Below are 54,561 nucleotides of genomic sequence, written 5' to 3'. Positions count from 1 at the left end.
AGGTCGTTCAGGTCGAACTTGCCCGATTGCATCTTTTTGGCCATCGCCGCCGCTTGCTCGGCGTCGATGTTTTCGGCGGCCTTTTCGACAAGCGAGACAATGTCGCCCATGCCGAGGATGCGGTCGGCGATGCGCTTGGGATGGAATTCCTCCAGCCCGTCCATCTTTTCGCCGGTGCCGATCAGCTTGATCGGCTTGCCGGTGACGGCGCGCATGGAAAGGGCCGCGCCGCCGCGGCCGTCGCCGTCCATGCGGGTCAGCACCAGGCCGGTGATACCGACGCGCTCGTCGAAACTCTTGGCCAGGTTGACGGCGTCCTGGCCGGTCAGCGAGTCGGCGACCAGCAGGATCTCGTGCGGCGACGACACCTTCTTGATGTCGGCCATCTCGACCATCAGCGGCTCGTCGATATGGGTGCGGCCGGCAGTGTCGAGGATGACGACGTCATGGCCGCCGAGCTTTGCTGCCTGCACGGCGCGGCGCGCAATATCGACCGGGTTCTGGCCGGCGATGACCGGCAGCGTCGCCACCTTCACCTGCTCGCCGAGCTGGCGCAGCTGCTCCTGCGCGGCGGGGCGCCGCGTGTCGAGCGACGCCATCAGGACCTTCTTGTTCTGCCGCTCGGTCAACCGCTTGGCGATCTTGGCCGAGGTCGTCGTCTTGCCTGAGCCCTGCAGGCCGACCATCATGACGACGACGGGCGCCGGCGCGTTGAGGTCGACGGCGACGCCCTCGGCGCCCAGCATCTCGACCAGCTCGTCATGGACGATCTTGACGACCATCTGGCCGGGCTTGATCGACTTCACCACGGCGGCGCCGACCGCCTTCTCGCGCACCTTGTCGGTGAAGGAGCGCACCACTTCCAGCGCCACGTCGGCCTCGAGCAGCGCGCGGCGCACCTCGCGCAGCGCCGCCGAGACATCCGCCTCGGACAGCGCACCGCGGCCGGTCAGGCCGTTCAGGATCGAACCAAGACGTTCCTGTAGCGATTCAAACATTCTTTTTCCTTTTCCCTGGCACCCGGATGGTTGCCCGAGAGGTAGTGCGTTCGCGCCGATCGTCCAACCGGAAGCCAAAGCCAAAAAGCACCCGGGGGCGCACAGCGCTGCCGGGTGTTGGCCTCCAGGATCGATTTATGGCACTCGCCTCAAAAAGGCTTCGGCGTCCTGGTCGGCTTGCTCGGAGGGATACTCGTCGCGGAATTCGCGGCGTGTAGACAGGAAATCGGCCGCAGAGTCAAGGCGCGGGCCGAGATGAGCGTCGAAACGCTGGTTTTGCGACTGGTTCAAGGGAGCACCTCTCCGTCGAGGATACGCGCGTAGAGGTTGAGGTAACCCTTGGCGGTCCGGGCGATCGGAAAGCGCTCGGCGGCCGAGTCGCGGCAGCGTTGCGGGGATAGATCCGCGACGGCGGCAAGGGCCGCGCCGAACTCCGTATCGGTGTCGAAGAACCGCCCGGTGTCGGCGTCGACGATCTCGGGCAGCGCGCCGCGCGGCGTCGTCAGCACCGGCGTTCCGCACAGCATCGCCTCGACCGAAGCCATGCCGAACGGCTCTTCCCAGGCGATCGGATTGAGAAGGGCCTTTGCCTCTCCCAGCAGGCGCAGCTTTTCGTCGCCATCGACGATGCCATGGAAGCGGTAGCAGCTGGCAAGGCTTTTGAAGAAGACGCCCTGGTTTCGAACATGGCTGCGCGTGAGCAGTTTCCAGCGCGAGCCGCCGGCGATATCGAGGGGGAAATCAAACTTCTTCGCCAGGTCGACGGCGCGGTTCAGGTTCTTGCCGGCGCGCGCGATGCCGGCAAGGAACATCAGACGATCGGTCTTGGCGTTGGCCAGCCGATAGGCGTCGATCGGAAAGCCGTTGTGGACGAAGGTCTCGCGGCCGTGGTTGCGGGCGTGGCTGGCGCTGACGAAACTCCAGTTCTTCTGCCGTCTGGGCTCGCTTGGAGTATAGCCGTGCTCGGTGTTGAGGGTCGGAAACGGAACCTCGATAAACCAGCTGTTGAAATGGACAATATCGGTGTCGGCGGGGATGGCGGCCCGGCATTGCTGCGCCGACGACGCCTGCCGCACTTCGCACAACGGATGGCTGGAGCCAGGGTCGGCGATAAGCACCACCCGGTGGCCGAGGCGCGCGAGTTCGCTCGCCAGCCACTCGACCTGACGCTGGGTGCCGCCATAGCCCTTGCAGGGGATTGCGCCCCTGACCACCAATGTGATGCGCATTAGTCCGGCCCGACCTTCAGCGGCGAGCGCGGATGCAACAGGAGCAACACCGTCAGCAGGCTGCTGACGATGCCGATCGCGGCGATCAGGACCGCGTCCCATGTCGTCCAGCCGGGGCCTTCCAACGGCTTGGCGTTGAACAGGGCAAAGGAATTGTAGCCTGCCTGGTGCGAAATCAGCAGGAAGCCGGTCAGGTTGTTGCCGAGATGGGCGCCGAAGGCAGCACCCAGATTGCCCGTCGCATAGACCAGCAGCGTCAGCACCAGCGCGAAGGTGGCGATCGAGACCAGCACGCAGGCATTGATGGCGAGCGACGAGGCCGAACTCCAATGCAGCGCGGTGAACAGCAGCACCGGCAGCAACACCCAGATCAGAGGGCTGCGAAACCGGTTTGCCAGGCCTCTCAGCAGATAGCCGCGAAACAGCGCCTCCTCGGAGGACGTCTGCAGAAAGGCCAGCAAGACGATCGGGACGAGGAACAGCAGCCAGGACGGCAGGCTGATCGCGCCGCGCGCGATCTCGGGTTGCAGCCAATAGAGCAACACCTCGGAGAGCAGCGAGGTGGTCAGCACCGCCGCCAGGCCCTTGAGGAATCCCTGGCGCGAAACGCGGCGGCTGGTTCCGATCAGCGCCGACAGCGGCTCCCCATGCACCCAGCGCATGGCGATCCAAAGGCCGATCCAGATGCCGGCGAAGGAGACCAGTGCGATAAGGATCCCTTCGGGCGATGCCAGGAAATCCTGCACCGGCCGGCCGGTCGGCGCGCTGCCGGCCATCGAGGCCCGCCAGGCGACGAAGGCATAGGTGCCGCCGAGCAGCACGACCAGGGTCGTCGCCACCCAGAAAAGCACGACAATGGCGCTTCCGAGCAGGAGGCGCGGCAAATTTGTCTTGTCGTTCGGCGAGCGCCGATAGCGCTCGAAAGCGGCATTGTCGATGATCACGCGGCTCCCCTGCCCAACGTATTCGCGACGCATGATCTATGGGATCGGGGCTCCGCGCGCAATCATCCTCGTCGGGGCCCTCATGTGCTGAGCTCGAAAAGAGCGGCGGCCGCCAGCGCTGGCGGCCGCGTGTTTCAGTGACCTAGTCACGCATGATGTAGACGATGCGCCGCGTGCCGGGGTCGACCAGCGCCGGCTGGTTGTTCACATAGACATAGCGGTAGTCGTAGTCAGGGATTTCACGCAACTCGACCGTGTCCGGCAAGGTCGCGCCCGTCACCACCTCGCCATCGAGATAGACAGGGTCGAGCCGGTTCGTGGTGACATAGGTGCCGACTTCGGCCGGCGGTCTGGCGATCGGGTCGATCGGTTCGGCCGCGACAATGGCGCTGGTATAGGTATCCGTATAGATATCGTCACTCGGCGGCGTCACAACCGCGATATCGGCGTCAACCGGCCGGCGCGTCAGCACCACCTGATTGCCGCCGAAATCGGCCGTTACATAATCCGAATAGACCCAGCCTTGGCCATTGGCCTCGGCGATGGTGCACCATTTGCTGTTTGCAATGCAGCCCTGGAGCGTTGCCGACTGGCCGGCGGCCAGCACGCCGATCACGGGATATTGCGGGCCGGGGCCGGCGCGCACGTTGAGATCGGTGACAGCCGAAACGGCTGTCTCGGCCAGAGCCGCGCCCGACATGGCGACGAGCGCCCCGGCGATGGCCGGAAACAGTATGGCTTTCATGATTTCTCTCCGTTCTTCGAACTCCCTCGCGAACGGGGACGAAACAAGGCTCTATGCGTTCCGGCTAAAATGCCCCTGCCGGCTCACGAATTGTTCCGGTTTCTTTCGGCAAACCGGTCAAAAGCGCGTGGACGAAGTCCAGTTTCCGCGCCGTCACGTCCGAAATGACGAAGGGATAGAGATCGGGCAGGCCCATGCAGCGGTTGATCGAGTTGGACGCCTCCGACAGGACCAGCCAACGGGCGAGGATCCTGTCGAAGGGCTCGGGCACGGTGGCGGGTTCGGACGGCGCTGCCTGCAGTTTGCCGCCGGTATCGCCGCGCGGCAGCGCCTCGGCGTCAACCGTCTCCAGCCGGCCAAGCGGGAAATTCAGCGCATGCACCATCTCCAGCGTGTCGGTGATGTGCAGATAGTGCGCGAAGGTTTCGGCCCAGTCTTCCCAAGGGTGCGACGTCGCATAAGCGGAGATGTGGCCCTGCTGCCAGTCGGGCGCAGCACCCGTGGCATAGTAGGTCTGAAGCGCCTGCTCATAGTCCGGGCGATCGTCGCCGAACAAGGCGCGGAAGGCTGCAAGCCTTTGCGGGTCGTCTCGGATCAGCCGATCCCAGTAATAGTGGCCGAGCTCGTGGCGGAAATGGCCGAGCAGCGTGCGGTAATTCTCGCCCATTTCGACGCGCCGTCTTTCACGTTCGGCGGAGTCCGCCTCGGCGACGTTGAGCGTGATCAGGCCATTGTCATGGCCGGTCAGGATGCGCTCGCCGCCTGGGCCGCCGCCGATCGGATCGGCAAGGAAGTCGAAGGCAAGGCCGGCCTCGTCGCCGGGGTTGTGCTTTGGTGCGGTCGGCAGGCCGAAGGCGAGCAGCGAATAGATGGCGCGCTTCTTGGCCGCCTCGACGCGGATCCAGCGCCGGCGGTTGCCGTCGACCGAGAGGTCCGGGATCAGCTGGTTCAGCGCGCAGGCGCGGCAGAAGGCCGGGCCCGGCCCCGCCCGCCAGTTGCAGGCGCATTCATCGGCATTGGTGCATTGGAAAACGCCGTCGATACCAGACAAGGTAAAGCTTGCCTGCTCGGGATCATAGAGGACGAGGCTGGCGCAGCTCAGGCACTGGGCGTTCTCGAAATAGAGGCGGTGGCCGCAATGCGGGCAGTCGAACAGCTTCATTGTGCTCTCAAATCGTCAGAGCCAGCATATAGGGCGGGATCGCCGGCCACCCAAACGCGAGCCGCCGCCCCAGCCGCCGCTATCCAATCGCAAGCAAGGCGGCCACCTGCCGTGCCACGCTCTCTCCCGACAGGCGCGCGCCACCGCAGGTCTGGATGAGCGGACCAGCCAGGTGCTCGCCGGCGAAGAAGATCTTTTCCGCCACCGGCTGCATCAGGGTGGCGCGCGCTTCGGAGCGTCCCGGGCGGGCCGCCGCATACGCTCCGCGCACGAAGCGCTCGCCGCCCCAATTGGTCATCATGGCGCGTGCGACATGCTTGCGGGTGTCCGCACCGAAGATGTTGCAGAGACGGTCGATGACGAAGTCGATGCCCGCCGCTTCACCGGCAGCGGACATCTCCCAGGCGAAGTCACCGCCGACGAAACCGACCATCAGGTCGAGATCGAAGGGAAAGCACAGGAAGTAGATGTCGTGTCTGGCCAACCGCTCGATCAACAGATCGTCGAAGGGCTGCAGGCCAAGCCTGGTGCCCCGGATCTCGACCGGCAGCTTGGTCAGCATGCCCATAGGCAGATCGAAGAAGGCGCCAAAATGCGTATCGGGAAGCGCCGGCGAGAACTCGATCTCCTCGAAGGCGAGCACCGCCGGCGAGGCTGTGACGATGACCGCCCTGGCGCGGATGGTGCCGCGATCGGTGACGCAGGCGACACCCGGCACGTCCCAGAGGATCTTTCGCACCGGCGTCGACAGTTCCACCGGCAGGTCTGCCCCGAAATGCGCCACCAGGGCGCCAAACCCTTCCTTGCTGAAATAATTGGGATCGAGATCGGCGGCGGCCTGAAAGTCACGGATCGATATTTCGTCCTCGTCGGCGCCAAAATCCATCGGCCCGGCGAAGGTGGCGGCGGCGCGCGGCGCATGTCCCTTGGCGAGGAGTGCCGAAAGGCGGTCGTCGTCGCCCTCTTCCACCTGGTGCGCGGCCAGCAGTTCGAACAGCCGTGCATCGGCGGCCTTCATCTCGGCCTCTTCGACCTCGCTTGCCTTGCGCTGGCGGTAATAGAGATGATCGACATTCATGTCGTGATGGTGAAGCGTCCAGCCGGCGGCCTCGGCCTCGGGAAAATAGGGATTGCGATCCGCGGCATGCAGCCAGGCGCAGCCGATGTCGAACGGGACGCCGAAATGCTGGTCGCTGGTCCAGGCGCGACCGCCGACGCGGCCCATCGCTTCCAGCAGTTTGAAGGAAAGGCCGGCGGCGCGAATGGTCTTGGCGGCGGCGAGGCCAGCGGAGCCGGCGCCGATGATCACGACGTCAACGTCATCCATGAATGCAAGACCCCCGCCACAATATCTACTTGATCGTAGGCAAATTGCGCGGCATTGGCCAGCGTAGCGCCGGGGGTACGGTGACAATTGCGCGTTTCACTGGCAAATTCGCAACCGGGACGTGATTCAGGCAATCAGGAGAAAAGCATGGCATTTCTTGCCAAGGGAAGAATTTTTGCGGCCGCGCTGGCGGTGCTTGCGCTGGCGACGGGCGCGCAGGCGGCCAGCTGCGGCAAGAACGGCGCTGGCTTCGAGGCCTGGAAGCAGGAGTTTGCCGCGGAGGCCAGGTCCAACGGTGTCGGTTCGAAGGGTCTGGCCGCTCTGGCCGGCGCCACCTACGCAACAAAGACGATCAGCGTCGACCGCGCCATCCATAAGGCTTTCAGCGGCTCTGTCGAAGAGTTCATGAAGCGCCGCGGTGGGGCCGCGATCATTTCCAAGGGCCGTTCGCTGAAGAAGTCGAACGCGGCGCTGTTCAACAAGATCGAAGCGACCTACGGCGTGTCGCCGGGTGTGTTGCTCGCCATCTGGGGCATGGAGACCGGCTTCGGTGCCTCCTTGGGCAAGCAGAATACGGTCTCTGCCATTCTGACGCTTGCCTATGATTGCCGCCGGCCGGGGTTCTTTTATCCGCATGCCATTGCAGCCCTGAAGCTGGTCGATCGCGGCGCGTTGAGCGCCTCGTCGGTCGGCGCAGCGCATGGCGAGATTGGCCATACGCAGTTCCTGCCCGGAAATGTTTTGCAGTATGGCGTCGGCAACGGGAATCTGCGCGACAAAGCCACTGCGCTGGCTTCCACCGCCAACTTCCTCAAGGCTCATGGCTGGCAGGCGGGTGCGAGCGCAAGCGCGAATATGGGCGCCATTGCCGGCTGGAATTCCGCGAGCGTCTATCAACAGGCCATCGCCCGCATCGCCACGGCGATCGACGGCGATTGAATAGAAATCTCTAATCGACGAAAGCCCGGCCATGTGCCGGGCTTTTTTGTTGATGCGTGTGGCAAATGCCATGCCGGCTGAGCGCCTGGCACATCGCTCTCAATTGCGGTTGCGCGCGGCAAGTGTGCGCAGCCGCAGCGCGTTGAGGCGGATGAAGCCGGCGGCGTCCTTCTGGTCGTAGGCGCCGCGGTCGTCCTCGAAGGTGACCAGCGCGTCGGAATAGAGCGTCTTGTTCGACTTGCGGCCGGTGACCATGACGTTGCCCTTATAGAGCTTGAGCCGCACCGTGCCTTCGACGTCTTCCTGGCTCTTGTCGATCATCGCCTGCAGCATCAGCCGCTCGGGCGAGAACCAGAAGCCGTTGTAGATCAGCTCGGCATAGCGCGGCATGAACTCGTCCTTGAGGTGGCCGGCGCCCCTGTCGAGCGCGATCGACTCGATGGCGCGGTGGGCTGATATCAGTATGGTGCCGCCAGGCGTCTCGTAGACGCCACGCGATTTCATGCCGACGAAACGGTTCTCGACCAGGTCGAGGCGGCCGATGCCATTGTCGCGGCCGAGATCGTTGAGCGCCGCCAGCATCGTCGCCGGCGACAGCTTCTTGCCATTCAGCGCGATCGGATCGCCCTTGAGGAACTCGATCTCGATCTCGGTGACCTTGTCCGGCGCATCCATCGGCGAGACGGTGCGCTGGTGGACGAATTCCGGCGGCTCGCTCCACGGATCTTCCAGCACCTTGCCCTCGGACGACGAGTGCAGCAGGTTGGCGTCGACCGAGAACGGCGCGTCGCCCTTCTTGTCCTTCGGCACCGGGATCTGGTGCTGCTCGGCGAAGTTGATCAGGTCGGTGCGCGACTTGAACGACCAGTCGCGCCACGGCGCGATGACCTTGATGTCGGGATTCAGCGCATAGGCCGACAGCTCGAAACGGACCTGGTCGTTGCCCTTGCCGGTAGCACCATGAGCAATTGCATCGGCACCCGTCTCCCTGGCGATCTCGACCAGATGCTTGGAGATCAGGGGTCGGGCGATCGAGGTCCCGAGCAGGTAAGTGCCTTCATAGACGGCGTTGGCGCGAAACATCGGGAAGACGAAGTCGGCGACGAATTCCTCGCGCACATCGACGACGCGGATGTCCTTGATGCCCATCATCTCGGCCTTGCGGCGCGCCGGCTCCAGCTCGCCGCCCTGGCCGAGGTCGGCGGTGAAGGTGACGACTTCGGCGCCAAGCTCGGTCTGCAGCCATTTCAGGATGATGGAGGTGTCGAGGCCGCCGGAATAGGCGAGCACGACTTTCTTGACGTCTTTTGCTTTTGACATTTGGCGGTTCCGCGACAGGAGTTCTCGGCGGGCGAGGTATCACGGCGTTTCCGGCCTGCGCAAGAGACGAACGGTGGCTGGACCAGATGCTGGATCAGCCAGAAGCTGGCAAGGGCAGGACACTTGCGTTATGGCTGCGCCGTCTTTTGCTGCCTTGAGACCGGCCATGTCCTTCATTCCCGACACCGCGACGCTGATCCAGTTCGCCATTGCCACCGTCATCCTGGCGATCACGCCGGGGCCCGACATGACGCTGTTCGTCTCGCGGACACTGAGCCAGGGCCGCGCCACCGGCTTTGCCTCGATGGCGGGCGCGCTGTGCGGCACGCTGATCCACACGACGCTGGTGGTGGTTGGCATCTCGGCGCTGATCGTCGCCTCGCCGATGGCCTTCTTCGTGCTGAAGATTTTTGGCGCCGGCTATCTGGTGTTCCTGGCCTGGCAGGCGCTCGCCAAGGGGTCCGCGTTTTCGCCGGAGAAGAAGAGCGGGCCACAAATCTCGTTGTTCCGCAGCTGGGCGGCCGGGCTGGGCGTCAATCTGCTCAACCCGAAGATCATACTGTTCTTCATGACGTTTTTGCCGCAGTTCGTTTCCGCGCACGATCCGAACGCACCGGGCAAACTGTTCTTCCTTGGTGCGGTGTTCATCGTGCTATCGATCCCGGTGACGGCGCCGATGGTGTTTGCTGCGGAAAGGTTCTCGGCGGCGATGAAGGCCAGCCCGCGCGTCACGCGGGTGGTCGACTATCTGTTTGCCGGCGTGTTCTCGGCCTTCGCGCTCAAGATCCTGACGGCCCAGGCGAAATAGGCGCTTCGCTTTTCCACCAGCTTCCGGCCCAGCGGCCGGCGGCGAGCCAATAGAAGATGCCACCGACCATGCCGCAGCCGATCACGGCAGCGATGGCACGTGGCTCAGTGACGTCGAAATCGGCGTCGGCGTTCTGATGGACAAAGCCGAGGAAGACCGCGGCAACCACGCCGCCGGCAAGCGCGTAGAACAGCCAGTCGCGCCGCCCGAGGATTTCGGAAATCAGGATGACGATCGCCGCCGGCATGAAGCCGAAATAGGCGACGAACAGCGCCACGAACGGAATAGAGAAATAGAGCGATGCGGTCGCCGTCGGGTGGGTCTGGTCCGGCGAATAGCCGAGCGAAGCCAGGAACAGGATGTTGAGGAAGGCGCTAGCCGCCAGCGAGGCGACGATATAGCCGATCAGGATGACGGCGAAGCGGATGAGATAGGCGAGAAGACGGCTCACGCCTCGCCGTGCCCCGCGATCATCATGGCTTCCAGCGCGAGGCGGTCGACTTTGCGCATGCGCTCCGATTCCGACTTCAGCTGGCCGCAGGCGGCGAGGATGTCGCGGCCGCGCGGGGTGCGGATCGGCGAGGCGTAGCCGGCATTGTTGATGTAGTCGGCGAACTTCTCGATCGTCTCCCAGTCGGAGCACTGATAGTTGGTGCCCGGCCACGGGTTGAACGGGATCAGATTGATCTTGGCCGGGATGCCCTTGAGCAGCTTGATCAGCCCCTTGGCGTCGTCGATGGAATCATTGACGTCCTTCAGCATCACATATTCGAAGGTGATGCGCTTGGCGTTGGACAGGCCAGGATAGGCGCGGCAGGCGGCGATCAATTCCTTCAGCGGATACTTCTTGTTGATCGGCACCAGCAGGTCGCGCAGATCGTCATTGGTGGCATGCAGCGAGATCGCCAGCATGACGCCGATCTCCTCGCCGGTGCGGAAGATTTCGGGCACGACGCCGGAGGTCGACAGCGTGATGCGCCTTTTCGACAGGGAAAGTCCGTCGCCGTCGGAAGCGATCAACAGCGCCTTCTTCACCGCCTCGAAATTGTAGAGCGGCTCGCCCATGCCCATCATGACGATGTTGGAGACTTTTCTGCCCTCGGCCGGCACGATGGCACCGTCCGGCGTGTCGCGGTCGGGGAAATCGCCGAGCCGGTCGCGGGCGGTCAAAAGCTGGGCGAGGATTTCCTCGGCGGTCAAATTGCGCACCAGCTTCTGCGTGCCGGTGTGGCAGAAGGAACAGGTCAGCGTGCAGCCGACCTGCGAGGAGATGCAGAGCGTGCCGCGCCCTTCCTCGGGAATGTAGACGGTCTCGATCTCGACCGGCCGACCGGCGCCGCGCGGCGGAAAGCGGAACAGCCATTTACGCGTGCCGTCGGCGGAAATCTGCTCCTCGACGATTTCGGGCCGCGCCACGGTGAAATGCTTGTCCAGCTCGGCGCGCAGATCCTTGGAGATGTTGAACATGCCGGCAAAGTCGGAAACGCCGCGCACATACATCCAGTGCCAAAGCTGCTGGGCGCGCATTTTTGCCTGGCGCTCCGGCACGATGCCCGCGGCGACGAGGGCTTCACCGAGTTCGGCGCGCGTCAGGCCGATCAGCGACGGCTTTTCGGGCTGTGCTGCGCGGGCGCGCAACGCGTCACGAGCGCCTTCGGCGGTAAGATCGAATGAAAAGGTCATGGTAGCGCCAATATAAGCGGTTTGCGGCCGATTTCAGCATCGTGCCGGAAATGAAGCGCGGCGCATAGCACAGGTTGCGCGCGGAGTCATGCGGGGGGCGGCAGCGGTGCGTCAGCTTCGCCACCGTCTGTTGGCGTCAGGATGCCGGCTAGATGTAGAGGCTGGCGGTCAAGCTGCCAAAAAGCGCATCAAAACTCTTACTCCGGCCAGACCGCCCATGCCGAAAATTGCACCGACAATCCAGCCGGCCAGACCCAGCGCTATTGCCCCAGTGTATCCGGCGTTGTTGTAGCCAGTCATGGCGCCAAGCGACAATCCTGCCGCGCACAGCGCGACAATCCATGCCGTGCGTAGGATCTCCCCTAATCTGCTCATTCGAACCGGTTGCTGCTCACTCTCGGGTAAGTCCGAGAGCGGGCCATTCGGCGGCACGGCCTACTTGCACTTGGCGATCGACGACAGCGCCGCCGAAATGCCCTTCAGCGAAAAGACGTAGGTGGTGGTGTTGCCGCGGCCGGACTTGGCCGACACCTTCATGTCGGTGCCGGTCTTCATCGCGGCGATCAGCACCGGCTCCTCGGCGGCGTTCTCGACCCAGGCCGACTTGCCGCGCGTGAACATCGAGAAGGATTTCTTGTCGATGGTAACGGTGGCCTTGGAGCCCTCCTGGAAATTGTAGCCGGCGATGAATTGCGGCTCGTAGGAGACTTGCTGTCCCGGCCGCTGGCTGACGAAGAAGAACATGTCGCCATGGTCGAGCGTCGGCGGCTGCTTGTCGGTCGGCACGGTCAGCACGTAGCAGACCTTGCCGCCCGAGGCCTGGTAGCTGTAGGTGCCCCAGGCATTGTGCTGGCCGATCTTGGTCGCCGACTGCGCCAGCGCCGGCGCGGCCAGGGCCACCAGGACCAGGCTGGAAACTGTAGCAATCAATCCGCGCATCGTTTTTCCCGTATTCCAACTGGTGCGGCGGCAGGCCGGTCTGGCGTCCTGCCCGTCGCTTCATTTTGATTTAATCTGGGTTACCAAACGGTGAATTTTCCTCAAGAAAAGGACCCACACCCCTGGAAACCGCCGCCATCACCGCACTGCCGCTCGAAAAGCAGCAGCGCGACGTCCCTGTCTCGGACTTGGAGGCCACGAAAGCGGCAAGAGTTTGTCTTTTCAAACCACCCCTGCGTGTGCTGTGCCGGCTCAGCTCTTGCCGGCAATCGCCTGCTTGGCGGCCTGCCGGTGCGCCGGGGTGATGTGGGCGCTGACGGTGGTGATCGCCGCCGTCAGCACGGCTATGTCGTCGGTGAAGCCGAGGCCGAGCACGAAATCGGGAATGAAGTCCACCGGCAGCACGAAGTAGCCGAGCGCCGCCACCAGGATGCCCTTGGCACGCAGCGGCGTGTTCTTGTCCATGGTGCAGTAATAGGCTGCCACCACGTCCTCCATAAAGGGGATCTGCCGGGCAGCCTTCTTTGCGGTGCGCCAGAACTTCTCGCGCACCTCACGCTCGCCGGCAAGCTTGTCGCCAAAGCCGAAGAAATCAAAACCGGAATCTTGCGCCATCAATCTCTCCTTGCAGGCGCCTACGTATCGTTCAACGCGCGGCTGCGAGCAAAAATGTGGTGAAAGCCGACCCCCGCTGCAAGATGCCGGCGCCGATTTGGCATGCTGGGCCTGTCGCGGGGCGTCACTCAGCCGCCGAAATAGCGGTTCATCTTCTTCGCCAGTTCGATATCGAGAGCGGTCACGCCGCCGGCATCGTGCGTGTTCAGCGTGACGTCGACGGTCTTGTAGACGTTCGACCAGTCCGGATGATGATCCATCTTTTCCGCCGCAAGCGCGACGCGGGTCATGAAGGCGAAGGCCTCGGAGAAGTTCTTGAAGACGAAGCTGCGCTTGATCGAAGCGCCGTCGGCGGCCAGCGACCAGCCGCCCAGTTCAGCAAGGGCAGCAGCGATAGCGTCCTTGCCCAGTTTCTCTCTCGTCATGTCGGATTCCTGTGCTATTCGAAAAATGACCCTCACCATAATGCATGTCGCCCAAAAGTGCGTCGCGGTTTTGGGACAGCGACATGCACAAAAATAGCGCCGGATCGATGAGCGCAAAGCCCATAAAGTCCATTCTGTTCGTCTGTCTCGGCAACATCTGCCGCTCGCCGCTGGCCGAGGGCGTTTTTCGCGCCGTTTGGAGCGAGCGCGCAGGGGACCAGGATATGGTGCTCGATTCAGCCGCAACCAGTGGCTGGGAGGTGGGCTCGGCCTCCGACCCACGCTCGATCGCGATCGCCGCCCGCCACGGCATCGACATTTCCAGACAGACAGCACGCAAAGTTGCGCCAGGGGATTTTCACCGCTTCGACCTGATCCTGGGGATGGACCGGCAGAATGTCCGCGACCTGAAGGCGCTGGCGCCAGCCGCCGTGCACGACCGCATCCATCTTTACCTGGAGTTTGCGAGCGGCAGCGGTCGCGACGTGCCGGACCCTTACTATGACGGGCCGGAGGCGTTCGCGACCGTCTACCGCATGATCCGCGAGGCGTCGGAAGCGCTGGCGGCGCGGCTGGCAGTGCGCGTGTCGGCGCCCGACAGCGGCCAGGCTTCCTCGACGATATAGGGGCCGCCGCCGACCGAATCGCGCGACGACATCAAGACGAAGCGGCCAACGCGGAACGGCAGCGTCGAAAAATTGCCGCGCGCCGACAGATACTGGGCGACGTCGAGCGGGCTCGAATTGCGCAAGCGCGCCAGCGTCACATGCGGCGTGAATTTGCGTGGATCGGCCGGCAGGCCAAGCCGCTGGCAGATGCGATCGATTTCGGCTTGCAGGCCGCTAAGATCCGGCGAGGCAGAAACGCCGGCCCACACCGCATGCGGCTTTTTCTGGCCGAAAGCGCCGACGCCGGACAAGGCTATCGGGAAGGACGGGCGGTGGACGCGGTCGAGCGCGATGGCGATCTCGTCGGCGACATGGCCTTCGACATCGCCGATGAAGCGCAGCGTCAGATGGTAGTTTTCGACGTCGATCCAGCGGGCTCCGGGCAGGCCGCCCCGGAGCAGGGACAACGAAAGGGCAGCATCACGCGGAATTTCGAGGGCGGTGAAAAGACGTGGCATGGCAAGCCTCCTGTCCTCGAATCGAACTCACGCCCCTAGCGAATCATCGATATTCAAACGGGGCAAGCGGTTTATTGGCTCCGCGGTTTCCCCAGCGGCAACCGTGACTTTCCAGCCTCACGGCGCTCCGCCCGCCCCGGCAATAGCCTTTTCGACTGTCGGCAGGATGCGCTCGACCATCATTTCGACACCCTTGGCGTTGGGATGCAGGCCGTCCTCCAGCAGCAGCCCGGGCTGGCCGGCGACGCCGTCCAGAAAGAACGGGTAGAGCGGAACGCCGTATTTCGCGGCCAGCTTCGGATAGATCGCGTCGAAGGCGTTCTGGTAGTCGGCGCCGAGATTGGGGGCGGCGCGCATGCCGGCCAGAAGCACGGCGATCTTGCGCTGTTTGAGCTTGGCCAGCATCTCATCCAGGTTCTTTTCGGCGATGCCGGGCGATACGCCGCGCAGCATGTCGTTGGCGCCGAGCTCGAGGATCACCAGTTGCGTGCCGTCGGGCACCGACCAGTCGAGCCGCGCCAGGCCGCCGCTTGTCGTATCGCCGGAAACGCCGGCATTGGCGACCGTCACGTCATGGCCCTTGGCGCGCAGCGCGGCCTGCAACCTGTCGGTAAAGCCTTCGCCGGGACCAAGGCCGAAGCCCGCCATCAGGCTGTCGCCGAAACCGACGATGGTGAAGGTCTCGGCGCGCGCCGACGAAATCGCGCCGCTGATCGCAGCGAAAAGAACGAGGGCTGCAGCAAGAGTGTGTTTGAAAGCCATGCGGCAAGCCCCATATGAGCGGAAATAGTCTTCAGGCGCAGGCGGATCGGACCGCTCTCACCCTCCCATATAGGACGCTTTCATTTTGACAGAAGCCGTCATCGTGCTGAAAGACGTATCGCTGACGCTCGGTGAAGGCGCGTCCTCGGTCCATGTGCTGAAAGGCGTCAGCCTCGATGTCGCCGCCGGCGAGGCAACCGGCATCGTCGGTCCTTCAGGGTCCGGAAAGTCGACGCTGCTGATGGTTCTGGCAGGGCTGGAAAGGGTCGATTCGGGTACGGTTCGAATCGCCGGCGAGCTGCTCAACGGCAAAAGCGAGGATCAGATCGCATCGTTTCGTGGACGAAACATTGGCATCGTCTTCCAGTCCTTCCACCTCATCCCCAACATGACGGCACTCGAAAATGTCGCGGTGCCGCTCGAACTCGCCGGCCATGCCGATCCGTTCGGGGTGGCGGCGCGGGAACTCGCGGCAGTCGGCCTCAGCGACCGCGTCACCCACTATCCCGGCGAATTGTCCGGCGGCGAGCAGCAGCGCGTGGCAATCGCCCGCGCGCTGGCGCCTTCGCCGCGCATCCTGGTCGCCGACGAGCCGACCGGCAATCTCGACCAGGCGACGGGCCGGCAGGTCGCCGACCTGCTGTTCGCCAAGGCGGCCGAGCGCGGCATGACGCTGGTGCTGGTCACGCATGATCCGGCGCTGGCGGCGCGCTGCTCGCGCCAGGTCTCGATGCGCTCTGGACGGATCGAGGACACATCGAGGCCGCTGAAGGTGACGGCCTGATGCCGCTATCCCAGACGCTGAAGCTCGCCGTCCGATTCTCGCTGCGCGAAATGCGCGGCGGGCTGTCGGGCTTCCTGATTTTCCTTGCCTGCATCGCGCTCGGCGTCGCGGCAATCGGCGGCGTCAATTCGGTGGCGCAGGCAATCACCGCCGGCGTTGCCAATCAGGGCCAGACGCTGCTTGGCGGCGATCTGCGCTTCCAGATCAACCAGCGCGATGCGACGCCGGACGAACGTGGTTTCGTCGATCGGCTGGGCGCCGTTTCGCACAGCGCCAGCATGCGCTCGATGGCGCGGCTCGAGGACGGCTCCGACCAGTCGCTGGTCGAGGCCAAGGCGGTCGACGACGCCTATCCGCTCTATGGCGCGCTGGAGACCGAGCCGCAGCTATCGAGGCAGGACCTGTTCGGCGAGAAATCCGGCGTCTTCGGCGCCGTGGCCCCCGACCTGCTGCTCGACCGGCTGAACCTCAAGATCGGCGACCGGCTGAAGCTCGGCAGCGCCACATTCGAACTGCGCGCCAGGCTCACCAGCGAGCCGGATGCGGTGTCCGACGGTTTTGGCTTCGCGCCGCGGCTGCTGGTGTCGACCGAAGGGCTTGCCGCATCCGGCCTCATCCAGCCTGGCAGCCTGGTCGAGCACGCCTACAAGATCCGCCTGCCCGCCGGCGCCAGCGAGGCTGATATCAAGGCGATCCAGGACCAGGCCGCAGCGGACTTTCCGCAGGCCGGCTGGTCGATCCGCACGCGCAGCAACGCCGCACCCGCACTGTCCTCCAACATCGAGCGCTTCTCGCAATTCCTGACGCTGGTCGGGCTGACGGCGTTGGTGGTCGGCGGCGTCGGCGTGGCGAACGCGGTGCGCGCCTATCTCGACGGCAAGCGCGGCGTCATCGCCACCTTCAAGAGTCTGGGCGCCTCGGGTGGTTTCGTCTTTGCCGTCTACCTGGTGCAGATCCTGCTGATCGCCGGTCTCGGCATCATGCTTGGCCTCATCCTCGGCGCGCTGATGCCGTTCGCGGCAAGTGCAGCCCTTCAGTCGGTCATCCCGGTGCCGGCGGAGGGCGGCTTCTATCCCGGCGCGCTTGCCATGGCGGCGCTGTTCGGGCTGCTGGTGACGCTGGCTTTCGCGCTGCTGCCACTTGGTCGCGCCCGCGACGTGCCGGCGACGGCACTGTTTCGCGAGATGGGCTTCGAGAGCCGCGGCTTTCCGCGCCTGCCCTATGTGGCGGCAGCGGTCGGCATCGCGCTCGCTTTGGCGGCCTTGGCCATCCTGTTTTCCGGCGACCGCCGCATCGCCTCGATCTTCGTCGGCGCCACCGTCGTGTCATTCCTGGTGCTGCGCCTCGTCGGTGGGCTGGTGCAGTGGATCGCCAAGAGAAGCCCGAGGGTCCGCTCCGTCGCGCTCAGGCTTGCCATCGGCAACATCCATCGGCCAGGGGCGCTCACGCCGTCGGTGGTGCTGTCGCTCGGCCTCGGGCTGACACTGCTGGTGACGCTGGCGCTGATCGACGGCAATCTCAGCCGGCAGATTTCCGGCAGCCTGCCGGAACGGGCGCCGAACTTCTTCTTTGTCGACATCCAGAGCAGCGACGTCGACGCCTTCTCGGCGCTGGTCGGCGGGCAGGCGCCGCAGGGAACGCTGGTCAAGGTACCGATGCTGCGCGGCCGGGTCATGGCGCTGAACGGCGTCGATGTCGAGAAAGTGAAGGTGCCGGCGGAAGGCGCCTGGGTGCTGCGCGGCGATCGCGGGTTGACCTATGACGACCGCCAGCCCTCGAACGCGACGCTGACGGAAGGTTCATGGTGGCCGCAAAACTATGCCGGCGAGCCGCTGGTGTCGTTCTCGGCCGAGGAAGGCAAGGAGATCGGGCTGAAGCTCGGCGACACCGTCACCGTCAATGTGCTGGGACGCAACGTCACCGCCAGGATCGCCAATTTCCGCCAGGTCGAGTGGGAAACCATGGGCATCAATTTCGTCATGGTGTTCTCGCCCAACACATTTGCAGGTGCGCCGCATGGCTGGCTGGCGACGCTGACCGAGAAGAACGCGTCGGCGGCGGACGATGCCCGCCTGCTCAATGCCGTCACCCGCGCCTTCCCGGCGGTGACGACGGTGAGGGTCAAGGACGCGCTCGATATCGTCAACCGACTGGTGGCGCAGCTCGGAACGGCCATCCGAGCCGCCGCCGGCGTGGCGTTGATTGCGTCCGTGCTGGTTCTGGCCGGCGCGCTCGCCGCGGGCAACCGGGCGCGCATCCACGACGCTGTGGTGCTGAAGACGCTGGGTGCCACCAGGCGAACGCTGATAGCGGCCTTTTCGCTCGAATACATGCTGATCGGCCTTGCCACCGCGGTCTTCGCTTTGGCGGCTGGCGGGGTCGCTGCGTGGTTCGTCGTCGCGCGCATAATGACCCTGCCATCGCATTTCATGCCGGAAGTGGCGGTGGCAACCATAGGCTTTGCGCTGGTCATCACGGTCGGCATCGGCCTTGCCGGAACCTGGCGGGTGCTGGGGCACAAAGCGGCGCCGGTGCTGCGAAATCTCTGATCCGCAACCGCCTGAATCGGCCCAGCTTCGATTAAATCTCGTTAATGTTGCGGCTGGGACGGCTGATAAGGCGCAATTTGGCTGCTTCACGAAGCATTACGCTCGGTTACGGTCTTGTTCTTGTCGCCAAGAACCATCATATTCCGCCGCAGGCATGCTGGAGCCCCGCCAGCGGCGCCTGGGCTCGGTCGAGCCTGACACCGGACCGGACGGGGCAGAAGCAAAAGAGGATTCCAATGGCTGATCCCATTCGCAATTACCAGACGCGCGCCGTACCCGGCGCTGCCGTCGATATCGATCAGGGCCTGCGCGCCTATATGATCAAAGTCTACAATCTGATGGGGCTTGGCTTGCTCATCACTGGCCTTGCCGCCGTCGGCACGATCATGCTGGCCACCACCACCGATCCGGCCTCGGCTGTCGCAACGCTGCCGAGCGGCGAGATGCTGACCTCCTTCGGCTACGCGATCTTCGGGTCGCCGCTGCGCTGGGTCGTCATGCTGGCCCCGCTGGCCGCGGTGTTGTTCCTGTCGTTCCGTGTCCAGTCGATGAGCGTGTCGGCCGCGCAGACGACATTCTGGGTCTATGCCGGCCTCGTCGGCCTGTCGCTGTCGTCGATCTTCCTTGTCTACACGACGGCCAGCATCTCGCAGACCTTCTTCGCCACCGCTGCCGCCTTCGGCGCGCTGTCGCTCTACGGTTACACGACCAAGCGCGACCTGACCGCGATCGGCTCGTTCCTGATCATGGGCCTGTTCGGCCTGATCATTGCGATGGTGATCAACATCTTCCTGCAGTCGTCGGCTCTGTCCTTCGCCGTTTCGGCGATCGGCGTGCTGATCTTCTCGGGCCTGACCGCCTATGACACGCAGAAGATCAAGGAGATGTATTTCGAGGGCGACGCCACCGATGTCGCCGGCCGCAAGGCGATCATGGGCGCGCTGACGCTCTATCTCGACTTCATCAACCTGTTCATGTTCCTGCTGCAGTTCATGGGTGACCGCCGCTGATTTGGCGGTTGGACCATCGAGTTCCCGAAGGGCGGCCCAACGGCCGCCCTTTTCTTTTGTGCCGGCCTTTGCTGTTATCTCAGGCAGGCAAATGGCATGCATAAATTATGAGCAGCATCACCATACGGGCCGCCAGTTCGGCCGACCTCGATCGAATCACGGAAATCTACGCCGACGCGGTGACGCACGGCACCGCGAGCTACGAGCTTGAGCCGCCGAGCCGCGCCGAAATGGGCAGCCGATTCGACACGCTGATGGCGGGCGGCTTTCCCTATCTGGTGGCGGAAAAGGATGGCGCCGTGCTCGGCTATGCCTATGCCGGCCCGTTCCGGCCGCGCCCGGCCTATCGTTTCGTCGTCGAGGATTCCGTCTATATCGCTCCGGAGGCCAAGGGCCAGGGCGTCGGGCGGCTTCTGATGGACGCGCTGATCGAGGCAGCGCGCGTTGCGGGGTTTCGCCAGATCATCGCGGTCATCGGAGATGGCCATGCCGACAGCGCTTCGGTGCGGCTGCATGAGAAGCTCGGCTTTCGCCATTCGGGCCGCCTGGAAGGCTCCGGCTACAAGCACGGACGCTGGCTGGACACGGTTTTCATGCAGCTCTCGGTGAATGGCGGAGCGCAGCTCCCGCCCGATCCCGCCTCGCTGCCGGAGCGGAAATTCCGGCAAAAATCAAATAGTTAAGCTTCGACCACCTTCAGCTTGCTGTCGAAGACGCCAAGCACGCGGCCGAGCTCCTGGCCGCGCTTGAGGATGCTGCCGCCGGCGGCAATGACGGCAAAGGCGCCTTGCCGGCGCGCCAGCTTCGGGTCCTTGACGATCTGGAACAGCGGCACTTCGCTGGCGCGGCGGAAGACGGAAAAGACGGCGCGGTCGGAGAGGTGGTCGATGGCGTAGTCGCGCCATTCATTGGCGGCGACCATGCGCCCGTAAAGTCTCAGGATCTGGTCCAGTTCGCGCCGGTCGAAGCGCACCGGCTGGTCGAGGCGTTCGCGTCTTGCCTCATGCAGCGGGATCAATATTGCGGATGCGTCCCCATCCTCCGTCCCACTGCCGCCGCGATCGGTCATGCCTCGATCCTTCGAATGAATCCTCGCTTGCAGAAGTTGGCGTGTTCGCTGGCGAATTGCAAGGCCCCGGCTAAGCAAGCCGGAGCCAAGCCGTTTCCGTCACGTCCAGTCACGTTTGTCAAACGCCTGTTGGAATTGGTGATGCTTCGCCACAATCCTGCCTTATTTTATCCGCGCTGATGCCCCAATCTCCGACGAGTTTACCGGCGTTGCCTGAGACGGTTCGGTCCGGCACCGGCTCGTAAACCCCAAGCCCCCCGCCCACGGGTCTGCGTCGGATCGAACCAACCTCGGTTTTTCCCTCGGAAGAATCGGGTGCGACGATCCCAAAACCTAAATGACCGGCGTCAGAAGCAAGCTGACGCCGGTTTTTTATTGGCCTGTGGATGCGGTTCCCAAAGCGCGTTGCGTTGAACGGCCCCGTGCGAGCGCTTCAACGACTGATATCGTCGGTCCGCGCTGCCCCTCATTGTCCTGCCGGACATTTCTCCCCGTCTAAGTGACGGGGAGAAAGACGCTGTCATTGACGGTTTCGCCAATCATCGACGCTGCAGAATGGGCGCCAACGTTGCGGCCAGTCCCCCTTCTCCCCACGGGGAGAAGCCGGCAGGTGGATGAGAGGCGGTGCCGACGGTCCAGTTACGGCTTGCGGATGAAGGCCGCGCCCAGGATCGGCCCGGGGGTGCCGTCCTTGCCGACCGACTGCAGCAGGACCGCGCAGCCGCCTTTCTTGGAGATCTCTGTCATCGGCAATTCGTAGCGTTGCGCCTTGCCGTGCCACATGCCGGCGGTCTGGATGCCGGAGACGGCGTTCCAGTAGGTCATGCTGCGACCGCTGTTCTCACCCTCGCCGATCTTGATCGTTTGCGGCGCATTGAAATAGACGATGACGACGTGGGCATCGGTGGGGCCGCCGCCGGCGTCGCCGGTGTCGATCATGACGCGGTCGCTGGTGCGGCTGACCTTGATGCCGACCCGCATGCCTTCGCCGGTCTTCTGCAGGCGGGCAAGTGTGCCGTCGACTTCCTTGCGGCTGGCGCCGTTGACATGGCTGCGGCCGTTGATGACGGCTTGCGGCGTATAGACCGATCGGCTGCCGAAGGCGCGCATATAGTCATACTGCCGCTCGGTGTTCTCCTTGCGGCTCAGCGTGTCCTGCCAGCCGAGATAGTCCCAGTAGTCGACATGATAGGCCAGCGCGATGATGTTTTCCTTGGCGGCGAGCTCGGCGAAGAACGCGTCGGCCGGCGGACAGGAGTTGCAGCCCTGGCTGGTGAAAAGCTCGACCACGCCGAGCGGCTTGTCCGTTTCCTCCGCAAGCCCGTTGCCGGCGAACGCCGACAGGGCCAGCGCTAGTGCCGCAAGCCGCAATGATCCCTGAGATGCCATGGCCGTTCCAATTTCCCGCCGGTGACGCCGGCTTTGTCGTGATTGCTAAAATATGTGGCAGAAGCGACAGTCAACGGGAAGTCACGTTGCGGTGAAATTTTGTGGTTGCAACTGAAGGCAAGCCCGCAATAGGAGAGGCGTCTGCACTTTGCGGTGCGGTTCGATTGGAGGCGGCGGCATCAGCATGTGGCAAACTCTCCTGACGCCGGTCGATCTTTATTGTGAACGGACAGGCCCGGAACTTTGGGCCGAACCGGTCAATGCTCTGACAAATCTTGCATTTCTTGCCGCCGGTCTGTGGGGAGTGCGTGAGGTGCGCCGGCACGGCACCGGCACTTTCGCCGAAGTGCTGGCCTGGTGGGTGGTGGCGATCGGCATCGGCTCGATGCTGTTCCATATCTTCGCCATCCGAGCCACGATCTGGGCCGACGTGCTGCCGATCGCCGGTTTCACGCTCGCCTACACGCTGTTCACGCTGCGTCGCTTCCTCGGCATGGAATGGGACAAGGCGATCGCCATCTTCGTCGCCTTCTACGCCGTCGCCGGGCTGCTGACATGGGCGGTGCCGGACTGGCTGCGGCAGGCCTCGAACGGCACGACCGGCTATCTGGCGCCCTTCCTGGCGCTTGCCTTCCTCGGCACATGGACAGCGTTGAGCGGCAGCGGCGCCGGCCGCTACAATCTGGCGGCCTTGGCGATCTTCGTCGTCTCGGTCATCTGCCGTATGGCCGATCCGCTGGTCTGCGGCAGCTTCCCGCTCGGCACGCATTTCCTCTGGCACATCCTGAACGGCCTGATGCTCGGCGTGCTTCTGGCCGCGGCGGCGCGGTATGGGAAGCCGAAAGTAGGCAGTAGGCAGTAGGGGGTTCTATTCCCTACTGCCTTATTCCCTTCCTATGCCGCGAGATCGCGCAGCACGTACTGCAGGATGCCGCCGTTCTTGAAGTAGTCGAGCTCGTCCAGCGTATCGATGCGGCAGATGATCGGGACGTTCTTCACCGTGCCGTCGCCGTAAGTGACCTTGGCGGTCATTTTCTGACGCGGCTTGATGGCGTCGAGGCCGTCGATCTCGACCAGCTCGTCGCCCTTGAGGTTGAGCGAGGCCCATGACGTCCCGTCCTCGAAGACGAAGGGGATGACGCCCATGCCGACCAGGTTCGAGCGGTGGATGCGCTCGAAGGACTGGGCGATGACCGCGCGGACACCAAGGAGATTCGTGCCCTTGGCCGCCCAGTCGCGCGACGAACCGTTGCCGTATTCGACGCCGGCGAAGATGACCAGCGGCACGCCGTCCTTCTTGTACTCCATCGCGGCGTCGTAGATCGACGTCTCTTCCTTCGACGGATAGTGGATGGTGTAGCCACCCTCGCGGCCGTTCTCGCCCAGCATGTGGTTGCGGATGCGGATGTTGGCGAAAGTGCCGCGCATCATCACCTCATGGTTGCCGCGGCGCGTGCCGTACTGGTTGAAGTCGGCAACGCCGACGCCATGGTCGGTCAGGTATTTTCCGGCCGGCGATGCGGCCTTGATCGAACCCGCCGGCGAAATGTGGTCGGTGGTGATCTTGTCGCCGAACAGGCCAAGCACGCGCGCGCCCTTGATGTCGCCGATCTTGCCGAAGCCCGACGTCATGCCGGCGAAATAGGGCGGGTTCTGCACATAGGTCGAGTTGTCGTCCCAGGCATAGGTCTGGCCTTCCGGCGCCTTGACCTTCTGCCAGTACTCGTCGCCCTTGAAGACGTCGGCATATTTGCGGGCGAACAGCTCGCGTGTGACGTTCTTCTCGATGAACTCCTGGATCTCGGCCGAGCTCGGCCAGATGTCCTTGAGATAGACCGGCTCGCCGTTCTTGTCCTCGCCGAGCGGCTCGGTGGTCAGGTCCTTGGTCACCGTGCCGGCCAGCGCGTGGGCGACGACCAGTGGCGGCGAAGCGAGATAGTTCGCCTGCACGTCGGGCGAGACGCGGCCTTCGAAATTGCGGTTGCCGGACAGGACCGCGGCAGCAATCAGGCCCTTATCGTTGATGGTCTTGGAAATCGGCGCCGGCAGCGGACCGGAATTGCCGATGCAGGTGGTGCAGCCGAAGCCGACCAGGTTGAAGCCGATCTGGTCGAGCTCCTTCTGCAGGCCCGACTTCTCCAGATATTCGGCGACCACCTGGCTGCCCGGCGCCAGCGAGGTTTTCACCCACGGCTTCTGCTTGAGGCCGAGCCGGTTGGCGTTGCGGGCGAGCAGGCCGGCGCCGATCAGCACGCTCGGATTGGAGGTGTTGGTGCAGGAGGTGATGGCGGCGATGACGACGTCGCCATGGCCGAGATCATGGGAAGTGCCTTCGACGGCATAGCGCTTGGAGATCTCGGCGGCCTTCTTGTATTCGGTCTCCATCGCCTTGGCGAAGCCGGCCGGGATGCCTTCGAGCGCGACGCGGCCTTCCGGACGCTTGGGGCCGGCCATCGACGGCACGACGTCGCCGAGCTCGAGTTCGAGCAGGTCGGTGAAGACCGGGTCGGCCGATCCGGTGTCACGCCACATGCCTTGCGCCTTGGAATAGGCCTCGACCAGCGCTATGCGGTTTTCCTCGCGGCCGGACATGGTCAGGTAGCGGATGGTTTCAGAGTCGACCGGGAAGAAGCCGCAGGTGGCGCCATATTCCGGCGCCATGTTGCCGATGGTGGCGCGGTCGGCCAGCGTCATGTTGGACAGGCCGGGGCCGAAGAACTCGACGAACTTGCCGACGACGCCCTTCTTGCGCAGCATCTGGGTGACGGTGAGCACGAGGTCGGTGGCGGTGACGCCTTCCTTGAGCCTGCCGGTGAGACGGAAGCCGATGACTTCGGGCAAAAGCATGGAGACGGGCTGGCCGAGCATCGCGGCCTCGGCCTCGATGCCGCCGACGCCCCAGCCGAGCACGCCGAGACCGTTGATCATGGTGGTGTGCGAATCGGTGCCGACGCAGGTGTCGGGATAGGCCGTGGTTTCGCCGTCCTCGACGTTGGTCCAGACAACCTGGCCGAGATATTCGAGATTGACCTGGTGGCAGATGCCGGTGCCGGGCGGCACGACGCGGAAATTGCGGAAGGCCTGCTGGCCCCATTTCAGGAACTTGTAGCGTTCTTCGTTGCGCTCATATTCGAGCTCGACATTGCGGGCAAAGGCCATCGGCGTGCCGAACTCGTCGACAATAACCGAATGGTCGATGACGAGGTCGACCGGCACCAGTGGGTTGATCTTCTGCGGGTCGCCGCCGAGCGAGGCCATGGCGTCGCGCATGGCGGCAAGGTCGACCACCGCCGGAACGCCGGTGAAATCCTGCATCAGGACGCGGGCCGGGCGATAGGCGATCTCGACGCCTGCGGTGCCTTTGTCGGTCAGCCAGCCGGCGACCGCCTGAATGCTTTCCTTGGTGACGGAACGGCCGTCCTCGTTGCGCAGCAGGTTTTCCAGCAGCACCTTCATCGAATAGGGCAGCTGGGAAATGCCGGTGAGGCCGTTCTTCTCGGCCTCGATAAGATCGAAATAAACATATTCGGTGCCGGCTGCGGTCAGCGTGCGGCGGCAATTGAAACTATCGAGTGATTTTGACACGTGCGGTCCGTCCTTGTCTGTTCAGCCTGAAAGGGAACGGACGCCGATGGCATGCAATCACGCGCAAAGGTGCGGGTACGGCCATTTCCGCTGTCCGTTCCCAGCCAACCCGAGCCGTTCAAGGCGGCGCGTGCGCTGGTTCGGCGCTAATTCTGTTCCCGTGCTGACCGCTGGCACGGATGACCCGGATATAGAGAATTTCCTGGAATAGTTCTAGACACGGAATCGCCATTTTTGCTGCGGCGCACCGGAGCCGCGCTTGGACTTTCGGCGAAGGGGAACGAATGCGGCTGATCGCCGAAAATCTGGGCGGCGAACGCGGCGGCGAGACGGTCTTTTCCGGCATCGGCTTTGTGCTCGAGAAGGGTGAGGCATTGGTCGTCACCGGGCCGAACGGCGCCGGCAAGTCGACGCTGCTGCGGGTCATCGCCGGGCTGCTGCCGGTGGCGGAAGGCCGGGTACGAATCGAAGGTGGTGGCGAGGATTTCCCGTCGATTGCCTCTGCCTGCCACTATCTTGGCCATCAGAACGCGATGAAGACGGTGCTCAGCGTGACGGAGAATTTGCGCTTCTGGCGGGATTTTTCGGGTGAGCCGCTGCTTTCCGTGGAGGAGGCGCTGGAGGCTGTCGGGCTCGGCGGGATCGGCCATTTGCCGTTTGGGTATCTGTCGACCGGGCAAAGGCGGCGCGCGTCGATCGCGAAGCTGCTGGTGAGCCGCCGGCCGCTGTGGCTGCTGGACGAGCCGACGGCGGGGCTGGACAAGGCTTCGGAGGCAAGGTTTGGCGGGGTGATGACGGATCACTGTCGGCAAGGGGGGATCATCATAGCAGCAACGCATTTGCCTTTGGGGCTGGATGGGGCGAAGGCGTTGGTCATGGGGGAGACCGTTTGATGTCGGCGCTCTACGGCGCCCCCCTCTGCCCTGCCGGGCATCTCCCCCTCAAGGGGGGAGATCGGCAGCTTGGCCCTCGGCTCAATCTTTCGACGATGGGAATTGGCGAAAGACGAGGTGACAGCCCATCTCCCCCCTTGAGGGGGAGATGTCCGGCAGGACAGAGGGGGGTGTTCAAGCGCGGGCATCTCAAACCATGCTAGCGCTCTTCCTCCGAGACATCCGCCTCTCCATCCGTGCCGGCGGCGGCGCGTTGACCGGCGTGATCTTCTTCCTCGCCGTCATCGCAACGATCCCGTTTGGCGTCGGGCCGGACCTCAATCTGCTTGCCCGCATCGGTCCGGCGATCCTGTGGATCGCGGCGCTGCTTGCTTGCCTGCTCGGGCTCGACCGGCTGTTCCAGGCCGATCGCGAAGACGGCTCGCTCGATCTTCTGGTGCTGGGCCACGACCGCCACATGCTGGCGCTGACGGTGCTGGTGAAATGCCTGGCGCACTGGGGTGGCAGCGTGCTGCCGCTGGTTGTCGCCGCACCCCTGCTCGGCCTGTTCATGAATATGGAGCCGATGGGCATCGGTGCTACCGCGCTGACCCTTCTGGTCGGCACGCCGGCGATTACTTTCATCGGAGCGGCGGGCGCCGCCGTAGCGGTGGCCCTGCCGCGCGGCGGGTTGCTGATCTCGGTGCTGGTGCTGCCGCTGACCATCCCGGTGCTGATCTTCGGCGTCTCGGCAAGCTACGGCGCGGTGGCGGATCCCGATCCGTTCCTGCAGCCCTTCCTCATTCTCGCCGCGCTGACCCTGTTTCTTGCCGTTCTGGGGCCGGTGGCCGCGGCACTGGCGCTGCGCCACGGGACCGACTGATGCATTGGGCCGTGGGCGGCTGCGGCGCGGCGGCCGATTGCGAAGCCGGGACGGCAAGGCTAAGGGAAGGCATGATCGAACACGGCGACATGGTCGGGTCGGACGCCCGAGCGGAGCAGCTGGCATGAGCGCGCATGCGCTCTATGTGACTGCCGCCTATGCCATCACGGCGATCGTGCTGGCCGGGCTGATCGGCTGGATCCTGGTCGACCAGCGCGGGCGCAAGCGCGACCTGGCAGAACTGGAGGCGGCCGGCGTGCGCCGCCGCTCCGACAAGGGCGCCGGCGACAAGAGTGTTCGGGAAAAGGGCGCCAAGTGATGAGCAGCGAAACCGAAACGCCGGCCCGTCGCCGCCTGATCGTGCTGTTGCCGCTGGTGATCTTCCTCGGCCTGGCGGGGCTGTTCCTGTTGCAGCTTCTGTCCGGCCGCGATGTTTCGGAAGTGCCGTCGGCGCTGATCGGCCTGCCGGCGCCGCAGACCAATCTGCCGGCGCTCGAAGGCACCAACCTGCCCGGTCTCGATTCGAAACAGTTCGCCGGCAAGGTGACGCTGGTCAATGTCTTTGCGTCGTGGTGCGCGCCGTGCCGCGAGGAGCATCCGGTGCTGCTGGCCCTGTCACAGGACAAGCGCTTCGTCACGGCGGCGCTGAACTATAAGGACGAACCGGAAAATGCCCGCCGCTTCCTTGGCGAGCTCGGCAATCCGTTCCAGGCGATCGGCGTCGACGAAGCCGGACGCGCTGCGATCGACTGGGGCGTCTATGGCGTGCCGGAAACCTTCGTCGTCGGCAAGGACGGCAAGATCGCCTACAAGCATGTCGGTCCGCTGACAGCGGAGTCAGCCGAGACGCTGCTGGTGCCGCAGATCGAAAAAGCTCTGGCGGCACGCTGATATTCAGGTGATGCTGGCCTACGAACGGCGGTTTCCTGCGCTTCCGGTGCTCACGTACTTAAGTACGCTCCGCTCCGGTTCTCGGAATCCACCATTCTCGACTCGGCCTGACCTGAATCTCAGCGTGCCGGACCGAGTCTTTCGACTAAAAGTTCAGCCGTAGATCTGCTTGTGGATCTGGTAGAGCATTTCCGAGCGGTCGGCGCGCATGTCGGCCAGGTCGCGAGCGGTGAAGCTGTCGATTTCCGCGACGAGGCGGTTGTAGTGCTTGCGCTTGGCAATGCTCTGGCGAGCGCGGGTCATGAGGCTGTCGATGATCATAGCAAGGTTCCTTTCGTGCCGCGTACTGGCGGCGAATTGTTCCTCCCTTGATCGATACGGAGCATGACATAGTAATGGTGCGTTGCAAAAAGAAGATGTTGCAATGCACCATTGCGCCCAGTGCATAGCCGGTTAACCGGCCCTTACCCGCAATTCCTGCGGGACGGCATCGCTCCCACGTTGCCTGGAGGCCTCAAGATGCAGTGAAGCACTCATCATCGATCTTGCCAGATCGGCCGCCGGCTGGCTTGATCGCGCCCGATCTCAAGTGCCGGGAGGAAAAGCATGGCCGCCGCAGACTATTATGAAGTTCTCGATCCGCGTTTCGCGCGGCTGTTCAACTCCAACGCGCAAGTGGAAAAGCTGTTCACCGGCTGCCAGTGGGCGGAAGGCCCGGCCTGGTTCGCCGCCGGCCGCTATGTGGTGTGGTCCGACATCCCCAACAACCGCATGCTGCGCTACGACGAAACCGACGGCAATGTCAGCGTGTTCCGCCAGCCCTCCGGCAATTCCAACGGCAACACTGTCGACCGGCAGGGCCGGCTGGTGACCTGCGAGCATTCGGGCCGCCGCGTCAGCCGCACCGAACATGACGGCTCGGTCATCACCATTGCCGACAAATGGCGTGGCAAGCGGTTGAATTCGCCCAACGACGCGGTGGTGAAGTCCGACGGCTCGATCTGGTTCACCGATCCGACCTACGGCATCGACACCGACTATGAGGGCGACAAGGCCGAGAGCGAGATCGGCGCCTGCAATGTCTACCGGGTCGATCCCGACAGCGGCGAGATCGAAGCCGTGATCACCGACATGGTCAGGCCCAACGGGCTGGCCTTCTCGCTCGACGAGAGCAAGCTCTATGTCGTCGACACCGGCCGTACGCATGGCGCGAAGAACCCTGCGCATATGCGCGTGTTCAATGTCGGCAAGGGCGGCAAGAAGGTTTCCGGCGACAAGGTGTTCGCCGACTGCACTTCCGGCATGTTCGACGGCTTCCGGCTCGACGAGGACGGGCGCATCTGGACGAGTGCGGCCGACGGCATCCATTGCTACGATCCGGACGGGACGCTGATCGGCAAGGTCAAAGTGCCCGAAGTCACCGCCAATTGCGTGTTCGGCGGCAACAAGCGCAACTGCCTCTACATCGCCGGCACCACCTCGCTCTACATGGTCCGGCTGATGGTCAATGGCGCCAAGACCTTTTGAACCTCATGTCGTTCAGCGGGCGCCGATGAAGCCGGCGAAGGCTGAAACCGCCTCGCGCATGGCCAGCCGGCTTGCCGGCTCGGCCAGGATCTTGTCCATCTCCGGTGGCTTCTTGCCGATCAGGACGACCTCGAGTGCGGTATCTTCATAGAGCGCGAACGACATCGTGCGCATGATCTCGGCGAGTGCAGCGCGGGCAAACAGCGAGCGCGGCGAGGCATGCACCAGCATGGCCGGCTTGTCGACGGCGGCGTCGCGCGACACCAGCCAGTCGAGCCCGTTCTTCAGCCCGCCCGGCACGCCATGGGCATATTCGGGGCAGGAGACGATGACGCCGTCGGCGCGGGTGACGGCGTCGATCAGCCTTGATGCCTCCGGCGGCGTGCGTTCGCCTTCATCGTCGGGATTGAAGATCGGCAGCCGTCCGAGCCCGTCATAAAGGCGGATGCGGCAATCAGCAGGCGCGTTCGCGGCCAGCGCCGCGACGAGGGCCGAATTGGTCGAGGCGGCGCGCAGGCTGCCGGAGATGGCGAGGATTTCGATCAAGGGGAGGCGAGCCGGGTGAACGGAGAATCGTTCCCAAAAGCTACCACAGGGTTTTCTGGTAATCCTCGTCCAGCTCGCGGTCGATATCACCCGCGGTGTCGGCCAGCGCCAGCTGGTCGCGCATGATCTGACCGAGCGTCGGCAGCGTCGCGCGGTCGTACCAGGTCTCGGGTTTCCACAGATCGGAGCGCATGAAGGCCTTGGCGCAATGCATGTAGGCGGCTCTGACCGACACCACGACGACGCTTTGCGGCGCCTTGCCGTCGATCGCGAGCCGTTCGCGCAAACCGGCATCGACGGTGATGCGGGCATCGCCATTGACGCGCAGCGTCTCGTTCATGCCGGGGATGAGGAAGAGCAGCCCGATGGACGGATTGCGAATGATGTTTTCGAGCGTGTCCAACCGGTTGTTGCCGGGCCGGTCGGGGATGGCGATGGTCCTGTCGTCGAGCACGGCGGTAAAGCCCGGTCTGTCGCCCTTCGGCGTCACATCGGCATTGCCGGCGCCGTCGGAGGAACCGATCAGCACGAAAGGGCTCTTGCCGATGAAGGAGCGGCAGTGACCGTCGAGCCCCTTCAGTTCCTTGCGGATGGAGCCGTCGGTGGGCCGGGGCGTCTTGTAGATCGTCCTCAGCTCGTCGCGCGTGGTGACGAAGTCCATCCCGGTCTCCCCTACTTGCCGGCCTTCTCTTCGGTCTTGTCCTCGAGCGAGTGACGCAGGATCAGCGGCATCTGGCTGAAGGTGAAGATAAGCGTGATCGGCATGATGCCCCAGACCTTGAAGGTAACCCAGGCGTCGGTCGAAAAATTCCGCCACACCACTTCGTTGACGAGGGCCAGGAACAGGAAGAACAGCCCCCAGCGGAAGGTGAGCTTCTTCCAGCCTTCGGCATCGAGACTGAAAGCGGAATCGAAGACGTAGCCGAGCAGCGACCGGCCGAAGAACAGGCCGCCGAGCAGCACGCCGCCGAACAGCGTGTTGACGATGGTCGGCTTCATCTTGATGAAGACGTCGTCTTGCAGATAGAGCGTCAGCGCGCCGAAAATGAAGACGACGACGCCCGACACCATCGGCATGATCGGCAGAGTGCGGGTGAGCAGCCAGGAGGCGATCAGCGCGATCGCGGTCGCGGCCATGAACAGGCCGGTGGCGACGAAGATCGGGCCGCCGAATTCGGCCAGCACGGGAAATTTCTGCACCAGCCATCCGCTGCGCGCATTGGCGAAGAAGAACACCAGCAGCGGGCCGAGCTCGAGCGCCAGCTTGAGCACCGGGTTGACGGCTTCTTTCTTTTGTTTCTGCGGATCCGACGGGTCGCGCTCGAGGATGGGCGGGTTCATAGGCTTCCTTCTTGCGCGCGATCCAATCAAAAAAGCTTGCGCCTTTCGAGATCACGCTTGTTAGGCCACTCCAGCGATCGCCCTGGCGAATTCGCTTGCCGAGAAAGGTTCTAGGTCGTCAACCTGTTCGCCGACGCCGATGAAATAGACCGGCAATTTGTGCTTTGCCGCGATCGCCACCAGAATACCGCCACGCGCCGTGCCGTCCAGCTTGGTCATCACCAGGCCATTGACGCCAGCAACATTGCGGAAGATCTCGACTTGGTTGAGCGCGTTCTGGCCGGTGGTGGCGTCGACCGTTTGCAGCACGGTATGCGGCGCCTCCGGATCGAGCTTGCCCAGCACGCGGACGATCTTTTCAAGTTCGGCCATCAGCTCGGTCTTGTTCTGCAGCCGTCCGGCGGTATCGATGATCAGCACGTCGGAGCCGGCTTCCTTTGCCCGCTCGAATGCATCATAGGCGAGGCCGGCGGCGTCGGCCCCGATTTTCGAGGCGATCACTGGCGACTTCGTCCGCTCGCCCCAGATCTTGAGCTGCTCGATCGCCGCAGCGCGGAACGTGTCGCCGGCGGCAAGCATCACCGACAGGCCGCCATCGGTCAACTTGGCCGCCAGCTTGCCGATGGTCGTGGTCTTGCCGGTGCCGTTGACGCCGACGACCAGGATGACATGCGGCTTGTGGGAGAGGTCGAGTTCCAGCGGCATGGCGACATGGGTCAGCACCTTCTCGACCTCGGCCGCCATCACCGCGCGGACTTCGGTATCGGAGACGTCCTTGCCGTAGCGGCTGGAGGCAAGCGCGTCGGTGACGCGCAAGGCCGTCTCCAGGCCAAGGTCGGCGCGGATCAGCACGTCCTCCAGATCCTGCAGCGTGTCCTCGTCCAGCTTGCGCTTGGTGAAGACGCCGGCGATGTTGCCGGAGAGTTCGCGGGACGAACGGGCAAGCCCGTCCTTCATGCGCTGGAACCAGGAACGCCTCGGCGCCGGCTCCGGTGCCTTCAGGGGCTCGGCTTTTTGCTCGACCTTCTTGGAGACGGTCACCTTGCCGGGAGCGGGTTTTGGCTCCGGCGCGGGTTGCGGGACTGGCTGCAGCTCGGGCGCGATCTCGGCGAGGATCGGTTGTGCTTCAACCGGCGATGGCTGGCGAATAGGCGCTGGGATTTCGGCCGATGGTGCAGCTTCGGCAGGAGAGAGGCCAATATCGCCAGGTTCGCGCTGCCCCTCACCCTCACCCTCACCCTTACCCTCTCCCCGTGAAGGACGGGGAGAGGGGGGCGCGAGCGTTGAGGCTTCTTCTTTGATGTCTGCAAGAGGGGTGCTGGCACTACGATCAGCTCCCTTCTCCCCGTCACTATACGGGGAGAAGGTGCCGGCAGGCGGATGAGGGGCAGGGCCGAGCTCTGAAGATGGCGGCGCAGAAGACGGAGTCGATGGTGGTATCTCGACCGGTTTGGGCGTCTCCGCCGGGACCTCTGCAGGAGGCGTCGGCACTTCGACGGGTGCTGGTTCCGGCTGCCTTTCCGGGCGTGACGGGACGATCTCCGGCTCGGCCGGCGCAGGTGGCGGGACTTCCTGAGGCTGCGGTTCGGGGGCAGGCTCGGGAACGACGGGCGCAGGAACTTCCTGAGGCGCTGGCGGCTCGGCAGGTGTCTCAGGAGCGGGTTTCGGCTCCTCTATAGGCTCGGGTTCCGGCAGAGGTTCCGGCTCGGACGGAACGATCGGCTCCGGCGCCGGTGGAATGGTCGGGGTCGGCTCGGGCTTTGGCTCCTCGGGGGCCGGTTGCGGTGCCGGCGGCGCTTCTGGCTCAACAGCGGGAGGCGGCGTCGGTTCAGCCTGCGGCGCGACCTCTGCCGCAGACTCGTCGCGCTTCAAAAACTCCGGCAACGCCTGCTCAGCCGCAGGTTTCAGCGCGTCCAGCGCCTCCCATTTGATCGGCGGCAGCGGTGCGGTCTCGTCGATCCGCTCCTCGACCACTTCCTTCTTGCCGAACGAAAATATCTTCTTGAAAAAACCGGCCATGCTTTGCGTTTCTCAGGCGGCGCGGGCGGTAGCGGGCGCGGCGATCAGGCGGGCACCGTCATGGCCGGTGATATCGGCCTCGACGATCTCGCCCGGCGAACCTGCAGCGATAGCGGCAAGCGTAAACCCTTCGGTGCGGCCGAGGCCGTCGCGCTCGACCAGGATCGACTGACGCGTGCCGGCGAGCGTAGCGAGATGACGGCGATAGGCGGCCTCGCCCGCGGCGCGCAGTCGGGCGGCGCGCTGCTTGACCAGTTCGCGGCGGACCTGCGGCATGCGCGCGGCGGGCGTGCCTTCGCGCGGGCTGAACGGGAAGACATGCAGATGCGTCAGCCCGCATTCCTCGACGATCTTTTCCGAGTTCTCGAACATCGCCTCGGTCTCGGTCGGGAAGCCGGCGATGATGTCGGCGCCGAAGACGATGCCGGGGCGCAGCTTGCGCACATCCTCGCAGAAGCGGATCGACTGGTCGCGCAGATGGCGCCGCTTCATCCGCTTCAGGATCATGTCGTCGCCCGACTGCAGCGACAGATGCAGATGCGGCATCAGCCGCGGCTCGGTGGCAATCGCATCGAGCAAATCGTCATCGGCTTCGATCGAATCGATCGAGGACAGACGCAGCCGCTTCACGTCGGGCACCTGCCTGAGGATCGTCTTGACCAGCTTGCCGAGTTTTGGGCTGCCCGGCAGGTCGGCGCCAAAACTGGTCATGTCGACACCGGTCAACACGATCTCGGCATATCCGTTGCCGGCAAGACGCTTGACCTGCTCGACCACGGCGCCCATGGGCACCGAGCGCGAATTGCCGCGGCCGTAGGGGATGATGCAGAAGGTGCAGCGGTGGTCGCAGCCGTTCTGCACCTGGACGAAGGCGCGTGCGCGGCCCTCGATGGCGTCGACCATGTGGCCGGCGGTCTCGCGCACCGAGAAGATGTCGTTGACGCGTGCCTTCTCGGTGTCGTTGACGCCGAAATCCGGCAGCGCGCGATAGGAATGCGCCTTCAGCTTCTCCTCATTGCCAAGCACGAGATCGACCTCGTCCATGGCAACGAAATTCTCCGGCTCGGTCTGCGCGGCGCAGCCGGTGACGATGATGCGGGCGGCCGGGTTCTCGCGGCGGGCTTTCCTGATCGACTGCTTGGCCTGGCGCACCGCCTCGCCGGTGACTGCGCAGGTGTTGAAGATGATGGCGCCGCCTTCGAGCGCGCCGAGGCCGGCGCTTTCGGCTTCGCGGCGCATCACCTCGGATTCATAAGTGTTCAGCCGGCAGCCGAAGGTGACGACGTCGATGCCCTTTGAGAGAGCCGCCATCAGGCCGCGCTTTCGGTGTCGCGGGCCCATTGGCCGGTCGACGGGTCGAAACTGCCGGAAAATTCCCATTCGGCGGCACCGGTCAGGATGACATGGTCGTCGTCGCGCCATTCGACATGCAGCGAGCCGCCGCCCGGCGTCATCAGCGACACGCTGCGTCCGGTGCGCCTGGTGCGGGCAGCGGCGACGACTGCGGCGCAAGCGGCCGAACCACAGGCCTTGGTCAAGCCGGCGCCGCGCTCCCAGGTGCGGATGACCATGGTTTCCGGCGAGGTCACCTGCGCAATCGTGATGTTGGCGCGCTCGGGGAAGATCGGGTGGTTTTCCAGCAGCGGGCCGAAACGGTCGAGCTCATAGGACCAGACGTCGCCGTCGACCCAGAAGATGGCGTGCGGGTTGCCCATCGAAACGGCCGAGGGCGAATGCAGCACCGGCGCGTCGATCGGGCCGATCTGCAATTCGATCATGCGGGTGTCGCGGAATTCCTCGGCCAGCGGGATATCCTGCCAGCCGAAGCGCGGCGTGCCCATGTCGACCGAGATCGTGCCGTCGGCGTGTTCCCTGGCGTTGAGGATGCCGGCGACGGTCTCGAAGGTGAATATCTTCTGGCCGGTCTCGGCGGCAAGCGCCTGGACGACGCAGCGCATGCCATTGCCGCAGGCCTGCGCGCCGGAGCCGTCGGAATTCAAGATGTCGATGAAGAAGGCCGTGCCCGGCGTCCTGGCGTCGTGGATCGCCATGATCTGGTCGAACTTGGTCGCGGCATCGGCATTCAGCGCGATGGCGGCAGCCGGCGTCACCCGATCGGCACGGCTGCGCATGTCGGCAACGATGATCTCGTTGCCGATGCCGTTCATCTTGGCGAAGGGGGCGGTGCCTGCCATTGCTCCGATGGTTCCATGTCCGTTTGCCGCTATATGGCGGAAACGGGCAGGAATTACCAGTGTGCCACCCCTTTTGGCCACGGCGAAGACGCCGGACCTAGCCACGGCGAAGACGCCGGGCTGGCGACGGCGAAGACGCCGCGCCTATGTTACCGCGAAGACGCCCAGTACGAGCAGCAGGAAGATGATGAGGACGATGCCGATGAGGATGCGCGCGCCGGTGGCGGCGGCACCCGCCAGCGCCGGCATGCCGAGCAGGCTGGCGGCGGCGGCGACAATCAGAAGAATGATGATCCATTTGATCATGAGGTGGCTCCCAGCCGAATTGCGTTGTGGAACCAACGCGTTTTCAAAGGTTGGGTTCCTCAGCCGATCTCCGGTACGTCCCAGACCTCGCCCGGGCGCAAGGCGCGAAAGCGTTCCTGCGGCAGGCCTTCGGCGTCCAGCGCCTCGGCCAGTTTCCGGGCCGGCTCGTCGATCGGTTCGTTGGTGAGTTGGAAGGTGCCCCAGTGGCAGCCGGCGGCATGGGCGGCGTTGCACAGCTTCATGCCTCGCACCGCTTCCTCCGGGTTCTGGTGCTGCGACGCCATGAACCAGCGCGGCTCATAGGCGCCGATCGGCAGGATGGCGAGGCGGAAGCCGCCATGCTTTTCCGCCATCAGTCGGTAATTGGTGCCGCCATGAAAGCCGGTGTCACCGGCGAAATAGACTTTTGCGTCCGGGGTTTCGACGACGAAACCCGCCCACAGCGCCATGCGCCGGTCGCGCGCGCCGCGTGCCGACCAGTGATGCACCGGTTCGACATGGACGGCGACACCGTCGCCGATCTCGACCCGGTCGCCCCAGTCATGCGCCGTGAGCCGCATGCCAGGCACCACATCATCGATGATGGCGTCGTTGCCGAGCGGCGTCAGCACAAGCGGGTCGTGTTTCGCCTTCAACCGCTTCAGTGTAGCGAGGTCGAGATGGTCGTAATGGTTGTGGCTGACCAGCACGAGGTCGATCGGCGGCAGCTGTGAAAAGGCGATGCCGGGCGCATTGACACGTTTTGGCCCGGCAAAGGAGAGCGGTGAGACGCGCGGCGACCAGACCGGATCGGTGAGGATGTTGAGACCAGCCGTCTGGATGAGCAGCGAGGAATGGCCGACCATGGTCAGCCGCAGCCCTGATCCGTCGATCCGTTCGGCCGGCTTTGCCTGATGAAACGGGCTCGGATTGGCCGCCGGCCATTTCGAGCGCTCGCCGCTCAATTGCCATTTCAGCAGGTCGGCAAAGCGGCCCGGCGGCTGGCCGTCGGGATTGAAGAACAAGGTGCCGTCGAAATGATCGCTGGGCGGGCCGCTGTAGTAGCGGTTGGCGGCTCTCTTTCTCGCAGCCATTTTTCTTCCGCTCCCGCGGGGTTCGCTTTTTTCCTGAGATAGGGTCTGGGCCGTCTGGCGCAAGCATTTTTCACGCCAATGCCAAGGGCGAAGAGGTGGCCTCGGCTAGGATCGTGAAGGTGCGGGCGGGAGGAGGAACGGCCATGGCTATGAAGCGGACGAAAACACCGTGGATGAAGGCCGAGGATTTCGGCCGCTCGCTGCCGCGCGGCATCGGCATCAATCTTCTGGTCACCGACATGCCGGCCATGGAAGCTTTTTGCCGCGACGTGCTCGGCGCACGGATCATCTATGCCGATGAGGATTTCGCCGCGATCGAACTCCTGGGATCGGTGTTCATGCTGCATGCCGACCACTCCTATCTCGACAACCCGATGACCGGCGTCATCGCTGGGGTGGAGACGCGCGGCGCGGGCATCGAGCTTCGCCTCTACGGCGCCGATCCGGACGCGGTTGAAGCCAAAGCGCGCGACTTCGGCCACATCGTGCTCACAGGGGCGATCGACAAGCCGCACGGCTTGCGCGAATGCCATATCGTCGGTCCGGACGGCTACGTTTTCGTGCCGAGCGCGCCGCTCCCTGCGTAGAGCAATTCCAGGAAAAGTGCGTTGTGGTTTTCCGTCCGGAATTTGCGCAAAAACAAATAGCTCTGGTTTTCACGCCCAAAAAGCGAGGCATCCGCAGGGCGGGCCGCGAGAAGGCCCGTGAGCGGTCACATGCCTGTTGCGATAAAATTGCAACAATTCTCCCGAAAACCCTATTTTAACCATATCGGGTTGAAATTCTGCCACCTTCTCCAGCTTGGTGAGGGAGAGATTGCGCGGACGGCGTCCCCCAAGCCGGATCCGACGGAGGTTGGAATGACTTTTTCGAAGACCGCTCTGGTGGCCGTATCGCTTGCTGCGCTTGTTGCAAGCGGCTGTTCGACCTCGCGATTCTCATCTATGGATGACCAGCAGCCGGCGCCGCTGACGCCGGCGCCCTCCGGAACGGTGACGGGAAACCAGCTGCCGCCGCCGGCCGCGCCCGGCACCACCGACCCGTCGCAGTTCCCGACCGCGCCGGCGAACAGCCAGATCGCATCGCTGCCGGCGGACGGCACGGCGCCTGCCGGCGCACCGGATCTGACCGCTGCCAGCGTCGCCGGCGTCTGGAACGCCAGCGTGTCGGGCCAGAGCTGCAAGGTGGCGACGCCACAGACCAAATTCGGCGCCGGCTACCGCGCCGGCCCGCTGCACTGCCCGGCGCCGATCGACGGCATCAAGTCCTGGAACGTCGCCGGCAAGCAGCTGACGCTTTACGATGAGAATGGCGGCACGCTGGCGCGCCTCTATTCCTCGGGCGGCGAGAAATTCGACGGCCAGACTTCCACCGGCCTGCCGATCTCGCTTACAAGATAGGCCGATCCGCCCCTATTTGTTTTTACGCAATTCCGGACGGAAAACCGCTACACACTTTTCCTGGAATTGCTCGAGAACGACGTGACCGATGCATCTGCGTGACGGCCTCCAGACCCATGCGACCGTCAGGCAGCGCTACGACCATCTGGTCGAGACCGGCGCCATCGAGCGCGATCCGGCGCAGGAGCGCATCGCCGCGGCACTCGACCGGCTGACCGACGAGATCTCGGCCAAGCGGCTGGCGCAGAAGTCGAGCGCGCTGGGCTGGCTGTTCGCGCGCAAGCAGCCGCCCGCGGCGGTCAAGGGCCTCTATATCCATGGCGGCGTCGGCCGTGGCAAGACCATGCTGATGGACATGTTCTTCGATCTCTTGCCGGTCCGGCGCAAGCGCCGTGTGCATTTCAACGACTTCATGGCCGATGTGCAGGACCGCATCCAGAAACACCGGGCGGCGCGCAAGAATGGCGACGTCAAGGAGGACGACCCGATCCCACCGGTGGCGCGCGCGCTGGCCGAGCAGGCTTGGGTGCTGTGCTTCGATGAGTTCTCGGTCACCGATATCGCCGATGCGATGATCCTGTCGCGGCTATTTTCGGCACTGTTCGCCAATGGCGTGGTGCTAGTCGCCACCTCCAATGTCGCGCCTGACGACCTCTACCGCGACGGGTTGAACCGCCAGCTCTTCCTGCCCTTCGTCGGCATATTGGGGCGGCATGCCGATGTGCTTGCGCTCGACGCCGACAAGGACTACCGGCTCGAAAAGCTCAGCCGCATGCCGGTCTATGTCACGCCGGCGGATGCGGCAGCCGATGCCGTGCTCGACCAGGCCTGGGAAGCGATGACGCATGGCCGGCCGACATCAGAGACGGCACTGACCGTGAAGGGTCGGCAGGTCGTGGTGCCGCGCGCCGCAGGCGAAGCAGCGCGCTTCTCCTTCGCCGATCTCTGCGAAAAGCCGCTCGGTGCGCGCGACTATCTGGCCATCGCCGGCCGCTTCTCGACCCTCTTCATCGACCATGTGCCGGTGCTCGGCGAAGGCAAGCGCAACGAGGCCAAGCGCTTCATCCTTTTGATCGACACGCTCTACGACCATCACGTGCGGCTGGTAGTCAGCGCCGAAGCGCCGCCACAGGCGCTTTACACGGCCAAGCGCGGCAACGAGGTCTTCGAGTTCGAGCGCACGGCCTCGCGGCTGATCGAAATGCAGAGCCGCGACTGGCTGGAGGATTGGGCGGAGCGGCTGAAGGCGAGGATGGCGCCGGCGGAAGCGCAGCAGGCGCAGGCGTAGCCGCCATGCCTTCGTCATCCTAGCGCGGAGCGACGCAAAGCGGAGCGCAGACCCTAGGATGACGAAGGTGAAGAGGCCTCGGCCAATCGCTAAAGCTCATACACATACATGACGAACTCCTCCGCCGGCCCATGCGGCTCCCGGCGCGACTCGTAAAGCGCTCGCGCCGCAGCATTGTGCGGCTCGGTGCCGACCCACGTTTCCTCGCAGCCATTCTCCCTGCCGATCACAAACATCGCGTCGAGCATTTTTCGGGCGATGCCCTGGCGCTGGAAGGCCGGCGTCACGCCGATCTCGTCGATGTAGAGTTCGCTCACCTTGTCGGGATGGCGATGGATGACGGCGGCGCATTGGCCGACGACCACGCCGTCGGCCAGCGCCACAATCATGAAATGACCCGGCGAAGCGAGGTAGGCGGCAAGCCTGTCTGGCCGCACCGGCTCGTCGAACACGTCTTCGGCGACATGCATCACAAGGGCGTCATCGCCCGCTTCCAGCCTTCTGATTTCGATCGGCATTGTGTAAATTCCTTGAAGTCGGCTCACAAACTTTGACGTTTACGTAAATCCCAAATCATCTAACCGATTGAAATTCCTATGCCCAAAATAATCGTTTGAATTTCATCTCCACCGAGGCTATTTGGTGCGGCGAAAATCCGCGGTTCCCCGCAGCATTCCGGCCTCTTCCTCGACGCCGTTTGGCGCCGTCACAGACCAAGGGAAAACATCCTGACATGGCACGCAACAAGATAGCGCTCATCGGCTCTGGCATGATCGGCGGCACGCTCGCCCATATGATCGGCCTTAAGGATCTCGGCGATGTGGTGCTGTTCGATATCGCCGAGGGCATTCCGCAGGGCAAGGGGCTGGATATCGCGCAATCGTCGCCGGTGGACGGCTTCGACTCCAGGCTGACCGGCGTCAATGACTATGCCGGGATCGAGGGCGCCGATGTCTGCATCGTCACCGCCGGCGTGCCGCGCAAGCCGGGCATGAGCCGCGACGACCTTCTCGGCATCAACCTCAAGGTCATGGAACAGGTCGGCGCAGGTCTCAAGAAATACGCACCGAAGGCGTTCGTCATCTGCATCACCAACCCGCTCGACGCCATGGTCTGGGCGCTGCAGAAGTTTTCCGGCCTGCCCAAGACCCATGTCGTCGGCATGGCCGGCGTGCTCGACAGTTCACGTTTCCGCTATTTCCTTGCCGAGGAGTTCAAGGTCTCGGTCGAGGATGTCACCGCCTTCGTGCTCGGCGGCCACGGCGATTCCATGGTGCCGATGATCCGCTATTCGACTGTCGCCGGCATTCCGCTGCCCGACCTCGTCAAGATGGGCTGGACCTCGAAGGACAAGCTCGACCAGATCGTGCAGCGCACCCGCGACGGCGGTGCCGAGATCGTCGGCCTCTTGAAGACCGGCTCGGCCTATTACGCGCCGGCCGCTTCGGCGATCTCGATGGCCGAGGCCTATCTCAAGGACAAGAAGCGCGTGCTGCCCTGTGCGGCGCATCTCTCGGGCCAGTATGGCGTCAAGAACACCTATGTCGGCGTTCCCGTGGTGATCGGCGCCGGCGGCGTCGAGCGCATCATCGAGATCGACCTCTCCAAGGCCGAGCAGAAGATGTTCGACTCCTCGGTGGCGGCGGTGCAGGGCCTCACCGAGGCCTGCGTCAAGATCGCCCCGCACCTCGCCTCGAAGTGATCCCCTGGCAATCGATCTGGAGATATTGAGCCATGAACATCCATGAATATCAGGGCAAGGCGCTGCTGAAGAGTTTTGGCGCGCCGGTGGCCGAGGGCGTGCCGGTGTTCAAGGCGAGCGAGGCGGAAGCCGCCGCCAAGGCGCTGCCCGGCCCGCTCTATGTGGTGAAGAGCCAGATCCATGCCGGCGGCCGCGGCAAGGGCAAGTTCAAGGAGCTGTCGCCCGACGCCAAGGGTGGCGTGCGGCTGGCGAAGTCGGTGGCCGATGTCGTCGCCAACACCAACGAGATGCTCGGCAACACGCTGGTGACCAAGCAGACCGGTCCGGCCGGCAAGCAGGTCAACCGGCTCTATATCGAGGACGGCGCCGACATCGAGCGCGAGCTCTATCTGTCGATCCTGGTCGACCGATCGGTCGGCCGCATCGCCTTCGTCGTCTCGACCGAGGGCGGCATGGATATCGAGGGCGTCGCCCACGACACGCCGGAAAAGATCATCACCCGCGCCATCGACCCATTGGCCGGCGTGACGAGCATCGACGTCGACATACTGGTGCAGGCACTGGGGCTCGATGGTCAGGCCGCCGAGGACGCCGGCACGCTGTTCCCGCTGCTTTACAAGGTCTTCGTCGAGAAGGACATGAGCCTGCTCGAGGTCAACCCGCTGATCGTCATGAAGAACGGCCGGCTGCGTGTGCTCGACGCGAAAGTGTCGTTCGACAACAACGCGCTGTTCCGTCACCCCGACGTGATGGAGCTGCGCGACACCACCGAAGAGGATGAGAAGGAGATCGAGGCGTCGAAATACGACCTCGCCTATGTCGCGCTCGACGGCAATATCGGTTGCATGGTCAACGGCGCAGGCCTCGCCATGGCGACGATGGACATCATCAAGCTCTATGGCGCGGAGCCGGCCAACTTCCTCGATGTCGGCGGCGGCGCTTCCAAGGAGAAGGTCACGGCGGCGTTCAAGATCATCACAAGGGATCCGGCGGTCGAAGGCATTCTGATCAACATCTTCGGCGGCATCATGAAGTGCGACGTCATCGCCGAGGGCGTGATCGCCGCGGTCAAGGAAGTCGGGCTGAAGGTGCCGCTGGTGGTGCGGCTCGAAGGCACCAATGCCGAGCTCGGCAAGAAGATCATCAACGAAAGCGGCCTCAATGTGGTCTCGGCGGATGACCTCGACGACGCGGCCAAGAAGATTGTTGCGGCGGTGAAGGGCTGAGCCTGTGCCCCCGCGCAAGATAAACCTCGTCGAGGCAGCGGACCGGACGATCACCAAGGTGTTCGACCCGCACATCGCCGGCGATGTCAATGACAGCCAGGCGAAGGTCGCCAAGTTCGGCGACGTCTTCGACTGGCACGCGCATGACAAGGAGGACGAAGCCTTCCTCGTGCTGCGCGGCAGGATCGCGATCGATTTCCGCGACGGGCCGGTCGAGCTCGGCGAGGGCGACTTCATCGTCGTGCCGCGCGGCGTCGAACACCGGCCGCGCTCGCTCACCGAGCAGCCTGTCGTGCTGATGTTCGAGCCGGCGACGACTTTAAACACCGGCAATGCCAAGAGCGACCTCACCGTCGCCGATCTCAAGCGGCTCTGACCATGACCGCGCAGCCTTCCTCGATCAACGGTTTTTAGAAAAGGGCTCCAATGTCCATTCTCGTCGACAAGAACACCAAGGTGCTGGTGCAGGGCCTGACCGGCAAGACCGGCACGTTCCATACCGAACAGGCGCTCGCTTATCACGGCACCAAGATGGTCGGTGGCATCCACCCCAAGAAGGGCGGCGAGACCTGGACCGGCGCGACGGGCGAGAGCCTGCCGATCTTCGCCACCGTCGCCGAAGGCAAGGAAAAGACCGGCGCCAACGCCTCGGTGGTCTATGTGCCGCCGGCGGGTGCCGCCGAGGCGATCATCGAAGCGATCGAGGCCGAGATCCCGCTGATCGTCTGCATCACCGAAGGCATACCGGTGATGGACATGGTCAAGGTCAAGGCGCGGCTCGACCGCTCGACCTCGCGACTAATCGGACCGAACTGCCCGGGCGTGCTCACCCCCGACGAATGCAAGATCGGCATTATGCCCGGCAACATCTTCCGCAAGGGCTCGGTCGGCGTTGTTTCCCGCTCGGGAACGCTTACCTATGAGGCAGTATTCCAGACTACCAATGTCGGCCTCGGCCAGACCACCGCCGTCGGCATTGGCGGCGATCCGGTCAAAGGCACCGAGTTTATCGACGTGCTGGAGATGTTCCTTGCCGACGACGAAACGAAGTCGATCATCATGATCGGCGAGATCGGCGGTTCGGCCGAGGAGGACGCAGCACAGTTCCTCAAGGACGAAGCCAAGCGTGGCCGCAGCAAGCCGATGGCCGGCTTCATCGCCGGGCGCACGGCGCCGGCCGGCCGCACGATGGGCCATGCGGGCGCGGTCATCTCCGGCGGCAAGGGCGGCGCGGAAGACAAGATCGCGGCAATGGAATCGGCCGGGATAAAAGTTTCGCCGTCGCCGGCACGGCTGGGCACGACCTTGGTCGAGGCGATCAAAGGTTAAGTGAGTAGTGAATAGTGAATAGTGAATGGAAAGAGTGGGTGAGTAGCGGCGCGAAGCGGGGAATTCCCCAACTTACTACCGACTATTCACTACTCACTATTCACCATTCACTCTGACAAGGAGACGGAGCCGGGCTCCGCAGACAAAAATGGCACGACAAGATCAGGCCAACGACCAATTTTCGCTCACCTCTTTCCTTTATGGCGGCAATGCCGACTATATCGACGCGCTCTATGCCGCCTATGAGGACGATCCTGAATCGGTCAATCCCGAATGGCAGGACTTCTTCGCGGCGCTGCAGGATGACGCCGGCGATGTCCGCAAGAACGCCAAGGGCGCCTCATGGGCCAGGCCCTCCTGGCCGCTGCAGGCCAATGGCGAACTGGTGTCGGCGCTCGACGGCAATTGGGGCATCGTCGAAAAGCACCTGGAAAAGAAGGTCAAGGAGAAGGCGGTCGTCAACGGCGTGGCGCTGTCCGACGCCGACGTGCATCAGGCGACGCGCGATTCGGTGCGCGCCATCATGATGATCCGCGCCTACCGCATGCGCGGCCATCTGCACGCCAATCTCGACCCGCTCGGCATCGCCAAGCCGCTCGAGGACTATAACGAGCTGTCGCCGGAGAATTACGGCTTCGTCGCCGCCGACTATGACCGGCCGATCTTCCTCGACAATGTGCTCGGGCTCGAATTCGGCACGATCCGGCAGATGCTGGAGATTCTCACCCGCACCTATTGCTCGACGCTCGGCGTCGAGTTCATGCACATTTCCGACCCCGAGGAGAAGGCCTGGATCCAGGCGCGCATCGAAGGCGCCGACAAGGAGATCACCTTCACCGCTCCCGGCAAGAAGGCGATCCTGCAGAAGCTGATCGAGGCGGAAGGCTTCGAGCAGTTCATCGACGTCAAGTACAAGGGCACCAAGCGTTTTGGTCTCGACGGCGGCGAGTCGCTAATCCCGGCGCTGGAGCAGATCCTCAAGCGCGGCGGCCAGCTCGGCCTCAAGGAAGTCGTGCTCGGCATGGCGCATCGCGGCCGTCTCAACGTGCTCTCCCAGGTGATGGCCAAGCCGCACCGCGCCATCTTCCACGAATTCAAGGGCGGCTCGGCGGCTCCCGACGAGGTCGAGGGTTCGGGCGACGTCAAGTACCATCTCGGCGCCTCGTCGGACCGCGAGTTCGACGGCAACAAGGTGCATCTCTCGCTGACCGCCAATCCCTCGCATCTGGAAATCGTCGACCCGGTGGTGATGGGCAAGGCGCGCGCCAAGCAGGACCAGTTCGCCGGCCGCGAACGCGGCGAGATCGTGCCGCTGTCGGAACGCGCCAAGGTGATGCCGCTGCTGCTGCACGGCGACGCCGCCTTCGCCGGCCAGGGCGTGATCGCCGAGATCCTCGGCCTGTCGGGCCTGCGCGGCCATCGCGTCGCCGGCACGCTGCACTTCATCATCAACAATCAGATCGGCTTCACCACCAATCCGCGTTTCTCGCGCTCGTCGCCCTATCCGTCGGATGTGGCCAAGATGATCGAGGCGCCGATCTTCCACGTCAATGGCGACGACCCGGAAGCCGTGGTCCACGGCGCCAAGGTGGCGACCGAATTCCGCATGAAGTTCCACAAGCCGGTCGTGGTGGACATGTTCTGCTATCGCCGCTTCGGCCACAATGAGGGCGACGAGCCGGCCTTCACCCAGCCGATCATGTATCGCAGCATCCGCAACCACAAGACGACGGTACAGATCTATGCCGATCGCCTGATCGCTGAAGGCCACATCACCCAGGCCGAGTATGACAAGATGAAGGCCGACTGGCGGGCGCATCTGGAATCGGAATGGGAGGTCGGCCAGCACTACAAGCCCAACAAGGCCGACTGGCTGGACGGCGCCTGGTCGGGCCTGCGCACGGCCGACAACCAGGACGAACAGCGGCGCGGCAAGACAGCCGTGCCGGTCAAGACGCTGAAGGAAATCGGCAAGAAGCTGACCGAGGTGCCGAAGGATTTCGAGGCGCACAAGACGATCCTGCGCTTCCTCGAGAACCGCCGCCAGGCGATCGAATCCGGCGAAGGCATCGACTGGTCGACGGCAGAGGCACTGGCCTTCGGCGCCATCCTGCTCGACGGCAATCCGATCCGGCTGTCCGGCCAGGATTCCGAGCGCGGCACCTTTTCGCAGCGCCATTCCGTGCTCTACGACCAGCGCGACGAAACCCGCTATATCCCGCTCAACAATCTGTCGGCGGCGCAGGCCGGCTACGAAGTCATCAACTCGATGCTGTCGGAAGAAGCGGTGCTCGGCTTCGAATACGGCTACAGCCTGGCCGAGCCGAAGGCGCTGACCTTGTGGGAAGCGCAGTTCGGCGACTTCGCCAACGGCGCCCAGGTGGTGTTCGACCAGTTCATCTCGTCGGGCGAACGCAAGTGGCTCAGAATGTCGGGCCTCGTCTGCCTGCTGCCGCATGGCTATGAAGGCCAGGGTCCCGAGCACTCCTCGGCCCGGCTCGAGCGCTTCCTGCAGCTTTGCGCCGAGGACAACATGCAGGTGGCCAGCGTCACCACGCCGGCTAACTATTTCCACATTCTGCGCCGGCAGCTGAAGCGCGACTTCCGCAAGCCGCTGATCCTGATGACGCCAAAGTCGCTGCTGCGGCACAAGCGGGCGGTGTCGACGCTGCCGGAGATTTCCGGCGAAAGCTCCTTCCACCGGCTGCTGTGGGACGATGCCCAGCTGCTTTCAGGCCAGGCGATCAAGCTGGTCAAGGATTCCAAGATCCGCCGCGTCGTGCTGTGCTCGGGCAAGGTCTATTACGACCTTTACGAGGAGCGCGAGAAGCGCGGCATCAACGACATCTACCTGCTGCGCGTCGAACAGCTCTATCCGTTCCCGGCCAAGGCGCTGATCACCGAACTGTCGCGCTTCCGCGGCGCCGAAATGGTGTGGTGCCAGGAGGAGCCCAAGAACATGGGCGCCTGGTCGTTCATCGACCCGTATCTCGAATGGGTGCTGGCGCATATCGACGCCAAGCATCAGCGGGTGCGCTACACCGGCCGGCCGGCTGCCGCTTCGCCGGCGACCGGACTGATGTCGAAGCATCTCAGCCAGCTCGCCGCCTTGCTCGACGACGCGCTCGGCGAATAGAACCCCTTCAAGAGACAGAACGGACAGGCACAATGGCTACCGAAATCCGCGTCCCCACCCTCGGCGAATCCGTCACCGAAGCGACCATCGGCAAATGGTTCAAGAAGGTTGGCGACGCGATCGCCGTCGATGAACCGCTGGTCGAGCTCGAAACCGACAAGGTGACGGTGGAGGTGCCGGCAGCAAGCGCGGGGACACTCACGGAGATCGCCGTCAAGGAAGGCGAGACGGTCGAGGTCGGCGCGCTTCTGGGGACGATTTCGGCCGGAGCTGGTGCCGCCGCCCCGGCAACCAAGCCGGAAGCGGTGTCGCAGGCCTCGTCACCGAACGCTGCATCCACCGTCAAGCAGGCCGCGGCCGAGACCGCCAAGATCGCCGGCGACGCCGGTGCGATCGAGACACGCAGCATGCCGCCGGCGCCGGCCGCGGCGAAGCTGATCGCCGAGGCCAATCTCGCGGTCGACCAGGTTTCCGGCTCCGGCAAGCGCGGCCAGGTGCTGAAGGGCGACGTGCTTGATGCCATCGCCAAGGGCACGCCGTCGCAGCCGGCCGAGACGCCGAAGGCGGCACCGGTTGCCGTGCGGGCGCCGTCAACCGCCGACGACGCGTCGCGCGAAGAGCGCGTGCGCATGACCAAGCTGCGCCAGACCATCGCGCGCCGGCTCAAGGAAGCGCAGTCGACCGCCGCCATGCTCACCACCTTCAACGAGGTGGACATGAGCGCGGTGATGGCGCTGCGGACCAAATACAAGGACGTGTTCGAGAAGAAGCACGGCGTGAAGCTGGGCTTCATGGGTTTCTTCACCAAGGCCGTCACCCACGCCTTGAAGGAGATCCCCTCGGTCAATGCCGAGATTGACGCCACCGACATCATCTTCAAGAACTATGCCCATATCGGCGTCGCCGTCGGTACGGAAAAAGGCCTTGTCGTGCCGGTCGTGCGCGACGCCGACCAGATGTCGATCGCCGAGATCGAAAAGGATATCGGCCGGTTGGGTATTGCCGCGCGCGACGGCAAGCTCTCGGTGGCGGATATGCAGGGCGGCACCTTTACGATTTCCAACGGCGGCGTTTACGGGTCGTTGATGTCGACGCCGATCCTCAACGCACCGCAATCGGGCATTCTCGGCATGCACAAGATCCAGGACCGGCCGGTCGTGGTCGGCGGCCAGATCGTGATCAGGCCGATGATGTACCTGGCGCTGAGCTACGATCACCGCATCGTCGACGGCAAGGAAGCGGTGACCTTCCTCGTCCGCGTCAAGGAAAGCCTGGAGGATCCGGAACGGCTGGTGCTCGATTTGTGACGGCCGAGCGCGCCATGAGTGTCTGGCCGGATGTCGTGCGCCAACTGTTTCGACGTGGTCTCGTCTGGCTGGGCATTTTCTCCGCGTTGCCGCCGATGGCGCTGGCCGCCGGCTGGGACGTGACGAAGGCGAGCAGCAATCTTGGCGTGTTCGCGCTGAGCGATGCCGAGCTGGCGGAGCGACAGATCGCGGTCACAGCGATCGGCGAGCTTGAATTGCCGACGGGCGAGATCATCGCCTGCGACCCTCTGGTCAGCGACCTCAAGACGCCCGCCCTGAGCCGCAAGGTCAAACCAGGCCGCTACCCGGTTTCGTTGCTGGAGGCACAGGGACGTGTGGCAGTGGCGGTGCTGCGTTTCAGCGCAGGCACGCCGGTTCGGTGGGAATTGGCCACCGTACCTGGTCAGGATGTTTCGACATTGAAGGATGACGAGATATTCGGTTATCCCGTCGACGCTGGCCTGGGTTCCTTCATGGACAAGACGGCCATGGTGCTGATGTCCGCGCGGCAGGACAAGCTCAAAGCCGACGAAAATTACTATGATGATGTGCTGGCCGCCGAATTTGCACCCAACCAGGACAGGTTCGTGATGCATCACCCGGTTGCCGGCAACCCCGTCAACATCGCGATGTTCTGGAGTGGCTGGGGCGACGGATTTTATCCATCGTTCTGGGGACTGGACGCGGCCGGCCAACCACTGCTCCTCACGACCGACTTTGGCGTTCTGGAAAACGCCGATGGCCGCGAGAAGAAGTAGATCGCCGTGATGCAAAGCGCCATGTCACCCGCCGTCGGATCTGTTGCTGGGTTGCTGGCCCTTTTGTTTGCGAACTCCGCCGCTCTCGCCGCCTGTCCGCTGGCGCTTGCCGTCTATGGCGATGCCGAAAGCGAGGCCGGCATCGATTTCAGGCCGACCATGGATTCGGCCACCGTCACCAACAGCTTCAAGATGGTGCTCGACAAGGGCGTCGTGCTGGACGGCATCGTCATGTGGACGGATGGGGTGGCGCGGCCGCATGGTTCGCTGATGTACAAATGCCCGACAGGCGATGTCACCGGCGATGAGCTTGCCGCCTGCACGGTCTGGGAAGGCGTCATCTACAGTGCCGATGACAAGGGCAACATTGCATTGCTGCCGGCCGAAGGCGTGGATGCGCCGAAGACGCTGATCTTTCCCGACCTCGGGCCGTCGCTGCAGATGTCGGCGGCCTATGGCGCCAGTGGTTTTTCCAAGGTGCCGTGGGATGCGTTTCTGCTGAAGGGCTGCCAGGAATGAGCGCGGCGCAAAAAGTTCTGCTGGTCACCGGCGGCAGCCGCGGCATCGGTGCCGCGGTTTGCCGGCTCGGCGCCGAAGCCGGCTATCGCGTCGCGATCAACTATGCCGCCAATGAAAGCGCCGCCAAGGCGCTGGTCGCCGAGATCGAGGCTGGCGGCGGCGAGGCGATCGCGGTCAGAGGCGATGTCGGCAAAGAGGCCGATGTCCTGGCAATGTTCGAGGCGGTCGACCGTGCCTGGGGGCGGCTCGATGCCTTCGTCAACAATGCCGGCATCGTCGACGTCAGGGCGCGCCTCGACGAGATGAGCGGCGCGCGGCTCGAGCGCATGATGCGCATCAACGTCGTCGGCTCCTTCCTCTGCGCGCGCGAGGCGGTCAGGCGCATGTCGACGCTGCACGGCGGCAAGGGTGGCGCCATCGTCAACGTCTCGTCGGCCGCCTCAGCGCATGGCTCGGCGGGTGAGTATGTCGACTACGCGGCATCCAAGGGCGCGATCGATACCTTCACGCTCGGGCTTGCCCGCGAGGTGGCGACCGAGGGCATCCGCGTCAATGCGGTGCGCCCGGGCATCATCGACACCGAAATCCATGCCTCCGGCGGCCAGCCCGACCGCGTGGCGCGCATCCAGGATACGCTGCCGATGAAAAGGGCCGGCACATCGGATGAAGTCGCGCGCGCAATCCTCTATCTGTTGTCGGACGCGGCGTCCTATTCGACGGGCGCGATCCTGAATGTAAGCGGCGGCCGCTGACGGCCGGACCAAGAAGGACACCATCATGGCTTATGACGTCGTTATCATCGGATCGGGACCCGGCGGCTATGTCTGCGCCATCAAGGCAGCACAGCTCGGGCTGAAGACGGCCGTGGTCGAGAAGAACGCGACTTTCGGCGGCACCTGCCTGAACATCGGATGCATCCCGTCCAAGGCGCTGCTGCATGCCTCCGAGATGTTCGCCGAGGCCGGCCATTCCTTCGACACGCTCGGCGTCGAGGTGACGCCGAAGCTCAATCTGAAGAAGATGATGGCGCACAAGGACGCAACGGTGGCGGCCAACGTCAACGGCGTCGCCTTCCTGTTCAAGAAGAACAAGATCGATAGTTTTCGCGGCACCGGCAAGGTGGTTGGGGCGGGCAAGGTGTCGGTGACCGGCGAGGACGGCAAGGTCGAGGAGATCGAGACCAAGAACATCGTCATCGCCACCGGTTCCGACGTCGCCGGCATTCCCGGCGTCGAGGTCGACTTCGACGAGAAGGTCATCGTGTCCTCGACCGGCGCGCTGTCGCTGGCCAAGGTGCCCGGCCATCTGGTGGTGGTCGGCGGCGGCGTCATCGGGCTGGAACTCGGCTCGGTCTGGGCACGGCTTGGCGCCAAGGTCACCGTCGTCGAATTCCTCGACACCATTTTGGGCGGCATGGACGGCGAGGTCTCCAAGCAGTTCCACCGCATGCTTTCCAAGCAAGGTTTCGAGTTCAAGCTCGGCGCCAAGGTCACCGGCGTCGCCAAGGCCAAGAAGGGTGCGACCGTCACTTTCGAACCGGTGAAGGGCGGTGCCGCCGAGACGATCGAGGCCGATGCGGTGCTGATCTCGACCGGGCGCAGCGCCTATTCCGACAGTCTCGGGTTGAAGGAAGCCGGCGTCGAGGTCGACGAGCGCGGCCGGGTCAAGACCGATGGCCATCTCAGGACCAATGTGCCCGGCATCTACGCCATCGGCGACGTCATCGCCGGGCCGATGCTGGCGCACAAGGCTGAGGACGAGGGCGTGGCGGTGGCAGAGTCGATTGCCGGCCAGGCCGGCCACGTGAATTATAACGTGATCCCGAGCGTCGTCTACACCAGCCCGGAAATCGCCTCGGTCGGCAAGACCGAGGAGGAGTTGAAGAAGGCCGGCATCGACTACAAGGCCGGCAAATTCCCGTTCACGGCCAACGGCCGGGCGCGCGCCATGCTGCACACCGACGGCTTCGTCAAGATCCTCGCCGACAAGGCGAGCGACCGCGTGCTCGGCGTCCACATCGTCGGCTTCGGCGCCGGCGAGATGATCCACGAGGCGGCGGTGCTGATGGAATTCGGCGGCTCGTCGGAAGATCTTGCCCGCACCTGCCATGCGCACCCGACGATGTCGGAAGCGGTGAAGGAAGCGGCGCTGGCCACGTTCTTCAAGCCGATCCATATCTAGGGAACGCAACCCGTCCGGCCTAAGGGCCCCTGTGACGCAAGAAGAAGCTTTCAGCGTCCGCGCTCTGCCCCTCACCTGCCTGCCGGCATCCTCTCCCCGTATAGTGACGGGGAGAGAGAGAGCTTTCGTCCACGATTTCGCCCATCACCTGCGTGGCAGAAAGGGTACCGAGGTTGCGGCCAGCGTCCTTCTCCCCGTCACTATACGGGGAGAAGTGCCCGGGAGGGCGATGAGGGGCAGCGCCGACTTCGACAATAGCCACACTGCGGTCGCTACACGGGCGTACGGTCAAGGGTCATCGCCCCCAAAACAAAACGGCCCGCCTTTCGGCGGGCCGTTCGTCGTTGAATTCAGGGGCCTGATCAGTTGGCCGGTGCGGGCGCCGGGGCTGGTGCAGGAGCCGGTGCGGGCGCTGGTTCTGGAGCAGGCGCCGGGGCTGGTGCGGGAGCCGGCGCGGGTTCTGGCGCAGGTGCGGGAGCCGGTTCGGCGGGCTTCATCGGCTCAGCCGGTGCGGGCGCAGGCGCCGGTGTGCTGGCGGCCGGCGGTTCGGCGGGCGCCGAGGGGTGTTCGCCGCTTCTTCCGAAAACATAGTAGGCGACGATGGCCAGGATGATGACAACCAGGGCAATCAGCCAGCCGCTACCGCCGCCACCCGATTTGGGCGCAGGGCCAGGAGAGGTGAAGGGGTCGTTTGGGTTCGCCATAAAAGTGTCCTCCGAGGATGAAAAGTATCAATCAACACCCATCAACGCGCAACCGTTGAACGGGTTTCATACTACGCTTGGAAAATGCCGAAAGCAGGGCAATTTTAACCCGGAATCGCTGGTTGGCATGTATTTCCCCCGCAAATTTGGCCGCGAGCGAGCGGAAGCCAACCGCTTTGGCCTTTTTCGCTGAAAACAGGACGCGTCCGCCATCGATCTGCGAATCAGGGCGAATCCCGACAAGGACGGGGACTCGCGTGATTCGACGTGCAACCCGACCGTGCAGATCAGCGCACGGCGGTGACGGTGTAACCCGCCTTGCGAAAATCCTCGACCAGGCCTTGCGCGCCCGGAAGGTGCATGGCGCCGACCGCCATGAAGGCGTTGCCGCGAGCGAGGATCGGTCCGGCATGGTCAGCCATCACCTGGTTGCGGCTGGTGATCATGGTTTGATCGAAGGCCGCGTAGCCCGCCGCGTCGTCGCCATCGCCTGGCAGGATCGCGCGGAACAGCGGCCAGAACATGCCGGTGTCGCCGTTCAAGTAGAGCACGATCATGGTTTCGTTGACGTCGTTTATCCTGTCGCCGAGCTTGAGTGTGTCGACCAGCCCCTTCATGTGAAAGGTGAGCGGCAGCGAGGCCATGGCGCGCAGCTGGCCGGCGACCGTTTCCAGACCTTCGACGGTCTTGCCTGAAGCCATGGCATCCTGCGCGAGCTTGACGTCGAGCACCGGCGTGCCGCCGGCCTGGCGGGCGACCTCGCAGACCGGGAGCGCCACCATGGCCGACAACAGCCACGGCTTCATCTTGGACACGCTGCCCGGCGGAATGCCGCGTGCGTCGAGTGCCTTGTTCACCACCGCGGCATCGTCGGGCGACAGCAGCGACGACAGCGTCGTGTTGTCGGTGAACATCATCAGGTCCGGCTCGTTGAGCATCGCCGCCATCATCTTCTGCTTGTCGAGCACTTCCGTGGTCTCGATAATGATGGTGTCTGCGGCGTCATAGGCCGTTTGCGCGGCGGGCGGCAGCGTGGTGACGCGCGGGTCGGTCATATGCATGGTGCCGAACAGCCAGGATGGCTTCTCGCCGGCCTTTTCCAGTTTCCACAACAGTCCCTTGCCGTTCGGGGTCGCGGCCGCCTCCGTCTCGATCTTGCGGTAGGTGTCCGGGTTGTCCTTCTGCAAGGCCGACAGCATGTCGGCGCCGCTGCAGGCTGGCGTCTGTGCATGCGCCCTGCCGGCGGCAAGCAGCGCGACGATCAGGAAAGACAGGAAAAACAGGACGTTGAGCGCAACAAGCAGCTTGAGCGACACAGAGGCCGCGCGGTCAGCGATGGCGATGACACGTTTCATGGCCTGCGTCTTAAGGGAAAAAAGCGGCAAAACGGTTAACCGGCGTGGTAAAATAGTTCTGAGATCCAAGGCGATCACGCCCGCGGATGCGCGGAGTCGTAGATTTCGAGCAGCCTCGCGGTGTCGACGCCGGTGTAGATCTGGGTGGTCGACAGGCTTGCATGGCCTAGGAGTTCCTGGATGGTTCGGAGGTCGCCGCCGCGTCCGAGCAGATGCGTGGCGAAGGAATGGCGCAGCGCGTGCGGTGTCGCCGTATCCGGCAAATTGAGCGCCGAGCGCAGTTTTACCATCTCGCGCTGGACGATCGCCGGATTGAGCGGGCCGCCGCGGGCGCCGCGAAACAGCAGGCCCTTCGGGTCGATATGATAGGGGCAGAGCCGCCGGTATTCGGCAACTGCCCTGAGCGCCACCGGCAGCACCGGCACCAGCCGCGTCTTGCCGCCCTTGCCAGTGATGCGCAGCACGGTGTCGGTCTCCGACGACAGGTCGGCGCCGCTGAGGCCGAGCGCCTCGGAAATGCGCAGGCCCGAGCCATAGAGCAGCGTCAGCACAGCGGCGTTGCGGGCGGCGATCCATGGCTCCTCCGCCAGCTGGC

General features: G+C 64.1%; 57 protein-coding genes (1 of these 57 only partly in view). 27 read left to right on the top strand and 30 right to left on the bottom strand.

All coding sequences use genetic code 11. The features are described from left to right. The 6 genes from ffh to DH08_RS24615 form a co-directional block, all read right to left on the bottom strand. A protein-coding gene (gene ffh, locus DH08_RS24640; RefSeq protein ID WP_192181765.1) for a signal recognition particle protein crosses the window boundary here: on the bottom strand, positions 1-998 show its 5' portion. Its footprint begins 604 nt before the window's first position; 998 of the gene's 1,602 nt are visible here — the first part of the coding sequence; its start codon is at positions 996-998; its stop codon lies off the left edge, out of view. 287 nt (positions 999-1,285) lie between these two features. Further along, positions 1,286-2,227: a glycosyltransferase gene (locus DH08_RS24635; RefSeq protein WP_192181764.1), complete on the bottom strand. Its 942-nt coding sequence runs from the start codon at positions 2,225-2,227 to the stop codon at positions 1,286-1,288. After that, complete coding sequence (locus DH08_RS24630; RefSeq protein WP_192181763.1) at positions 2,227-3,171, bottom strand: CPBP family glutamic-type intramembrane protease; 945 nt, start codon at positions 3,169-3,171, stop codon at positions 2,227-2,229. Before DH08_RS24630 ends, DH08_RS24635 begins: the two co-directional genes overlap by 1 nt. 142 nt (positions 3,172-3,313) lie before the next feature. Further along, positions 3,314-3,916, bottom strand: coding sequence for a DUF1236 domain-containing protein (locus DH08_RS24625; protein WP_192181762.1), 603 nt, complete (start codon positions 3,914-3,916; stop codon positions 3,314-3,316). 64 nt (positions 3,917-3,980) lie between these two features. Next, on the bottom strand, positions 3,981-5,078 hold the full coding sequence (locus tag DH08_RS24620) for a zinc-binding metallopeptidase family protein (protein ID WP_192181761.1): 1,098 nt from the start codon (positions 5,076-5,078) through the stop codon (positions 3,981-3,983). 79 nt (positions 5,079-5,157) lie between these two features. Continuing rightward, complete coding sequence (locus DH08_RS24615) at positions 5,158-6,405, bottom strand: flavin monoamine oxidase family protein (protein ID WP_192181760.1); 1,248 nt, start codon at positions 6,403-6,405, stop codon at positions 5,158-5,160. Positions 6,406-6,552: 147 nt separating this feature from the next. On the opposite strand from DH08_RS24615, the gene DH08_RS24610 reads away from it, so the two are divergent. Continuing rightward, on the top strand, positions 6,553-7,344 hold the full coding sequence (locus DH08_RS24610) for a lytic murein transglycosylase (protein WP_192181759.1): 792 nt from the start codon (positions 6,553-6,555) through the stop codon (positions 7,342-7,344). Between the two features lie 99 nt (positions 7,345-7,443). Here DH08_RS24610 and DH08_RS24605 read toward each other — a convergent pair whose 3' ends face one another. Beyond that, complete coding sequence (locus DH08_RS24605) at positions 7,444-8,664, bottom strand: argininosuccinate synthase (protein WP_192181758.1); 1,221 nt, start codon at positions 8,662-8,664, stop codon at positions 7,444-7,446. A gap of 166 nt (positions 8,665-8,830) precedes the next feature. On the opposite strand from DH08_RS24605, the gene DH08_RS24600 reads away from it, so the two are divergent. Beyond that, positions 8,831-9,472: a LysE family translocator gene (locus DH08_RS24600; protein ID WP_192181757.1), complete on the top strand. Its 642-nt coding sequence runs from the start codon at positions 8,831-8,833 to the stop codon at positions 9,470-9,472. On the opposite strand, the gene DH08_RS24595 is transcribed toward DH08_RS24600, so the two are convergent. From DH08_RS24595 to DH08_RS24575, 6 genes are all read right to left on the bottom strand, one after another. Beyond that, positions 9,444-9,923, bottom strand: a complete 480-nt coding sequence (locus tag DH08_RS24595; RefSeq protein WP_192181756.1) for a hypothetical protein — start codon at positions 9,921-9,923, stop codon at positions 9,444-9,446. The two genes, DH08_RS24600 and DH08_RS24595, sit on opposite strands and share 29 nt — an antisense overlap. Further along, complete coding sequence (gene rlmN / locus DH08_RS24590) at positions 9,920-11,155, bottom strand: dual-specificity RNA methyltransferase RlmN (RefSeq protein WP_192181755.1); 1,236 nt, start codon at positions 11,153-11,155, stop codon at positions 9,920-9,922. The genes DH08_RS24595 and rlmN overlap by 4 nt, the downstream gene beginning before the upstream one ends. Positions 11,156-11,323: 168 nt before the next feature. After that, positions 11,324-11,455: a hypothetical protein gene (locus tag DH08_RS36970; protein WP_282595056.1), complete on the bottom strand. Its 132-nt coding sequence runs from the start codon at positions 11,453-11,455 to the stop codon at positions 11,324-11,326. 135 nt (positions 11,456-11,590) lie between these two features. Then, on the bottom strand, positions 11,591-12,094 hold the full coding sequence (locus DH08_RS24585; protein ID WP_192181754.1) for an invasion associated locus B family protein: 504 nt from the start codon (positions 12,092-12,094) through the stop codon (positions 11,591-11,593). Between the two features lie 252 nt (positions 12,095-12,346). After that, the gene (locus DH08_RS24580; protein ID WP_192181753.1) at positions 12,347-12,709 is read right to left on the bottom strand and encodes a YkvA family protein; all 363 of its coding nucleotides are present in this window, start codon (positions 12,707-12,709) and stop codon (positions 12,347-12,349) included. A gap of 128 nt (positions 12,710-12,837) precedes the next feature. Beyond that, positions 12,838-13,134, bottom strand: coding sequence for a 4a-hydroxytetrahydrobiopterin dehydratase (locus DH08_RS24575; protein ID WP_081482158.1), 297 nt, complete (start codon positions 13,132-13,134; stop codon positions 12,838-12,840). Between the two features lie 107 nt (positions 13,135-13,241). On the opposite strand from DH08_RS24575, the gene DH08_RS24570 reads away from it, so the two are divergent. Next, the gene (locus DH08_RS24570; RefSeq protein WP_192181798.1) at positions 13,242-13,760 is read left to right on the top strand and encodes a low molecular weight protein-tyrosine-phosphatase; all 519 of its coding nucleotides are present in this window, start codon (positions 13,242-13,244) and stop codon (positions 13,758-13,760) included. On the opposite strand, the gene thpR is transcribed toward DH08_RS24570, so the two are convergent. Together thpR and DH08_RS24560 are read right to left on the bottom strand one after the other, a co-directional pair. Next, positions 13,664-14,260, bottom strand: coding sequence for an RNA 2',3'-cyclic phosphodiesterase (thpR, locus tag DH08_RS24565; protein WP_192181752.1), 597 nt, complete (start codon positions 14,258-14,260; stop codon positions 13,664-13,666). The two genes, DH08_RS24570 and thpR, sit on opposite strands and share 97 nt — an antisense overlap. 117 nt (positions 14,261-14,377) lie before the next feature. Further along, positions 14,378-15,022: an arylesterase gene (locus DH08_RS24560; RefSeq protein ID WP_192181751.1), complete on the bottom strand. Its 645-nt coding sequence runs from the start codon at positions 15,020-15,022 to the stop codon at positions 14,378-14,380. A gap of 85 nt (positions 15,023-15,107) precedes the next feature. Here DH08_RS24560 and DH08_RS24555 point away from each other — a divergent pair, with 85 nt between their 5' ends. From DH08_RS24555 to DH08_RS24540, 4 genes are all read left to right on the top strand, one after another. Beyond that, entirely contained in the window at positions 15,108-15,806 is a 699-nt protein-coding gene (locus tag DH08_RS24555; protein ID WP_192181750.1) for an ABC transporter ATP-binding protein, read from the top strand. Beyond that, entirely contained in the window at positions 15,806-18,355 is a 2,550-nt protein-coding gene (locus DH08_RS24550) for an ABC transporter permease (RefSeq protein WP_192181749.1), read from the top strand. The genes DH08_RS24555 and DH08_RS24550 overlap by 1 nt, the downstream gene beginning before the upstream one ends. A gap of 236 nt (positions 18,356-18,591) precedes the next feature. Then, the gene (locus DH08_RS24545; RefSeq protein ID WP_192181748.1) at positions 18,592-19,365 is read left to right on the top strand and encodes a Bax inhibitor-1/YccA family protein; all 774 of its coding nucleotides are present in this window, start codon (positions 18,592-18,594) and stop codon (positions 19,363-19,365) included. Between the two features lie 107 nt (positions 19,366-19,472). Further along, entirely contained in the window at positions 19,473-20,048 is a 576-nt protein-coding gene (locus DH08_RS24540) for a GNAT family N-acetyltransferase (RefSeq protein WP_192181747.1), read from the top strand. Here the strand turns inward: DH08_RS24540 and DH08_RS24535 are convergent. After that, on the bottom strand, positions 20,045-20,434 hold the full coding sequence (locus DH08_RS24535; RefSeq protein ID WP_006202686.1) for a DUF2794 domain-containing protein: 390 nt from the start codon (positions 20,432-20,434) through the stop codon (positions 20,045-20,047). The two genes, DH08_RS24540 and DH08_RS24535, sit on opposite strands and share 4 nt — an antisense overlap. A gap of 639 nt (positions 20,435-21,073) precedes the next feature. After that, positions 21,074-21,823 carry a DUF1223 domain-containing protein gene (locus DH08_RS24530; protein ID WP_192181746.1) on the bottom strand — a complete coding sequence of 250 codons (750 nt, stop codon included), beginning with the start codon at positions 21,821-21,823 and terminating at the stop codon, positions 21,074-21,076. 184 nt (positions 21,824-22,007) lie between these two features. Between DH08_RS24530 and DH08_RS24525 the strand changes: the two genes are divergently transcribed. Then, positions 22,008-22,685 carry a ceramidase domain-containing protein gene (locus DH08_RS24525; RefSeq protein WP_192181745.1) on the top strand — a complete coding sequence of 226 codons (678 nt, stop codon included), beginning with the start codon at positions 22,008-22,010 and terminating at the stop codon, positions 22,683-22,685. Between the two features lie 32 nt (positions 22,686-22,717). Here the strand turns inward: DH08_RS24525 and acnA are convergent, their stop codons facing one another. After that, positions 22,718-25,408: an aconitate hydratase AcnA gene (gene acnA / locus DH08_RS24520; RefSeq protein ID WP_192181744.1), complete on the bottom strand. Its 2,691-nt coding sequence runs from the start codon at positions 25,406-25,408 to the stop codon at positions 22,718-22,720. A gap of 284 nt (positions 25,409-25,692) precedes the next feature. Here acnA and ccmA point away from each other — a divergent pair, with 284 nt between their 5' ends. The 4 genes from ccmA to DH08_RS24500 all read left to right on the top strand — a co-directional run bounded on the left by ccmA (position 25,693) and on the right by DH08_RS24500 (position 28,054). Next, on the top strand, positions 25,693-26,301 hold the full coding sequence (gene ccmA / locus DH08_RS24515) for a heme ABC exporter ATP-binding protein CcmA (protein WP_192181743.1): 609 nt from the start codon (positions 25,693-25,695) through the stop codon (positions 26,299-26,301). 196 nt (positions 26,302-26,497) lie between these two features. Further along, positions 26,498-27,163, top strand: a complete 666-nt coding sequence (gene ccmB, locus DH08_RS24510; protein ID WP_192181742.1) for a heme exporter protein CcmB — start codon at positions 26,498-26,500, stop codon at positions 27,161-27,163. 124 nt (positions 27,164-27,287) lie between these two features. Next, positions 27,288-27,482 (top strand): heme exporter protein CcmD, encoded by a 195-nt coding sequence (gene ccmD, locus DH08_RS24505; protein ID WP_192181741.1) that lies wholly within the window; start codon positions 27,288-27,290, stop codon positions 27,480-27,482. After that, entirely contained in the window at positions 27,482-28,054 is a 573-nt protein-coding gene (locus DH08_RS24500) for a DsbE family thiol:disulfide interchange protein (RefSeq protein ID WP_192181740.1), read from the top strand. The genes ccmD and DH08_RS24500 overlap by 1 nt, the downstream gene beginning before the upstream one ends. A 153-nt stretch (positions 28,055-28,207) precedes the next feature. Here the strand turns inward: DH08_RS24500 and DH08_RS24495 are convergent, their stop codons facing one another. Beyond that, positions 28,208-28,375 (bottom strand): hypothetical protein, encoded by a 168-nt coding sequence (locus tag DH08_RS24495; protein ID WP_006202677.1) that lies wholly within the window; start codon positions 28,373-28,375, stop codon positions 28,208-28,210. Positions 28,376-28,660: 285 nt separating this feature from the next. On the opposite strand from DH08_RS24495, the gene DH08_RS24490 reads away from it, so the two are divergent. Beyond that, on the top strand, positions 28,661-29,581 hold the full coding sequence (locus tag DH08_RS24490) for an SMP-30/gluconolactonase/LRE family protein (RefSeq protein ID WP_192181739.1): 921 nt from the start codon (positions 28,661-28,663) through the stop codon (positions 29,579-29,581). A 12-nt stretch (positions 29,582-29,593) separates the two neighbouring features. On the opposite strand, the gene DH08_RS24485 is transcribed toward DH08_RS24490, so the two are convergent. From DH08_RS24485 to DH08_RS24450, 8 genes are all read right to left on the bottom strand, one after another. Then, a complete protein-coding gene (locus tag DH08_RS24485; RefSeq protein ID WP_192181738.1) occupies positions 29,594-30,127 on the bottom strand; it encodes an NADPH-dependent FMN reductase in 534 nt (177 codons plus the stop codon). Positions 30,128-30,167: 40 nt separating this feature from the next. After that, positions 30,168-30,788: a pyridoxamine 5'-phosphate oxidase family protein gene (locus DH08_RS24480; RefSeq protein ID WP_192181737.1), complete on the bottom strand. Its 621-nt coding sequence runs from the start codon at positions 30,786-30,788 to the stop codon at positions 30,168-30,170. A gap of 11 nt (positions 30,789-30,799) precedes the next feature. Further along, entirely contained in the window at positions 30,800-31,468 is a 669-nt protein-coding gene (locus tag DH08_RS24475) for a septation protein A (protein ID WP_192181736.1), read from the bottom strand. A gap of 60 nt (positions 31,469-31,528) precedes the next feature. Then, the gene (gene ftsY / locus DH08_RS24470) at positions 31,529-33,007 is read right to left on the bottom strand and encodes a signal recognition particle-docking protein FtsY (protein ID WP_428339097.1); all 1,479 of its coding nucleotides are present in this window, start codon (positions 33,005-33,007) and stop codon (positions 31,529-31,531) included. A gap of 492 nt (positions 33,008-33,499) precedes the next feature. Beyond that, positions 33,500-34,798, bottom strand: a complete 1,299-nt coding sequence (mtaB, locus tag DH08_RS24465) for a tRNA (N(6)-L-threonylcarbamoyladenosine(37)-C(2))-methylthiotransferase MtaB (protein ID WP_192181735.1) — start codon at positions 34,796-34,798, stop codon at positions 33,500-33,502. After that, on the bottom strand, positions 34,798-35,682 hold the full coding sequence (gene dapF / locus DH08_RS24460) for a diaminopimelate epimerase (protein ID WP_192181734.1): 885 nt from the start codon (positions 35,680-35,682) through the stop codon (positions 34,798-34,800). The genes mtaB and dapF overlap by 1 nt, the downstream gene beginning before the upstream one ends. A 144-nt stretch (positions 35,683-35,826) precedes the next feature. Then, a complete protein-coding gene (locus DH08_RS24455; protein WP_120014473.1) occupies positions 35,827-35,988 on the bottom strand; it encodes a DUF1328 family protein in 162 nt (53 codons plus the stop codon). A gap of 59 nt (positions 35,989-36,047) precedes the next feature. Further along, positions 36,048-37,061, bottom strand: coding sequence for an MBL fold metallo-hydrolase (locus tag DH08_RS24450; protein ID WP_192181733.1), 1,014 nt, complete (start codon positions 37,059-37,061; stop codon positions 36,048-36,050). Positions 37,062-37,204: 143 nt separating this feature from the next. Between DH08_RS24450 and DH08_RS24445 the strand changes: the two genes are divergently transcribed. From DH08_RS24445 to zapE, 3 genes are all read left to right on the top strand, one after another. After that, on the top strand, positions 37,205-37,648 hold the full coding sequence (locus DH08_RS24445; protein WP_192181732.1) for a VOC family protein: 444 nt from the start codon (positions 37,205-37,207) through the stop codon (positions 37,646-37,648). A gap of 273 nt (positions 37,649-37,921) precedes the next feature. Continuing rightward, on the top strand, positions 37,922-38,461 hold the full coding sequence (locus DH08_RS24440) for a protease inhibitor Inh/omp19 family protein (RefSeq protein WP_192181731.1): 540 nt from the start codon (positions 37,922-37,924) through the stop codon (positions 38,459-38,461). An 88-nt stretch (positions 38,462-38,549) separates the two neighbouring features. Further along, entirely contained in the window at positions 38,550-39,749 is a 1,200-nt protein-coding gene (gene zapE, locus DH08_RS24435) for a cell division protein ZapE (protein WP_192181730.1), read from the top strand. 89 nt (positions 39,750-39,838) lie between these two features. Here zapE and DH08_RS24430 read toward each other — a convergent pair whose 3' ends face one another. After that, positions 39,839-40,267, bottom strand: a complete 429-nt coding sequence (locus tag DH08_RS24430; RefSeq protein WP_192181729.1) for a GNAT family N-acetyltransferase — start codon at positions 40,265-40,267, stop codon at positions 39,839-39,841. Positions 40,268-40,482: 215 nt separating this feature from the next. On the opposite strand from DH08_RS24430, the gene mdh reads away from it, so the two are divergent. From mdh to DH08_RS24375, 11 genes are all read left to right on the top strand, one after another. Then, positions 40,483-41,451, top strand: coding sequence for a malate dehydrogenase (mdh, locus tag DH08_RS24425; RefSeq protein ID WP_006202659.1), 969 nt, complete (start codon positions 40,483-40,485; stop codon positions 41,449-41,451). Between the two features lie 32 nt (positions 41,452-41,483). Then, positions 41,484-42,677, top strand: coding sequence for an ADP-forming succinate--CoA ligase subunit beta (gene sucC, locus DH08_RS24420; protein WP_192181728.1), 1,194 nt, complete (start codon positions 41,484-41,486; stop codon positions 42,675-42,677). Positions 42,678-42,681: 4 nt separating this feature from the next. Beyond that, positions 42,682-43,053: a cupin domain-containing protein gene (locus DH08_RS36615; RefSeq protein ID WP_192181727.1), complete on the top strand. Its 372-nt coding sequence runs from the start codon at positions 42,682-42,684 to the stop codon at positions 43,051-43,053. A 50-nt stretch (positions 43,054-43,103) separates the two neighbouring features. Then, positions 43,104-44,006 (top strand): succinate--CoA ligase subunit alpha, encoded by a 903-nt coding sequence (gene sucD, locus DH08_RS24410; protein ID WP_192181726.1) that lies wholly within the window; start codon positions 43,104-43,106, stop codon positions 44,004-44,006. Positions 44,007-44,154: 148 nt separating this feature from the next. Further along, positions 44,155-47,142 carry a 2-oxoglutarate dehydrogenase E1 component gene (locus DH08_RS24405; RefSeq protein ID WP_192181725.1) on the top strand — a complete coding sequence of 996 codons (2,988 nt, stop codon included), beginning with the start codon at positions 44,155-44,157 and terminating at the stop codon, positions 47,140-47,142. Between the two features lie 32 nt (positions 47,143-47,174). Then, a complete protein-coding gene (gene odhB, locus DH08_RS24400; RefSeq protein ID WP_192181724.1) occupies positions 47,175-48,449 on the top strand; it encodes a 2-oxoglutarate dehydrogenase complex dihydrolipoyllysine-residue succinyltransferase in 1,275 nt (424 codons plus the stop codon). A gap of 14 nt (positions 48,450-48,463) precedes the next feature. Next, positions 48,464-49,207: a DUF4241 domain-containing protein gene (locus DH08_RS24395; RefSeq protein ID WP_192181723.1), complete on the top strand. Its 744-nt coding sequence runs from the start codon at positions 48,464-48,466 to the stop codon at positions 49,205-49,207. Between the two features lie 9 nt (positions 49,208-49,216). Further along, positions 49,217-49,726: a hypothetical protein gene (locus tag DH08_RS24390; RefSeq protein WP_192181722.1), complete on the top strand. Its 510-nt coding sequence runs from the start codon at positions 49,217-49,219 to the stop codon at positions 49,724-49,726. After that, positions 49,723-50,478 (top strand): SDR family oxidoreductase, encoded by a 756-nt coding sequence (locus tag DH08_RS24385; protein ID WP_192181721.1) that lies wholly within the window; start codon positions 49,723-49,725, stop codon positions 50,476-50,478. The genes DH08_RS24390 and DH08_RS24385 overlap by 4 nt, the downstream gene beginning before the upstream one ends. Positions 50,479-50,503: 25 nt before the next feature. Then, positions 50,504-51,907 (top strand): dihydrolipoyl dehydrogenase, encoded by a 1,404-nt coding sequence (gene lpdA, locus DH08_RS24380; protein WP_192181720.1) that lies wholly within the window; start codon positions 50,504-50,506, stop codon positions 51,905-51,907. A gap of 609 nt (positions 51,908-52,516) precedes the next feature. Next, entirely contained in the window at positions 52,517-52,804 is a 288-nt protein-coding gene (locus DH08_RS24375) for a hypothetical protein (protein WP_210328865.1), read from the top strand. Positions 52,805-52,898: 94 nt separating this feature from the next. Here the strand turns inward: DH08_RS24375 and DH08_RS24370 are convergent, their stop codons facing one another. Both DH08_RS24370 and DH08_RS24365 read right to left on the bottom strand, forming a co-directional pair. Beyond that, complete coding sequence (locus DH08_RS24370) at positions 52,899-53,966, bottom strand: TraB/GumN family protein (RefSeq protein ID WP_192181718.1); 1,068 nt, start codon at positions 53,964-53,966, stop codon at positions 52,899-52,901. A gap of 74 nt (positions 53,967-54,040) precedes the next feature. After that, on the bottom strand, positions 54,041-54,561 hold a 521-nt coding region (locus tag DH08_RS24365; RefSeq protein ID WP_192181717.1), incomplete at its 5' end, for a tyrosine-type recombinase/integrase.

The sequence above is a fragment of the Mesorhizobium amorphae genome, assembly GCF_014843845.1.
In the GTDB taxonomy this organism is placed as follows: Bacteria; Pseudomonadota; Alphaproteobacteria; order Rhizobiales; family Rhizobiaceae; genus Mesorhizobium; species Mesorhizobium amorphae_A.
The sequence above is the reverse complement of the archived record's forward strand: the minus strand, read 5'-3'. Positions and strand labels throughout refer to the sequence as shown.

What these genes read in the sequence shown, in the direction of transcription:
- DH08_RS24635 (WP_192181764.1), bottom strand. Translation starts at nt 2,227, where the DNA reads ATGCGCATCACATTGGTGGTCAGGGGCGCAATCCCCTGCAAGGGCTAT.
- DH08_RS24625 (WP_192181762.1), bottom strand. Translation starts at nt 3,916, where the DNA reads ATGAAAGCCATACTGTTTCCGGCCATCGCCGGGGCGCTCGTCGCCATG.
- DH08_RS24620 (WP_192181761.1), bottom strand. Translation starts at nt 5,078, where the DNA reads ATGAAGCTGTTCGACTGCCCGCATTGCGGCCACCGCCTCTATTTCGAG.
- DH08_RS24615 (WP_192181760.1), bottom strand. Translation starts at nt 6,405, where the DNA reads ATGGATGACGTTGACGTCGTGATCATCGGCGCCGGCTCCGCTGGCCTC.
- DH08_RS24610 (WP_192181759.1), top strand. Translation starts at nt 6,553, where the DNA reads ATGGCATTTCTTGCCAAGGGAAGAATTTTTGCGGCCGCGCTGGCGGTG.
- DH08_RS24605 (WP_192181758.1), bottom strand. Translation starts at nt 8,664, where the DNA reads ATGTCAAAAGCAAAAGACGTCAAGAAAGTCGTGCTCGCCTATTCCGGC.
- DH08_RS24600 (WP_192181757.1), top strand. Translation starts at nt 8,831, where the DNA reads ATGTCCTTCATTCCCGACACCGCGACGCTGATCCAGTTCGCCATTGCC.
- rlmN (WP_192181755.1), bottom strand. Translation starts at nt 11,155, where the DNA reads ATGACCTTTTCATTCGATCTTACCGCCGAAGGCGCTCGTGACGCGTTG.
- DH08_RS36970 (WP_282595056.1), bottom strand. Translation starts at nt 11,455, where the DNA reads ATGACTGGCTACAACAACGCCGGATACACTGGGGCAATAGCGCTGGGT.
- DH08_RS24585 (WP_192181754.1), bottom strand. Translation starts at nt 12,094, where the DNA reads ATGCGCGGATTGATTGCTACAGTTTCCAGCCTGGTCCTGGTGGCCCTG.
- DH08_RS24580 (WP_192181753.1), bottom strand. Translation starts at nt 12,709, where the DNA reads ATGGCGCAAGATTCCGGTTTTGATTTCTTCGGCTTTGGCGACAAGCTT.
- DH08_RS24575 (WP_081482158.1), bottom strand. Translation starts at nt 13,134, where the DNA reads ATGACGAGAGAGAAACTGGGCAAGGACGCTATCGCTGCTGCCCTTGCT.
- DH08_RS24570 (WP_192181798.1), top strand. Translation starts at nt 13,242, where the DNA reads ATGAGCGCAAAGCCCATAAAGTCCATTCTGTTCGTCTGTCTCGGCAAC.
- thpR (WP_192181752.1), bottom strand. Translation starts at nt 14,260, where the DNA reads ATGCCACGTCTTTTCACCGCCCTCGAAATTCCGCGTGATGCTGCCCTT.
- DH08_RS24560 (WP_192181751.1), bottom strand. Translation starts at nt 15,022, where the DNA reads ATGGCTTTCAAACACACTCTTGCTGCAGCCCTCGTTCTTTTCGCTGCG.
- DH08_RS24550 (WP_192181749.1), top strand. Translation starts at nt 15,806, where the DNA reads ATGCCGCTATCCCAGACGCTGAAGCTCGCCGTCCGATTCTCGCTGCGC.
- DH08_RS24545 (WP_192181748.1), top strand. Translation starts at nt 18,592, where the DNA reads ATGGCTGATCCCATTCGCAATTACCAGACGCGCGCCGTACCCGGCGCT.
- DH08_RS24540 (WP_192181747.1), top strand. Translation starts at nt 19,473, where the DNA reads ATGAGCAGCATCACCATACGGGCCGCCAGTTCGGCCGACCTCGATCGA.
- DH08_RS24535 (WP_006202686.1), bottom strand. Translation starts at nt 20,434, where the DNA reads ATGACCGATCGCGGCGGCAGTGGGACGGAGGATGGGGACGCATCCGCA.
- DH08_RS24530 (WP_192181746.1), bottom strand. Translation starts at nt 21,823, where the DNA reads ATGGCATCTCAGGGATCATTGCGGCTTGCGGCACTAGCGCTGGCCCTG.
- DH08_RS24525 (WP_192181745.1), top strand. Translation starts at nt 22,008, where the DNA reads ATGTGGCAAACTCTCCTGACGCCGGTCGATCTTTATTGTGAACGGACA.
- ccmA (WP_192181743.1), top strand. Translation starts at nt 25,693, where the DNA reads ATGCGGCTGATCGCCGAAAATCTGGGCGGCGAACGCGGCGGCGAGACG.
- ccmB (WP_192181742.1), top strand. Translation starts at nt 26,498, where the DNA reads ATGCTAGCGCTCTTCCTCCGAGACATCCGCCTCTCCATCCGTGCCGGC.
- ccmD (WP_192181741.1), top strand. Translation starts at nt 27,288, where the DNA reads ATGAGCGCGCATGCGCTCTATGTGACTGCCGCCTATGCCATCACGGCG.
- DH08_RS24500 (WP_192181740.1), top strand. Translation starts at nt 27,482, where the DNA reads ATGAGCAGCGAAACCGAAACGCCGGCCCGTCGCCGCCTGATCGTGCTG.
- DH08_RS24495 (WP_006202677.1), bottom strand. Translation starts at nt 28,375, where the DNA reads ATGATCATCGACAGCCTCATGACCCGCGCTCGCCAGAGCATTGCCAAG.
- DH08_RS24490 (WP_192181739.1), top strand. Translation starts at nt 28,661, where the DNA reads ATGGCCGCCGCAGACTATTATGAAGTTCTCGATCCGCGTTTCGCGCGG.
- DH08_RS24480 (WP_192181737.1), bottom strand. Translation starts at nt 30,788, where the DNA reads ATGGACTTCGTCACCACGCGCGACGAGCTGAGGACGATCTACAAGACG.
- DH08_RS24475 (WP_192181736.1), bottom strand. Translation starts at nt 31,468, where the DNA reads ATGAACCCGCCCATCCTCGAGCGCGACCCGTCGGATCCGCAGAAACAA.
- mtaB (WP_192181735.1), bottom strand. Translation starts at nt 34,798, where the DNA reads ATGGCGGCTCTCTCAAAGGGCATCGACGTCGTCACCTTCGGCTGCCGG.
- dapF (WP_192181734.1), bottom strand. Translation starts at nt 35,682, where the DNA reads ATGGCAGGCACCGCCCCCTTCGCCAAGATGAACGGCATCGGCAACGAG.
- DH08_RS24455 (WP_120014473.1), bottom strand. Translation starts at nt 35,988, where the DNA reads ATGATCAAATGGATCATCATTCTTCTGATTGTCGCCGCCGCCGCCAGC.
- DH08_RS24450 (WP_192181733.1), bottom strand. Translation starts at nt 37,061, where the DNA reads ATGGCTGCGAGAAAGAGAGCCGCCAACCGCTACTACAGCGGCCCGCCC.
- DH08_RS24445 (WP_192181732.1), top strand. Translation starts at nt 37,205, where the DNA reads ATGGCTATGAAGCGGACGAAAACACCGTGGATGAAGGCCGAGGATTTC.
- DH08_RS24440 (WP_192181731.1), top strand. Translation starts at nt 37,922, where the DNA reads ATGACTTTTTCGAAGACCGCTCTGGTGGCCGTATCGCTTGCTGCGCTT.
- zapE (WP_192181730.1), top strand. Translation starts at nt 38,550, where the DNA reads ATGCATCTGCGTGACGGCCTCCAGACCCATGCGACCGTCAGGCAGCGC.
- DH08_RS24430 (WP_192181729.1), bottom strand. Translation starts at nt 40,267, where the DNA reads ATGCCGATCGAAATCAGAAGGCTGGAAGCGGGCGATGACGCCCTTGTG.
- mdh (WP_006202659.1), top strand. Translation starts at nt 40,483, where the DNA reads ATGGCACGCAACAAGATAGCGCTCATCGGCTCTGGCATGATCGGCGGC.
- sucC (WP_192181728.1), top strand. Translation starts at nt 41,484, where the DNA reads ATGAACATCCATGAATATCAGGGCAAGGCGCTGCTGAAGAGTTTTGGC.
- sucD (WP_192181726.1), top strand. Translation starts at nt 43,104, where the DNA reads ATGTCCATTCTCGTCGACAAGAACACCAAGGTGCTGGTGCAGGGCCTG.
- DH08_RS24405 (WP_192181725.1), top strand. Translation starts at nt 44,155, where the DNA reads ATGGCACGACAAGATCAGGCCAACGACCAATTTTCGCTCACCTCTTTC.
- odhB (WP_192181724.1), top strand. Translation starts at nt 47,175, where the DNA reads ATGGCTACCGAAATCCGCGTCCCCACCCTCGGCGAATCCGTCACCGAA.
- DH08_RS24395 (WP_192181723.1), top strand. Translation starts at nt 48,464, where the DNA reads ATGAGTGTCTGGCCGGATGTCGTGCGCCAACTGTTTCGACGTGGTCTC.
- DH08_RS24390 (WP_192181722.1), top strand. Translation starts at nt 49,217, where the DNA reads ATGCAAAGCGCCATGTCACCCGCCGTCGGATCTGTTGCTGGGTTGCTG.
- DH08_RS24385 (WP_192181721.1), top strand. Translation starts at nt 49,723, where the DNA reads ATGAGCGCGGCGCAAAAAGTTCTGCTGGTCACCGGCGGCAGCCGCGGC.
- lpdA (WP_192181720.1), top strand. Translation starts at nt 50,504, where the DNA reads ATGGCTTATGACGTCGTTATCATCGGATCGGGACCCGGCGGCTATGTC.
- DH08_RS24375 (WP_210328865.1), top strand. Translation starts at nt 52,517, where the DNA reads ATGATGACAACCAGGGCAATCAGCCAGCCGCTACCGCCGCCACCCGAT.
- DH08_RS24370 (WP_192181718.1), bottom strand. Translation starts at nt 53,966, where the DNA reads ATGAAACGTGTCATCGCCATCGCTGACCGCGCGGCCTCTGTGTCGCTC.